Raw genomic sequence first — 56,787 nt, forward strand, 5'->3', positions numbered from 1 at the left:
CGCTTTCAGCATCAGCCTCAGGCTTATCTTGCCTGTTTAAATTATCACTTACCTGGTCATGGTTTAATTTAGCCAGGATAGCAGATGAGCTGTTGTCGGCATATGCACCAAAAGCATTTACCAGCACCCCTTTTAAATTATATTTTTTTGAAGTTACTGCATAAACAATCGACATATCTGACGGATTACTGGCTCCTTCAAAACGATAAAACTCATCAATCTCTATGTCATCGGCTGTCATATGGATGTTTTTATCTTTATCATCAACTGTATCACCTTCAAGGCTGAGGTTTTCGGTATATCCTCTTTTCATTAAATCGTTGGTGGCTTCCACTAAATTGTTATATGCTATCATGGTTAGATTTGTTTAAGTAGTTCAGTTACTTTCATAACCATAAAACACCCGGGTTGTTTGTTTTTTGATGATTTGTTGTGATTAGTTCCAATGGTTAAAGTATGCTTTTATCTTCGTTTTACTCTCCCCTTTACCATGCATTTATGCCATTTATACATTATTTGCCACAATAAATCAGTTTATGTGTATCTTGTTTTTAATTATCCAAACCTCTTATGAAAACCTTCACCATACTACTTGCCTGCACATTTCTTTTCTTTATCAAAACAAATGCAGTTGCACAATCCCCGTCGGAGATCAATGAAAAGATCCAGCGTGTTGAGAAAAACCTGATCCCAAATATCCAAACCGAAAATGATGGCCCTATGACCATGCAGGACCGGATGGCATTTTACAAAGTGCATGGCGTAAGCGTTGCGGTTATTCATAACTATAAACTGGAGTGGGCAAAGGGATACGGCTATGCAGACGACAGCCTGAAGATCCCGGTAACAACGCAAACGCTGTTCCAGGCGGCATCCATCAGTAAGTCGCTAAACTCAGTTGGGGTGCTTAAATTGGTACAGGATAAAAAAATCGATCTTTATGCCGATATCAACACTTACCTCACGAGCTGGAAATTCCCTTATGATTCACTCTCTAAAAATAAAAAGATCACAGTTGCTAACCTGTTGAGCCATACAGGTGGTTTAACCGTCCACGGTTTTGGAGGCTACGCCATCGGAAAGGAAATACCAACAATTGAGCAAATACTTGGAGGTAAAAAACCAGCTAATTCGCCTGCGGTACATTCCATGTATGAACCTGGTATAAAATCCGAATATTCCGGCGGGGGTATTACTATTTCACAACTGATAGTGATGGATATTACACATGAGCCCTATGATAAATTCATGTACAATAATGTTTTGAAACCGCTGGGGATGACCGGCAGCACTTATACCCAGCCACCAACCGGTGTAAAATCAGAACTGCTGGCTACTGCCTACCGTTACAACGGGAAGGCGCTGCCAGGTAAATACCATATATATCCGGAACAAGCTGCAGCAGGCTTGTGGACAAACCCCACAGATTTGTCTAAATATATTATTGAAACACAATTAGCCTTACAGGATAAGTCTCATAAAGTGATTAATCAACAAACTACAAAATTGAGATTAACACCTTATCTGAATAAAAATGCAGCATTAGGTGTCTTTATAGACAGCTTGCAGGATGGCGTAAAATATTTTGAGCACGGAGGTGCAAATGAAGGTTTCAGGTGCCAGTACTTTGGCAGTATGGAAGGAGGAAATGGTGTTGTTGTAATGGTAAACTCCGATAACGGAGACATTATGAATGAGATTGTAAATAGTGTGGCAAAAGTTTACGGGTTTAAAGGCTTAAACCGTTCAAAATTTAGAAAGGAGATTGCCGTGGCCGACACTATTTTACAGAAATACACTGGCAAATATGAAATCTCTCCCAAACTAACATTTGCCGTAACCCTGGAGGGCAGTAAATTATACGGACAACCAACCGGACAACAAAAACAGCAGCTTTTACCTGAATCCCAAAATAAATTTTTTTTAAAGAAAATTGATGTTGAAGTTGAATTTGTTAAGGACGACAAAGGAGAAATTGTAAAGGCTATTCTTTATGAAAATGGCACGCATGATGCCAAAAGATTAAAATAATCAACAAAGGCCACCCGCAGGCAGCCTTTGTATATATGGAGTTAATTATTTTAATTAGTGATTGACCGTTTCTAACTTAATCAACCCAATCCAACTTAATCAACTCACTCAACTTTATCTAAAAGATCCTCATTCAAAAACACAAACTGATTATCAAACATATCCAGCTTTATTTTACTGTCTTTATCCACCTTTCCGGCAAGGATCTGTTTTGAAAGCTCATTGAGGATCTTTTTCTGGATCACACGTTTCAATGGCCTTGCTCCAAATTGCGGATCGTAACCCAACTGTGCCAGCCAGTCCAATGCCTCTTCTGACGCTTCCATGGTGATGCCAATTTCGGCAAGGGTTTGCTGTAACTGTTTAAACTGCAGCTTCACAATATCAGTGATCTCATCGCGGGTAAGCGGTGTGAACATAATGATCTCATCAATCCTGTTCAAAAACTCCGGACGGATTGTTTTCCTCAACAGGTCAAACAACTGGTTCTTGGTTTTTGCTACCACTTCATCCCTGTTATCATCTTCCAGCTCCTGGAAGTTGTCCATTATCAGGTTTGAGCCGATGTTAGAGGTCATAATGATGATGGTATTTTTAAAGTTTACCACCCTGCCCTTATTATCGGTTAAGCGGCCGTCATCCAAAACCTGCAGTAGGATATTAAATACGTCAGGATGGGCTTTTTCAATCTCATCCAGCAGTATTACACTGTAAGGTTTACGACGTACGGCTTCGGTTAACTGTCCGCCTTCGTCATAACCCACATAGCCCGGAGGCGCACCTATCAGCCTTGAAACCGCATGGCGCTCCTGGTATTCGCTCATATCTATCCGTATCAATGCGCCTTCATCATTAAACAGGTACTCTGCCAATGCTTTGGCAAGCTCAGTTTTACCAACGCCTGTAGTGCCCAGGAATATGAACGAACCAATTGGTTTCTTTTTATCCTGTAACCCGGCCCTGCTGCGACGAATAGCATCGCTTATTGCTTCAATCGCTTCCTCCTGCCCTGCCACACGTTTATGCAGTTCTTCTTCTAAATGCAGCAACTTTTCGCGTTCGCTCTGGATCATTTTTGAAACCGGGATGCCTGTCCACCTCGAAACTACGCCTGCAATATCATCAGCAGTAACTTCTTCTTTCAGCATGCGACTATCGCTTTGGTTTTCAAGCAAAGTTTTTTTAAGGTCTTCAACTTCCTGCTGGGCTTTAACTATGGTTCCATAGCGCAGCTCGGCAACTTTACCGTAATCTCCGGCGCGTTCAGCCTGTTCAGCTTCCAGCTTATAGTTTTCTATTTGCTCAACCTTTAAATTGATGCCATCAACAAGGTCCTTTTCACCCTGCCATTTGGCTCGTAATGAATCCCGTTCGGCCGAAAGGTTAGCAATTTCTTCGCTTAGCTCTTTTACCTTTTTATCGTCATGCTCGCGTTTAATAGCTTCGCGCTCAATTTCAAGCTGCATAATACGACGATCAAGCTCATCAACAACTTCAGGAACAGAATCCATTTCCAAACGTAGTTTTGAAGCAGCCTCATCCATCAGGTCAATAGCCTTATCAGGTAAAAATCTGTCAGATATATAACGTTGCGACATTTCAACGGCAGCTATAATTGCTTCGTCCTTAATCCGCACCTTGTGGTGTGTTTCGTAACGTTCTTTCAGCCCACGTAAAATAGAAATAGCATCGGCTGTATCCGGCTCATCAACCAAAACCATCTGGAAACGGCGCTCCAGGGCTTTATCCTTTTCAAAAAACTTCTGGTATTCATTTAAAGTAGTTGCGCCTATTGCTCTTAACTCGCCACGGGCCAGGGCAGGCTTTAATATATTAGCCGCGTCCATTGCACCTTCGCCACCGCCGGCGCCAACCAATGTGTGGATCTCATCAATAAACATAATGATCTCACCATCGGCCTGGGTTACTTCTTTTATAACAGCCTTTAAACGTTCTTCAAACTCACCCTTATACTTAGCACCTGCTATCAGTGCACCCATATCAAGTGAATAAACCGTTTTAGATTTAAGGCTTTCAGGCACATCGCCCTTAATTATCCGGAAGGCGATACCCTCGGCAATGGCTGTTTTACCAACGCCAGGCTCGCCAACCAATATAGGATTATTTTTTGTACGGCGCGAAAGGATCTGGATAACCCGCCTGATCTCTTCATCCCTGCCAATAACAGGATCAAGTTTGCCCGATTCGGCATATTCATTCAAATTACGGGCATATTTATTTAGAGCATTATAGGTAGCTTCCGCATTCTGGCCGGTTACCTTGTTGTCGCCGCGTAAGGCAGCAATAGCTTTTTTAAGGTCTTTTTCATTTACCCCATAGTCCTTTAAAGCAGTGCTGGTTTTATCATTTACTGATAAAATTCCCAATAAAATATGCTCAACGGATACAAACTCATCCTTAAACTCTTTAAGGTAAACTGTTGCTTTTTGCAAAGCAGAATTTGAACCTGATGATAAATAAACGTCGCTGCCGCTAACTTTAGGGAACGAGGCAATTTGCTCATCCAAAGTTTCATTTAAGCGGTTAAGATTAACATTTAATTTTTTTAACAGGTATGATATTACGTTCTCATCAACCAGCAATAAACCCTTAAGCAGGTGCGCAGTTTCAATAGCTTGCTGCTGGTTGCCTATGGCAATTTCCGAAGCCTTTTGAACGGCCTCCTGCGCTTTTATGGTAAAATTGTTAAAATTCATGGTAATGTTTTGTTTGTTGTCTGAACCAGAATTTGCAGAATTTTAAAATTGACAGAATTTGGCCTGTCAATTTGTTAAGACACCATCAAAATAAGCATCCTGATAATTCTTAAATTCTGTAAATTCTGATTCAGACTAAACAACCTCAAATCACCTGCCATATTCCCCAAACTGCTAAATTGTCGCCTAAAAACAAAATCATCCGCTACTTTGTCATTGCCCTGTAAGCTGGTATTTATTGGCTTTTATCTTAATTAAAAAATTATAATTTTGATAAGCCCTTTAATCACACTGTTTTGAACAAGCATCTTTTTAAATACCTGCCCGGAAAACATAAAAACTCCTACCGCGAATATTACACCAGTCAAAACCTGGCGTCTGTACGCGTAGGGAGCATTGTTTTTTTGGTGTTGAATGTTATAATCAGGGCTTTGTATCTAATATTCCCTTTAAGCCTTACGCGGGCCGAGAACTTTCCGGAGTTTAATACTACCAATTGGGTATTTATGATATCGGCACTGATATTCTATATCATCAGCAATTTTTTAATAGAAGAATTCAGGAAGAACAACAAAGCCACTGCCATAATGTCGTTGTTTGTTTTTTCGTTTTCTCTGTACATTATTCTTTGTGGTATGTTCAGCAGCTTTATTGCAACCGCTAATCCACGCAATGCCCTTATACTTTACTTAATATCGTTAACGGTTATCAGCATTTTGTGTGTGTTTGAATATTACGAAACCATTATACTCATCATTTCTGTTGAATTGTTATTTACCGCGCTGCTGATCCATAGCCATACCGATCCTACCGAAATGATCTATAATCAAATGGTTTCTATTATTTTGCTTGGCGGATTTTATTTGATATCCCGGTACTTTTTCTCATATAAAGCCAGTTACTGGATGCAGGTGAACGAGATAAAGGAGAAAAACCTGGAAATTGAGCGCGGAAGTGAATTTAAAAGCCAATTACTGGGTACTGTGGCTCATGATTTACGCAACCCTATAGCTGCTGTAGAAACATTAGCCATGATGATGGAAATGGAAGACATTGATGAAGATACGCAGGATACATTAAACCTGATGAAGGCATCGTGCATAAGGGCCCGTACCATAATTGACGATCTGCTTGAATCTGCCCGCAATGAAAACTCAGGAGAGTTTGTCACCGCCAAAACTGAACTTAATGCCCTGGTGAAGGATAATATTGAGGTTTGGAAGATCCAGAAAGAGGCTAAAAATACTATAGAGCTTATCAGCTCGATAAGTCCGGCTTATGCATTGATAAATCATGAGAAATTTACCCGCGTATTAGATAATCTCATAGGAAATGCGCTAAAATTCTCGAAAGAAAAAAGCAAAATAGAGGTATTTTTAAGCAAAAAGAACCAGCGTATTATTATTGAAGTTAAAGACAGTGGTTTGGGCATCCCAAAAGATATGCTGCCTATTATTTTCACGCCATTCTCAAAGGCAGGCCGTACCGGGCTAAAGGGCGAACAGTCAACCGGACTGGGCTTAAGCATAGTAAAACAGATAATAGAAAAACACAAAGGCAAAATTGAGGTAGAAAGCGAAGTGGGAAAAGGATCAACTTTCAGGATAGTGTTGCAGGAGGTTAGAGATTAGTTGATTTGAGATTAGAGGTTAGTTAAATGCGGAATGTTAATTTAAAGATCCACTCCATTCAAATCCTTTACTATTTTTAAGGTACTGTCAAAAGTGAATCTGCAGGTATCTTTTTTAACAACGCCTTTTTTATCTTTTGCTTTGTAGATTAGCCTGACATCCCAGCCAACCAAAATGTTTTTATAATTTTTCATTCTTTGTTTTAATAAAGAATCTATTTCTGCCACTTTTGCGGTATCACCGCTAATTATAAAATTGTTATACCCCTTCATTAATGATCTGTACTCCGGGTTATCATGATAGGTTGTGTAAATGCTATCTGGCTTCAGGAACTTAATGGTATCAACAAAGGCCAGATTAGGTACTTTAGTTTTTAAATATTCAACAGCAATTTGTTTATAATTAGCATTTGATGAGCAGCCGAAAAAAAACAGGGCAATTAATATAACCGGAATTAACCTTTTCATAATTGCAAATATATCATTATAAGAAGAGATTCAAGAGTTCAAGAATCAAGAGGCAAAAATTAAAAAGAGTAACCTAATCAACCCATGTTGTTTTTAAAAAAGGCAAGCGTTAATGCCCAGGCTTCCTTTGCTGCCTTTTCATTATAACTGTCACGTTCATCGCAATTAAAGCCATGATCAGCGTAGGAAATTTTTACGTTGATGTATTCCTTGCCGGCTTCATCCATGGCCTTGGTAATGATATCTATCTGGTCTTGCCCGATATGCTGATCCAGTCCACCCCAAAAAAACAGGTGCCTCCCGCTTATATTTGCAGCTTTATTTGCGATAGATTTAATATTGCCGCTGTAATAGCTGGCCCCGGCTTTGATGGGTTGTGTAGCATTTGCCAAAAAAGACATGCGGCCACCCATACAGTAACCAATGCTAAAAATATTGCCCGGGTTAACCAACTCGTTGCTGCTTAACCAATGATAAGCCGCTTTTATATCGGCCGCGTTTCCTTCAATCGTCATTGCCGAGATATGTGGCTTTACCTTATCAAATTCGGTATAACCAACTTCAAAATAAGGCGGAGCAGTACGATGATACATTTCAGGCGCTATTACCACAAAGCCCTGTGCGGCAAACCTGTCGGCCATATCGCGGATATGGTGATTTACGCCAAATGCTTCCTGCAATAAAATTAAGCCAGGATTGATTTTGCCTGCGGCATCTTCGGGGATAGCTGTATAGGCTTCCATATCGGTGCCATCAGCTACTTTTAGGTTTATGTATTTTTCCATGGGGTTGTAAATGTTGTAGTTGTTGTAATAGTTGTAAACGTTAAAAGAATTTTTATCTTTTATTAAGTTTACAAAAATCATCAAATCTCTTTACGCCTTTAATCCTTCACTAATTCACACCCTCACTAATTCACTAATTAAAAAATCGTTACTGGTACAATCAGCTCAAACCTATTGCGCCCTGTTCCTCCAAAAATATCCTCATCAACCAAATAACTATATCTGAAACCAAAGCTAATGGATGCCTGGTTGAAAAATTTGGTGTCAAAATAGATCTCAGCCCCTGTTGAGCGGAAAATACCTTTAAACTGGTTGCCGTTTGTTAAAAAATCTGTCGCACGGGTATAATCATAAAAAGCATTCCCGCGAATGCGCAGCAGGTAAAAGGTATTGGCAAAGCCCGCATCGGGGTAAGCAATCGGGAAATGGTAGTTTGCACCCAGTTTATTCATATCGTGTAAATTTTCAGCCTTGTACCCTCGCGAAAAAGGAAAATCATTCGAAAAACTGATCACGTTGTTTTTATTTTTTTGCTGATGGGCAGCGCTTAATACCAGGCTATGATTGGGAAATAAACCGGGGAAATAAAAATTACCAGCGGCCAAAAATTGGTTGGCTGTTAAACCTGAAACAGCTGATTTATAGGAAAGCCTGATACTTTCGCCAAGCATGGGGTAAATATTTTTCCGGGCTTGTTGAACACTATTGCTAAATGATATAAAGTTACTGCTGTACAGGTATGATCTGTCATTAAACGTGCTCCTGAATGCTTGCTGGAAATTGGTTTGCGAATAAACAAGTCCGCTACCAAACTGCAGACTGGTTAGATGTTTACCTGCTGATAAATTAAGTGGCACCTGCAACCCAGCGTTAATTTGAGTTTCATTCCAGTATATGTTGCTCCCTTTGTAATATCCCCGGCGGTCGACAGTATAATTCGCGCCTGCCGAAATATAAGGGAATAAGGCCCCGTAAATTGCATCAAAGCCAAACTGCTTATAGCCTTCATTACGGTTATAATCAAATGAAATATTGGTTTGCATGGTATTCAGCACGTTTTCCCCGGCTATGGATATTTGGTAATTAGGGTCGCTAATATTGGGAATAATGCTATGAAAATTAAATAAATGATACGATTTGGGGTATTTACTTACCGGCAGCGTTTCATCTTTTACTGATGCTAATATATTGGTTGATGAATCCCGCTTTAAGGCACCGATATTAAAATCAGGCAAGCTTCCGGGAATACGCTCAATATTGATCTCATCCCATTTAATATCTTTTTTATTGCTTTCATTTATCTGCCAGCCAGATGCGGTAAAGCCAACCCAGGCAAACTTATTATTGCTAATAGCCGGCTGGTAATTGCCAATTGATTTTTTTTGATTAAGTGAAGCCACCTCATACAGTTTTCTTGATTTTATGCTCAGTGAAAATAAGCGGTCATTAATTCCCGCAGCTGCCGAAAAATAAACCGTATCATTTTTCACGGCCGGGAAAACTATAGGCTGATATGAGAAAGGGAGCAGATATTTCGTGTCTCCTGTTTTTATATCGATCAGGGCTAACGACATTTTACCTTTTGAATTTCTTACAGCCGATATTACCTTTTCATTGCCGTAAAATTTGGGATAAGTATAATACAGACCCTGTTTGTTTGGAATAATAGAAAGCAATTTACCATCTGCCGTGTTAATTAAATCCAGATCGCTTTTACCGGATGTAGCCTCTTCTACTGCTACTATAGTTTTGCCGTCATCGCTAAAAGCCGGAGAAAAATATTTGGTCTTCGTGGTTATTCTTTGTTCTTTTCCTGTATGTATGTTCAGTAAAACCAGTTCACTGTAGTTACGATAACCCCATCTTGTATCAGGCCGGTAGGCGCTGTAGATGATCTTACCATCGCGGTAAGCAAAATAATTATCGATTGATACATCTCTTACATTGAGATCTTTTTCGGTGTTACCGGTTTTCATTACAAATACCGGACGGTAATCATAGGTACTTTTCAGGTAGATAAGCGTTGTATCGTTCACAAAAGCCGGATATTCCCTGTCGGCATCAAAGTGTTTATGGGTGTTTAAAGTTGTGGCATTATCAGAGGAGCTAAACTCCTTTTTAAAGTGATCAAGGCCATCATTCCTGAACGTTTCAAAATTCTTACCTGAATATTTTTTAACGGCCCGTTGTAAAGGATAAAACCCACCTTTAAAAGCAGCAACGTCATGAGTTACCTTTTTCCAGAAATCATCGCCATATTGCTCTCTCCCGTATGAAACCAGCATATAGCCAAGAGGATACCAATCGGGAACATAATCACGGTACGATCCATTGCGGATCTTCATATAGCTATAATCCTTTCCTTCGGCCCATAATGACCGGAAGCCGTTAAAGAAATAAGGGAGCCTGCCCCTGCCCTGTTCGCTCACATGTGTTTCATTAAAAACGGCATCGCCCTCAAAAAACCAATCGGGTATGGCAAGATTATTACCCAACGCCTGTCCGCCCTCCCCAAATAGCACTTTTAATATATGCGATACGCCTACATTAAAATTATTGTACTGTTGCACATGCCTGAATTCGTGGATAGCCAATTGTTCGTGCCAGGGCAAGCTGCCCACGTCAAAGCTATTTTGCTCGGGCGTTAAAAAAAACTCACTACGGAAAGGCGCCAAACCAACATAAGCATTGGCAACGGTGGTTTGGTTTTGCATTACAATGCTTACCTGCTTTTGCTTAAAACCAATGGTTGGTTGTATAACACCATTCATTTGCTGGACTATATTAGCAACTTTTAAGGCCATTGAATCAAGCCCGGCTGGGAAGATAACTTTAGCAGCAGGGGTGTTCACTTGCTTCCATTTTATGGATGGCGGGTTGCCTCCAAATTGCTGGGCTTGGGAAATAGTAGCAGTGGCAGTTAAGAGTAGCAGTAAAAAGGAGTATTTCGGGCAAAATTTCATTAGCGTAAAGTAAGTACAAATTGTGGATTGTCTGAATCAGAATTCATGGAATTTATAAATTGTTTATTCCGCATTCGACATTTCGACTTCCGCATTTTAATTAGATCCGAAATTGAACATCCGAAATCCGAAATTAACATGACACACCATCAGCTAAAACATCCTACATTTGCGTTTTGTTAATCTATCGTAATGGCTAAAGTTTCTATCAACCTGGCAACGGGTTCTATACAAAAGGAAGAATTAATAGTAGGGATTGATTTAGGTACCACCAATTCATTGGTTGCTTTTATTAACCCGGATAAAAATCCGCAGGTAATAAACGATACCGGCAAAGGTGTTTTGGTACCTTCCATAGTACATTTTGGTGCAGCGGGAGATATTACTGTGGGAAATGAGGCAAAAGATTATTTGATAACAGATCCTCAGAACACGGTCTTCTCAGTAAAGCGCCTGCTCGGTCGCTCCTACCTCGATATTGAAAACTATAAAGATTTTTTCTCCTACAAAGTAATTGATGACGACTCTGAAAGCCTTGTAAAAATAAAGGTTGGAGATAAATTCTATACCCCTATCGAGCTTTCGGGCCTGATATTAAAAGAACTTAAAGCTCGTGCCGAACATGCTTTAAAAACACCTGTAAACCGCGCGGTGATAACCGTACCCGCTTATTTTAACGATTCGCAACGCCAGGCTACCCGCGATGCCGGTAAATTAGCCGGGCTTGATGTATTGCGCATCGTAAACGAGCCAACCGCCGCAAGTTTGGCTTATGGCATCGGCTTAAACCCTGAAGAAACAAAAACCATTGCAGTATATGATCTTGGCGGCGGAACGTTTGATGTTTCTATTCTGCAAATTCAAAACGGCATTTTTGAGGTATTAGCAACAAACGGCAATACTTTTTTAGGGGGCGATGATTTTGACAGGGCCATAGTTGATTACTGGATAGAAAAGAATCAGCTTAATAAAGCTGATGTTGTAGCTGATAATAAATTAGCCCAGCAACTGCGCCTTAAAGCCGAGGAAGCCAAAAAAGCATTTGCCCACCAAAGTTTGGTTAATGACAAGATTGGCGAGATCTGGTGCACTATTGACCGCACTACGTTTGAGCAACTCATCCTTCCAAAAGTACAGGAAACCATTACCTGCTGTAAAAACGCGTTGAAAGATGCAAAGGTGGAGATCAGCCAGATTGATGAGGTGATCATGGTGGGCGGTTCAACCCGTACGGCGCTGGTTAAGAAAATGGTGGCTGAGTTTTTTGGCCGTCCGGTGCATGATGAAGTTAATCCTGATGAAGTTGTTGCGCTTGGTGCCGCTATCCAGGCAGACGTATTAGCCGGTAACCGCAGTGATATTTTGTTGCTTGATGTTACCCCGCTTTCCCTGGGTATTGAAACTATGGGCGGTTTAATGGATGTGATCATCCCGCGCAACTCAAAAGTACCTACAAAGGCCGGTCGACAATATACTACTTCGATTGACGGACAGGTGAATATGAAGATAGCCGTTTACCAGGGTGAGCGCGACTTGATAAAAGAAAACAGAAAGCTGGCTGAGTTTGATTTGAAAGGGATCCCATCCATGCCTGCCGGTTTCCCGAAAGTGGATATTAACTTTTTATTGAATGCCGACGGGATCTTAAAGATCCAGGCGGTTGAATTACGGTCAGGCATAAAGCAGGAAGTAGAAGTTACACCAACCTATGGCATTACCGATGACCAGGTTGAACAAATGCTAATGGACAGCATCACTCATGCCAGAGACGATGTTAGTCAGCGCATGCTGATAGAGGCCCGTACCGAAGGCGAACAAATGGTATACACCGTTGAGCGTTTTTTACAAAAAAACAGTGATTTTATTTTGGTAGCTGAAATAGCCGATACAAATAAATATATTGAAACACTCAAAAACTCATTAACCAGTGGCGATAAAGATCAGATCCATAAAGCCATTGATGAGCTTAATGAATTTACACGTCCTTTTGCCGAACGATTAATGGACCACGCGATTAGCCATGCCATGAAGGGGAAAAGTATAGAGTAATTCTTAAAACGACTTGTAGGAGACGCGATGTTTCGCGTCTAAATGCAGACAGGTTACCAAAATGTTGCACAAACCAGACAAACTGTGCTTCATAATTATGACAGCTAACCTTAATGGTTTCAGACGCGAAGCATCACGTCTAAATAAATAATATATTAATTATACAGCTAATTAAACACCTATTTTGAAAAACATCAAATCTGCCTTCCTTCTATTGATTCCGCTTTGCTTCTTGAGCTTTACAAAAGCATCGGCAACAGAAATCAGTTATTTTAAATTTAATGACACAACCGCTAAGGCTTTAGATACTGCTTCATATGACTCATTAATGCACAAGTTGGCCAACGGTGACAAAAGATGGCCGGTAAAAACCAAAGCTTACCCTTTGCCAGGTGCAATTTTACCCTTTAACCGCATAGTTGCCTATTATGGCAATATGTATTCAAAAAATATGGGGATCCTGGGTCAATATGCGCCAAAAATCATGCTTGCCAAATTAAAAGCCGAGGTAAAGAACTGGGAAAAAGCGGATACAAGCGCTCCCGTTATACCCGCTTTGCATTATATATGTGTTACTGCGCAAGCAGATGCCGGAAGAAACGGGCTGCACAACCTGCGCATGCCCTTTAAACAGATTGACAGCGTGATCAGCATGGCCAAGTCTATAAACGCACTGGTGTTTTTAGATCTGCAGGTTGGCTTTAGTACCGTACAAAAAGAAGTTCCGTTGCTGGAGAAATATTTGATGATGCCTAATGTGCATTTAGGTATCGACCCGGAATTCTCTATGAAAGAAGGCAGTGTCCCCGGAAAACGCATAGGCACTTTTGATGCGGACGATATTAATTACACCACGCAATACCTGGCTTCGCTGGTTAAAAAATATAACCTGCCGCCAAAAATATTTATTGTCCACCGCTTTACTAAAAAGATGGTGACAAATTATAAAAACATTAAGCTACGTCCTGAAATCCAGTTTGTAATGGATATGGATGGCTGGGGCGGCCCGGATCTGAAAAAAGGCACTTATAAATACTTTATCCAGGGTGAGCCTGTGCAGTTCACCGGTTTTAAGCTGTTTTATAAAAACGATATCAAAAATGGCCCCAAACGCTTACTGACGCCTAAAGAAGTATTACAGTTGAAGCCCGCTCCTATTTATATACAATATCAATAAAGCAAAAAGCTGAAAGGTAAAAGCTTAAAGCTCCTTTGCTTTAAGCTTTTACCTTTCAGCTTAATTTACCTTTCAGCTTTAACCTAATTCCTACAGCTTATTTATCGCATCCTGTTCTTTCAGGGCTGCAATATTATTGCTATCACTAAATTGATCTGTTTGCGATGCAAAATCTGCTAATATACTTGCAATAGTATCAAGGTTATCTGATACGCGCTGGTGCATATCGGGCAGGTCTTTTTCAAGTCTTTTATCAGCCAGTTCCATATTATCTACCTCAATTTTAGCAAGTTTTTGAATTATCGCCTGCTGACTGTTTTTTAAATCTTCCAGTTCATGGACAATCTTTTCCATTAACCCAAATTTCTTTAACTTATCCATAATGTTTTGGTTTTATTTATGCTGATACAACACAATCTGAAATAAAATGTTTGAGAATTTGGATTTATGATTTATAACTAATAATTTAGTTATATGAAAAGCATTCTTGCATCCCTTCTATTTTTCTGCCTGTTTACAACCACATTTGCACAGCAACAATCAAAACCCGATGATGCCTTGCTGATGGACTATTATCAAAGTCAGCGGTATAATGAGGCAGTGGATTACCTGAAAAAGAATTTTCCGGAGCCTGTAACCGACCTCAAAGTTTTATCCCGCCTTGCCTATGCATCGCAAATGGCAAATAAGCTTCCTGATGCAGAAGGTTATTACCAGCGTGCTTATGATATGGATACTACCAACCAAAACATATTGTTCAACATGGCGGGCATAAATTTAAGGCGCGGTAATTTCCCAAAAGCAGAGCAATATTATAAGCAGATAGCTTTACGCGATACAGGAAATTTTGCAGTATACAGCCAGTTAGGGTTGCTTGCAGAAAGAAAGAACGACACCATTGCCACCATCGGCTATTTTGAACATGCCAACAGGATCAATTCCAGCGATGCTGATGTAGCAAGCGAACTGGCAGATCTTTACACTGCCCTTAAAAATTTTGACAAGGCGCTGCAAGTGTTACACAAAGCGGCAGAAAGCGATCCGGATAATGTTATTATTTTGCTAAGCACCATGAAGTTAACCTACGCTGAAAAAAAATGGGCCGAAACTGTTGATGTATGTAATAAGTTGATCCAAATGGGATCGGCAAGTGGGATGATAACTACCAAGCTTGGTATTTCTTATTATAATTTAAACAATTATGCCTGCGGAGCCGAAACTTTAGCCAGCCTGAAACCTAATGAACAAACAGAATATACCCTTTATTATGCAGCCTTATGCTATAAAGGGCTTAAAGACAATGTACAGGCTATTAATTTTTTAAATCAGGCTATTGCCCAGGGCATCTCGCCTAACATTGCTACCTATTATGGTGAAATTGCAGACAGGGATATAACTTTAAACAGGCATAAAAAAGCAACCCTTGCCTATCAAAAAGCACTGCAGTTTAGCGGTAGCCCGATACTTTATTATTTACTGGCCAATTTGTATGATACAAAATTGAAGGATAAAAGAAATGCCCGCATCTACTATAAAAAATTCCTGGCCTCAAAACCATCCGGGAAACAACAAGCCTATGTAGCTTTTGTAAAAAGCCGGGTGGAACAGCTTAAAAATTAAAATAAACGCTATTTTTATATTTATGACAGTCAACCGCGATTTCGAACAAAGCATTCAGATATATTTTCAAGACTTAATTGAAGAATTTAATCTTGAATTAATTAAACCATACGAAAACGCCGATACATTTTTGCTAAAAGGAGAAAAATGTGATATTGAATTTAGTTATGATCGCGGAGAGACCGGGTGTGCATTTATTCCAAAAACGAGCCAACAATTTAATCCAGGTTATCGAGTGGATTTTGTTTACAAATTCCTCTATCCATTTGGCGGATTTTCTGATATGGCAGAATCCACTTATGATCAAAAAAAACAGCTATCATGGTATGCTAGTATAATCCAAAATGATCTGAAGAATGTCTTAAAAGGCGACTTTAGCTGGTTAAACGATTATATTACAAAAAAAGATATGCACGGGTATTTAACTGCATTAGCTTTATGTCTTGCTAGCAACCATCCCATTCATAAGAAATTTGTCGTTGGCGATCCGACGTGGATGGCAGATGCTGAAAAATATGCCATCGACAATAACTTCATTCATCTTTAAGTAATGCTATCGACTCTACAACGGTTATAGCGCCTAAGTTAACGCTGCATCAACCTTGCAACGTATTTGCCGATAATATCAAATTCAAGGTTAACAACGGAACCAGCTTTTACCTGCTGTAAATTAGTATGTTCAAATGTATAAGGTATAATAGCAACCGAAAAATTGTTATTATGAGAATTAACAACCGTAAGGCTTATCCCGTTTACACAAATGGAGCCTTTCTCAACAGTTACGTTACCCTGTTCGGTATCATATTCAAAGGTATATTCCCAGCTGCCGTCCAACTCTTTAAAATCTATACAGGTGGCTGTTTGATCAACGTGGCCCTGCACAATATGCCCGTCAAGCCGGGCATTCATTTGCATACAGCGTTCCAGGTTTACCAGGTCGCCGGTTTTTAGATGGCCCAGGCTGGTTTTATTTAAAGTTTCTTCAATAGCGGTAACCGTATGTTTGCCATCTGCTAACGCGATAACAGTTAAACACACCCCGTTATGCGCTACCGACTGATCGATCTTTAATTCAGCAGCTATTGACGACTCAACAGTAATATGCAGGTTACCCTGCTCATGCCGCAGTTCACTTATTGTTCCTAAAGTTTCTATTATTCCTGTAAACATAAACAACGCCCCTAGCCCCCTAAAGGGGGATTTTTGAATTGCGCAAATGTAGTTAATTGAAGTGCTTTTTATGTCAGGCAAGTATGATATTACCACTTCAGGGGGCCTGGCCTTTATTTAAAATTACTGCTCAATTCTAATCGCTTATTCCTCAAATCAATCCCGCCTTCAATAACCGATTTTAGGTTGGCCATATAAAAAGTCCATCCTATCTGGCATTGTACATATAGGTTTTTTGTTAGATCTGTTTCTTCAGGAATATTCTCCTGGGTAAGCTCAACTATTGAAACCCCGTTACGGTTGCATATATAAATGCTGACAATGCTTCCCCCGGAAAAAGTAAATTTTAAAGAGTCGGTTCCATTTGCTTCCAATATCTGGCCTTTTTCAACTGCATCATCACCATAGCCATGCCAGTACCAGTCATAGGTATCCTCTGTCATAATAAATTCATGGGGCTCTCTTGTGCGCCGGGGTATGGTATAAAAATTAGCTTTCCGCAAAAACCATTTTTCAATACCTGCTGTAGTTGCCCAGGCTTCATACAGGCTCCTGATATCAGCATTATAATCTCCGGCTATTTTAAAGCTTGTCCATTTATTGTCAGTCATATTGGTAATATAGCTTTTATAATTTCAAATTTAGCTATAATAGTTTTTGTGTTTGTTAACTTGCCAATAAATCTTAAAAAATGTCACATCAAAGTGCCGGGATCCTTTTATACCGTAAAATAAATAATAACCTGCAGGTTTTCCTTGTTCATCCCGGCGGCCCCTTTTTTAAAAACAAAGACCTGGGCGCATGGTCGATCCCAAAAGGTGAGTTTTTGGATGATGAAGAATCACTTATAGCAGCCAAACGTGAGTTTGAGGAAGAAACCGGGCAGGCCATTGATGGTAATTTCATTTCCTTAAACCCGGTTAGGCTAAAAAGCGGTAAAAAAATTTATGCGTGGGCTGTTGAAGGTGATATTGATCATGAAACCATTTTTAGTAATTTATTTGAGATGGAATGGCCGCCAAGATCCGGCAAAAAACAATCATTTCCCGAAATTGACCGTGCCGGTTGGTTTGAGGCTGATGAAGCAAAGCTGAAGATAAATGCGGCGCAGGCGGCTTTTATTGAGGAATTGATTACTCTTTAATCTCAAAAACTCTCTGTGCAACTTTGCGTATTTCTTTGTGAACTCTGCGGTAAAAAATAACCACAGAGATACCGAGCGGGCACAGAGGTCACTGAGATTTGGGAAAATGCCGGTTCAAACGATGCGCCTGTTCCTTACCCAATTAGAAAGCTCCCCATCTGCTACGTCAGCAATCTTTAAATGTTGCTCTCTTAATAATTTGTCCATCACCAAAGCAGCTATCTTTGCTTCATTATCATTATTATTTTGCAATCCAGGTGTAAAATATTTCTGTACAAAATGTGTATCAAAGTTGCCCGATACAAAAGCCTCGTGCTGCATCACAAATTTTCCAAATCCTAAAGTGGTGGTTATGCCGGTTATACGGTATTCATCAATAGCCCGTACCATCCGCTCAATAGCCTCTGTTCTATCTTTACCATAAGTTATCAGCTTGGCTATCATTGGGTCGTAGTAGATCGGGATCTCCATTCCCTGCTCAAAGCCGTCATCAACCCTAACACCAGGGCCTTTTGGTGCAACATAAGTTTGCAGGGTGCCTATATCCGGTAAAAAATTATTGTCAGGGTCTTCTGCGTAAACCCGCAGCTCAATGGCATGTCCGTTAATTTTAAGGTCTTCCTGCCTAAAGCTAATGGCCTCGCCCCTTGCTATCCTGATCTGTTCTTTTACCAGGTCAACCCCGCTTATCAGTTCTGATACCGGGTGCTCAACCTGCAGGCGGGTATTCATCTCTAAAAAGTAGAAATTGAGCTGCTCATCCATTATAAACTCAACCGTGCCTGCCCCGGTATAGTTAACAGACCGTGCCACATCCACCGCACATTTACCCATCTGCTCCCTTATCTCCGGCGTTAAGATAAACGAGGGCGCTTCTTCAATCACTTTTTGATGTCGGCGCTGTACAGAGCAATCCCGCTCAAACAGGTGCAGGATATTGCCGTGCGTATCGCCCAGTACCTGGATCTCGATATGCCTTGGCGATGAAACATATCGTTCAATAAATACAGAACCATCTCCAAAAGCAGAGGTAGCTTCAGATACAGCCAGCTGCATCTGTTCCTCAAAATCTGCAGCACTTTCAACTATCCTCATTCCTTTTCCACCGCCGCCTGCTGCTGCTTTTATCAATATGGGGAAACCTACCTCAATTGCCCGAAGCTTAGCTTCATTAATGTCAGTAATGGCTTCTTCGGTGCCGGGTACCATTGGAATATTATATTTTAATGCGGCTGCCTTTGCAGAAAGCTTATTGCCCATTATTTCCATGGCTTCGGGCGATGGGCCTATCAGTATTAGTCCGGCTTCCCTCACCAGCCGGGCAAATGCCGCGTTTTCGCTTAAAAATCCATAACCGGGATGAATAGCTTCCGCACCGGTTTTGCGGCAGGCATCAATTATTTTATCACCCACCAGGTAGGATTTGCTTGAAGGAGATTCGCCGATGTGCACCGCTTCATCAGCATAGCGTACGTGAAGCGCATTACGGTCGGCATCTGAATAAACAGCTACGGTTTTAATACCCATTTCGCGCGCAGAGCGCATTACTCTTAAAGCTATTTCGCCACGGTTGGCAATAAGGATTTTTTGCATAGACAATTTCAAAGTTAGAAGAATTGCCGGAAATTTTATGAGGTTATAAAATTAAGCCTTAGCTAAGTTTGCCTTAAAAAAGCAAGGTGCTAACCGATATTATAATAATTATAATAAACTTTAAATATTGCGTAACTTTTATGTTATAGGTTCCGTAAAAAACCATAATTATTTAGAAAACCCCTCTATATGAACATTTTAATTTTTTCAGTAAAAATACTTATGATCCTCGGCGTTATTTTAATTATCGGGGTATTATTTTTCGGGTATTTAAAACATTTAAAAAAGACCCGCTTTCCTAACTGGAAATTTCCTGACTACATCAGCGTTGGCTATGCCGAGTATTTATACAATAAATACGTAAAGAGAACTATCAAAAAAAGCTAAACAGCTTTAGGAGTGTTACTCAAAATCAGCTCAAGGAACTTAAGATCAAGCCAGCGGCCAAACTTATACCCTACTTCTTTAAAATGAGCTACCTCCCCAAATCCAAACGAGCGGTGGAGATTAATACTAATTTCATTATCTGCACTTATGCCCGCCAGCAGTGCGTGAATATTCATTTGCCGCGCCCGCCCTATTAATGACTGCAGCATTATTTTACTAATTCCTTTTCCACGATACGAAGCCTCCACGTAAACCGATAGCTCAGCAGTATAACGATAGCAAGGCCATACCCTAAAATGCCCGAAGCTGCAAAAGCCTGCTATTTTATCATCTATTACAGCCACAAATACAGGGAAATAATTATTCACCCTGTCATGGTACCAGTCTTTCCGCATTTGTAATGTGTGGGGCTGTTCGCTATATACTGCGGTGGTATTCAGGATAACATCATTATAAATATTAAGGATGGCTGGCAGATCATCTTCCTGTGCATCTCTAATTGTTATTTCATTCATAATTACTATAAAGCAAAACACCCTTTAGCATAAATGCTAAAGGGTGCTTATTATATTTTTGTATTTTATTGTTTATGATCGCCTTGCGGAACTAGTGTTCCACCCGGAGCAGGTACACCCGGAGGGGGGCCACCCGGACCTTTTCTGCCTTCCGGAACAGTAACTTCAGGATGTGAAGTTCCCTTATGACAGGTGTTACAATTAACGCCGCTGGTCATCACCATTCCTAATGAATCCTTTTTAGCTTCAAAATATTTTTGGTTGATCTTGTTCATCATCTTATACATGTGGCGGGCCATTTCCTTTTCAGGCTTGGCATCGCTAGCGAAATCCATTTTCTTTTCTGCCTCATTACGTACGTGGCAAAAATTACAATGTACGCCTAATGAATGCGCCCACTCATCCATTACCTTGTCCAATTGCTTGTCGGTAATGTGTTTAGGCAACACTTTAAGGTTTTTAAATTTATGTTCCTCCTCTGGCTTCATAGATGTTAGGGCAACTACTGCTATTACAGAAGACAAACAAAGCGTTACTAAGATTTTTTTGTTGATCAGCATATTGTCATGTTTAAGTCATCTAAGGTAAATTATTAATTTCAATGTTCCAACCGATACATGTTCAATCACAAATATTTTACTATTCAAAAAAATATTTGTTAAAAAGCGTTAAAACATTTGCTTTATTACGAATTAATCGTAGATTTACGAAACAATCGTAAAAAAGATGGAGAAATTATCTAAGCAAGAGGAAGAAGCGATGCAGGCAGTATGGCAGTTTGGCAAGGGTTTTATAAAAGATTTTCTAGATCTGCTTGAAGACCCCAAGCCTCCCTACACCACGCTGGCATCAACCGTAAAAAACCTGGAGCGCAAGGGTTTTGTTGAAAGCGAAAAAATGGGAAACTCATTCCGTTATGCCCCTGCGATATTGGAGGAAGATTACAAAAAGAAATTTATGAATGGTTTTGTAAGCGATTATTTTCAAAACTCCTATAAAGACCTGGTTACGTTTTTCGCCAACGACAAAAAAATCAGCGCCAGTGAATTAAAAGAGATCATTAAACTTATTGAAAACCCTAAATCCTGAAAGCCATGCCAGCTTTGTTTGTTTTCCTGTTTAAAGTAAATATTGCCCTCCTATTATTTTGCGCGGGTTATTACCTGGTGTTGAGGCATCTTACCTTTTACACTTTAAACCGTATTTACCTTGCTGCCGCGATATTATTTGCAACTATATATCCTAAAATAAATCTTTCGGGCTTTTTTGAACACCATCAGCAAATAGCAAAACCTGTGGAGGTTATTATTTTGAACTGGCAGGCACCCGCTAAGGCACTTATTAAACCGATTGCACAGCCAAATTACTGGTTATGGGCCGAAGTGGTTTTATGGGCAGGCGTCTTATTATTTGCATTACGGTTACTGGTGCAACTATATTCATTATACAAATTATATCGAAGTTCAACCGCTACTAAAATTCATGATCATGACGTAAGGGTGATCAACAGTGATACAGGTCCGTTTTCATTCTGGAAAAGCATCTATATCAATCCGGCAAAACATGATCCGTCAGATTTGAGATCGATACTGTTGCATGAACAGATCCATGTTAGTGAATGGCACACGCTGGATGTATTATTGGCTGAATTAAGCACCATATTTTACTGGTTTAATCCGGGAGTTTGGCTGATGAAAAAAGCTGTCCGCGAAAATATTGAATTCATAACCGACCGTAAAATATTAAATACCGGTACCGATAGTAAACAATATCAATATAGCCTGGTGAACGTAAGTTTCTCTGCCGCGCCGCAGGGAATTGTGAACCATTTTAATATATCAACCATTAAAAAAAGAATTATCATGATGAACGCAAAAAGATCTTCGAAATTCAACTTAACCCGCTACGCATTTTTAGTGCCTGCTGTGGTTGCCCTGCTGCTGGTTTTCAGCATTTCAAAAGCCGCTTTGGTTAAAAAAAGCAGTCCTGTTATTAAAGCATTTTCAGCTATAACAAATAAATCCATAGAAAAACAGACCCCAAAAAACACTGCCTTAAAATTAATTGCTCCACATAATAAAACCCTTACAATGCAGTCGGTTATTAATAAGCATACAACCGATACCATAAGAAAAGGCAAATTTTCTATGAGCTTTAACGGAAAAAAAGATTCGATAAATTATGTTATAAACGGCATTAAAGCTACTCAAGACGACCTAAAAGCACTTAATGCTGATAAAATTGAGAGTGTTACTGTATATAGCGTCGGCAGCCTTGATAAATTAATAGCCAATCTTGACAAAAAAAATAGCATTTTGTGTATAACAACAAATGACTCTCAAGCTGGCAAAAAGTTCAAGGAAAAATTAGATAAACTGGATAACCATAAATATACGATAGTTAGCGATGGAAATGGCATTGCTACAATCAGCGACGCTAAAGACATCAATAAAATTGTGGTTGTAAATGGTACATCTAAAGGTTCAGGTGCAACATTCAGTGTTGATGATTCAGATAACATAGCCATTGCAGGTTCAAACAATGGTGCCGCAACCGTTCAAGCATTTGACCAAAATGGCAATAAACATGCAACATTAACGCTGCGTAAAAACTATAAAAACGGAGAGCCCGTTAGAGTGTATACCTCTATAAACGGGGACACTTCCAATAAAGCCGCAATTTATACCCTATCTTTTGACACTGCAACCATGGGGCATAAGCTAAATTCAAGGCTTTATAAAAGCGGAGTTAGTTATAATTCAAACGCCACAATAGCTTTCGCAAATCCAAGATCAACTATTAGTCATCTTTCTGATAAACTGATCATCATTAATGGCAAAATAGCCTCAGAAGCAGATTTGAAAAAGATCTCGGCCTTTGATATTGACCGCATGATTTTAAAAACCGATGATGAAACTAAGGAGCTTTACGGTGATAAGGCCAAAAACGGAATTGTTTTTATAGTGACAAAGAAGGGGGTTAAATAGGTTGATTAAGTTGGATTGGGTTGATTAGGTTAAAACAGTTAATAATACGAGTTATTTGATAATAAAACTTAATCAACCATTCAACCCAATCAACCAACTCAACTGGCTTCGGCCAGTTTTTCGTTTTCCAATATTTTGAGCAATGCTTTTTCGGCAATATTTAAGTCGGCCGAGTCAACATCTTTTTCCTGATCAATATTTTTTATGTATTTAAAAATGGCGCCGTCCTCATAGCTTTTTATGACCGTTGGGTGTACATAGTATTTTTTACAAACGGTACGGGTATTGCCTAAGTTTATAGCCACCTCATCTAACACGTTTACAATTTTCTTTTTACATTCAGTAATTGTTTCAAATTCACCGGCTTGCTTAAATGCATATAAAGCGCTCACACTGCCAGCCCATGTACGAAAATCTTTGGCAGTAAAATCTTCGCCGGTTATTTCTTTCAGGTAATTATTTACATCACCTGAACCAATTGCACAGCGCTCTCCATCTGCATTATAATATTGAAAAAGCTCCTTCCCCGGAATCTCCCGGCATTGCTTTACCAGCTTTGCAAGTTTCCTGCTTTGTAATGATATTTTATGATAGACGCCTTTTTTGCCTTTAAACTCAAAATTTAGCGTCGATCCCTCAATTTGCACGTGCCGGTTCATCAGGGTGGTTAATCCGAATGAGCCGTATAGCTTTTTGTACGACTCGTTCCCTACCCTTATGCCGGTTAGCTCCATCAGCCTTACTACTAATGCAACAATTTTATCATGATCAAGGTTATGGCGGGCAAGATCCTTATCTACCTGTTTTCTGATAGCCGGTAAACAGGCTGCAAATGTTTGTAAACGATGATATTTGGATTGATTGCGAATTTTGTTCCAATCAGGATGATAGCGGTACTGCTTTCTGCCTGCTGCATCGGTTCCTGTAAACTGTAAGTGCCCATTCTCATATGGGGAAATCCATACATTGGTATAGGCAGGCGGGATAACCAATTTATTAAAACGGGTTATTAAATTTTTTTCTTTAACCAAATTACCGTCAGCATTATAATAGCTCCAGCCCTTACCTGCCTTTTTCCGGGTATAGCCCGGTGTGGAATCAGATGCATAACGCAAGCCTACAGCTTTAGCAGTAACTTCAGGATCGCGGCCTATTTTTTCAAGTTTGGTTAGCAGCCTGTTCATCGCAGGTATAACAAGTTGTTAAGATTTAAGTTTTGTCGGCTCATATACAATAATGCATTCAATTAAAAATCAATTAATTACATTTGATAACAACAGAAAAAAGACAAATGGAGCTAATGCCTATAAAAGAGCATCTTCATGAAAACAAACAATTTACCGACAACCCTGATTGCCAGGAAGGTATTTATATGACGATTGATTTTTACAGAAAAGTTGGATATAACCCTCCGTGGATAAGTTACTATTTTCAATTAGACGGACAATTAGTTGCAGGCGGAGCTTTTAAGGGTAAACCCGTGAATGGCAAGGTTGAAATTGCTTATGGCGTTTTTCCGCAACACCGGCAAAAAGGAATAGGCACACAGGTAGCTGCCGAATTAGTGCTACTATCACTCAACACTGCTCCATCTGTCATTATTACTGCACGTACCCTTGCCGAAGAAAATTACTCAACCTGCATATTGCGCAAAAACAACTTTAAATTTTCAGGAACTGTTATGGATGAAGAAGATGGTGAAGTTTGGGAATGGGAGTATCAGCCTCAATTTACCGACACGCCTTTTTTGACCAGCCGCTGACTGTTTTTAATCCATAAAGGCTGAATTTTACTTTTATAACAAACATCAAACTTATGAAATACAATTTTTTAGGAAACACCGGCCTGGCGGTCTCCGAGCTATGTTTTGGCACCATGACATTCGGCGGCAAAGGATACTGGGAAGCCATCGGTACAATTCAGCAACAAGGCGTAAACGATCTGATGAAGGTTGTAATAGATTCTGGCATTAATTTTATTGATACAGCCAATGTTTATTCGTTTGGCGAATCGGAAAAGCTACTGGGTCAATCCATAAAAGATCTGGGCTTTAGTCGCAACGAACTGGTAATTGCTACCAAAGTACGCGGCCGCATGGGCGAAGGTGCGAATGATATGGGCCTTTCACGTTATCATATTTTTCAATCCGTTGATGACAGTTTAAAGCGTTTACAGCTTGATCATATTGATATTTTGTATGTACACGGCGCTGATCCAAAAACTTCGGTTGAAGAAACTGTGCGTGCCCTTAATGATGTTGTACTAACAGGCAAAGTACGTTATATTGCGATTTGCAATTGGCCGGCATGGATGGTGATGAAAGCCATAGCAATAACGGAAAAACATGGCTGGAATAAATTTATGGGCCTTCAATATTTTTATTCATTAGCCGCGCGCGATATTGAAAGAGAATTGTTGCCCCTGGCTGCCGACCAAAACATTGGTGTAATGCCCTGGAGCCCGCTGGCAGGTGGTTTCCTTGGCGGCAAATATGGCCGTAACGCAGAAAAAGCGGAAGGCAGCCGCAGGGATACTTTTGATTTTCCGCCCATTAATAAAGATAAAACCTACGATATTATTGATGTAATTACCGAAGTTGGCAAACAGCACAATGTTTCGGTAGCTGAAGTGGCTTTGGCCTGGGTTCGCCAGCAAAAAGGAGTGACCAGCACCATTATCGGCGCTAAAAATATTGAACAGCTGAATGCGAACATCAAATCAACTGAATTACAACTTTCAGCAGATGACCTGAAAAAGCTTGATGAAGTAAGTGCATTACCCAAAGAATATCCTGCCTGGATGGTTGAACGGCAGGCTGCGGACAGGGAATTGAAATACTAGTCTTGAGTTATTAGTCTTGAGTCGTAATCTCTTTTTGACTTACGACTCAAGACTTTAAACTTCAGACTGACTTCAGCACACTCACTACATGCTCCACCTGCTCAGGGTGTACATCAAGGTGCAGCACAAAGCGGATGCGGTGTTTATCGGTTGATAATGCTTTTATACCTTTTTCTTCCAGCTTTTGCAGAACAATACTTGCAGGCTCAACGGTATCAAACAAAACAATATTGGTTTCCTGCGGCAATACATTGGCAACCCAGCCGCACTTCCCCAGCTCATCAGCAAGGATCTGCGCATGAGTGTGGTCGATTTTTAATCTTTCAACATGGTGATCAAGGGCGTAAATACCTGCGGCAGCTAAAAATCCTGCCTGGCGCATCCCTCCCCCAAAAACCTTGCGGATCCGGCGCGCATATTTTATAGTTTCCTTATCTGCCAGGAACACGGAGCCAACAGGAGCGCCTAAACCTTTTGAAAGACAGACGGAAATGCCGTCAAAATACTTACCATAATCTGCAGCCCTATCACCCGTATGGATCAAAGCATTAAAAATGCGGGCGCCATCCAGATGAAGCTTTAGCCCTTTGCTGTTACATAACTCAGCTATTGGCTTTATTTGTTCAATTGTGTAGCAGCTTCCTCCGCCCTTGTTAACCGTGTTTTCAAGCACCACCAAGCTAGTATGCGGATAATGAATATTTTCTGCATTAATTTCCGGCTCAATCATTTCGGCAGTAATAATACCGCGATAACCGTTCAATAAACGGGTTGACACGCCTGAGTTAAAGGCTATTCCCCCACCCTCATAACGGTAAACATGCGCAGTTTGATCAGCAATCAGTTCATCTAATGGTTGGGTAAAGCATTTAATGGCTACCTGGTTGGTCATGGTGCCTGATGGGCAAAAGATGCCTGCTTCCATTCCAAAAATGGCTGCAGATTTTTCTTCCAGCTCTTTTATAGTTTCATCCTCCCCAAAAACATCATCGCCCACTTTGGCATTAAACATAGCCTCCAGCATGGCAGGAGTTGGTTTGGTAACGGTATCACTTCTTAGATCGACAATCATCATATTAAATGTTGTAAAATTACGTTATTTGTATTTTAATAGTTATGCGTTCAATTTTAATCATTTTATTTTTTATGCTGATAATTGTATCAGCAAAATCGCAATCAAATAAATGGCAACCCGGTCGTTTTACTGATATTAAAGGAAATACCGAATCCGGCTTTATCCGTATAAATCCATCTGCTAAAGGCCCAATAAAAGGAGAAGGCTTTATTGAATTTAAAGAAGATAATAAAGCAACCCCGTTTAAATTAAGTGCAAGTGACCTTAAATCATTCGTGGTAGCAAAAGACAGTTTTGTTGTTGCGCATGCCCCCGGTAACGAAACATGGGCTAAAAATGAGCTTGATTTTGTAAAGGTTGAGATTGATGAAGATGTTAAGCTGTATATAAGCCGGGGCGGTAAAGGAGGCAAAGGGGGAATCGGAGGTTCAGGAATTGGCTTTGAACCGGGCATTGGCATTGGCACAGGCGGTTATGGCAGTGGTGTTAGTGGCGGTGTCTCAATCCCCATTGGCGGCGGTGGCGGCTACAGCAACGAAAAAACAGTTTACTACTACGGCACCAACACCGCCGAAATGAAGCGCATAACAAATGAAAACTTTGAAGACGTAATGACCGATATTATGGGTGATGAACCAGAGGTAGTTGATAAGATCCACGCCAAAGTTTATATGCTTGCCAACATTGATAGGTTGATAGCTTATTTTAAACAGGTAAAAGCAGCCGGTAAAAATTAAGCATCATTTTTACGTTCAACGATGCCTTAGATCTGCATGGTTTTGGAGAAGTATTTTTGCAATACCAGTAAGGAAATGATAGCCTCCCGTTTCTGATCAAAAAATTGCCTTACAAAAGCATTCGCATTACTTACAATTCGCTCGGCTTCATCAGTGTGTTCTATATAGTAATTAAGCTTTTCAATCAGATCGGTATAATCGTCTTTAATTGGTATGTAGTGAAAATCAGGAACCAGTTTCCCCTCCATAAACCAGGTTTCATATTTAGGTTTTGGCATTACCGCAATTGAGTTTGAAGACATGACCCATTTCAAATTGGTGGCTACATCATTACCTTCCAAACTCAAAATAAATTTATATTTCAAATGCTGGTCAATAGAAATAGGCGGTTTAAGCCATTTCATATTGCCGCCCTTCTTATTAACCTGGCCCAAATCACATAACGGATTATCAAAGTACATTTCCATAAATTTCACTCTGTGGGGCTGGTATATTGTTCCGCGACCTATCAGCATATTTTTTTTATCCCGAAACCGATTTTTATCGTTAACAAAAAAGAAATGTCGTTTTTTATCCAGTTTCAATAACACGGCGTTCGAATTATCTCCGGCTATGGGCCTGCTTTTTTGTATTGACGGTTCATTGGGGGTGTAAGTTATATCTCCAAAGAGAAAATTGGCTTTAAGGCTCCCTTTAAAATAACGCAGGTATTCAAAAGCATCAAAATTATACGTTTTGGGACTTTTAAAAACCTGCATCTTTTTTAACGCAGTAGCATTATCGCCTATTGGTGCAGGGTTTTCAAGCTTGTTATAATAGTTTATACGGTCTGCCAGCGCGGCGCCATCGTATCCTCTTATTGATAATAATTTCTTATTGAGCGAGCTCTTATAAAATATTGTTGGTATAATTTGCCGTAAAATATTTTTAGAATAGTACAGCGCTTTATTCCTCTTAATTTCTTCGCTTATTTTTTTAAAGATCATATTAATGTTTCAATCAACCACTAAAGTTCAGGTTTACAAACTTTGTGCTATAACAAATCCGCTTGCCCAGGCCCATTGAAAATTATAGCCGCCAAGCCAGCCGGTTACATCCACACATTCGCCGCCATAATACAGGCCTGGCAGTTTTTTAACTTCAAGGGTTTTTGATGACAGTTCATCGGTTGATACACCGCCGCGCATCACCTCGGCTTTGTCGTAACCCTTATCCCCTGCCGGTTTCATCTTAAACTCATGGACCAGGCTGCTGATATTCTCTATATCTGTTTTACTTAATGATGCCAGGTTTTTATCTACCGGCAGTTTATCACTTAATGCTTCGGCAAATTTGCGGGTAAAAAGATTGGCCAAATAAGCCAGCAGCATTTTTTTACCATTTGTTTCACGTTCCTGCTGAATCAGTTCAGCTATATTTTGATTAGGCAGCAGATCGATATAAATAAATTCACCAGGCCGCCAATAGGATGAGATCTGCAATATGGCCGGGCCGCTTAGTCCCCAATGCGTAAACAGGATATTTTCTTCAAAGCTGACCCTATCGTTCCAAACGCGGCAAAAAATACTATTGCCGGATAATTGCTCATACCATGGCTGATCTTTCCCGGTTATTGTCAGCGGTACCAATGCCGGTGCCGTCTCATTAATTTTTAGGCTGAACTTTTTCGCTGCCCTCAACCCAAAATCAGTTGCGCCCATTTTCGGGATAGGTAATCCACCGGATGCGATCACTGCTTTTGGGACAGATAGGTTTTCGGTTCTTCCATTCCTTTCCACCGAAACAACAAAACCATTATCAACCTGTTCAATCCCTTTAACTTCTGCATCACACCAGATCTCCTGCCCCAGATCGGCACAAAGGGAAGTAAATACCTTAATGACATCCTTAGCATTGTTGCTTTCGGGAAAAAGCTGGCCCAAGGTCTTCTCCTTGCCGATAATTCCATAAGTCTCAAAAAAGCTGACAGTATCATCAACCGTCCATTGTGATAAAGTTGATTTACAAAAATGTTCATTATCAGAAATAAACTGCTGTGCAGACGCATACATGTTGGTATAATTACAGCGCCCGCCACCACTGATCAGGATCTTGGCGCCCACTTTATCGTTTTTCTCCAATACCAGTGTTCGCTTGCCTAAAAATCCGGCTTGCACGGCACACATTAAACCGCAGGCGCCGCCACCAATAATTATCGCGTCAAAGTCTGTTTGTTTTGTTAAATTTGCTGTCATGGCTGAAGTGTCGCAAATATCAGAATTTGGAAAGATACTTATCTTCCTAATTACAGGAATAATGATGGTATGCGTGGCTTTTTTCATAAACAAGCTTATTGCACCCCATAAACCCAATCCCGAAAAGCTAACTTCGTATGAATGCGGCGAGGAAACAACCGGTAATGCATGGCTGCCTTTCAACTCCCGTTTTTATGTGATAGCCCTGGTATTCCTGCTGTTTGATGTGGAGATGGTGTTTATTTTTCCCTGGGCAACAGTGTTTGGCAGTCATGAAATAAATAATTATGAGCCGCGCTGGGGCTGGCTGGCATTAACTGAAATGTTTATATTTTTAGGGATCTTGATCCTCGGCCTGGCATATGTTTGGGTAAAAGGCGACCTTGACTGGATAAAACCAAAGCCAATAATGCCAACAACTGATACTTTTATTCCAAAATCTCTTTATGAAAAACTGAACGCAGAACAAAGCGTTTATAAAGTGAAGGCGTTTTCGCTTATCAATGTTCCGCCTGTTCCACTTGAAACAGTGTTAACAGCGGAAACAACCGGAACAAATGAAACACCCGGAACAACTGGAACACCCGGAACACCACCAATAAGAAAACCCATGTTTAAACCAACTTTTAAAAAACCCGGCAATGAGCAGTGATTTAACAAGTGAAAGCGGCGGTGTGGTGATCACCAAAATGAACGATTTGCTCAACTGGGCAAGGTTGTCATCCTTATGGCCCTTAAGTTTTGGGATTGCCTGCTGTGCCATTGAATTTATGGGCGCCTTTGCCTCTACATATGATCTGGACCGTTATGGTGTGTTCCCCCGCCCGTCTGCCCGCCAGGCTGATGTTATTATTATTGCCGGCACGGTTACTTTTAAAATGGCGGAACGCATTAAACGCCTTTATGAGCAAATGCGCGAACCAAAATATGTCATCTCTATGGGCTCATGCTCCAACTGCGGTGGCCCTTACTGGCAGCATGGCTATCATGTGGTAAAAGGTGTTGACAGGGTGATCCCCGTTGATGTGTACGTGCAGGGCTGCCCGCCAAGGCCTGAGGCGCTAATTGGCGCTATACTGGAATTGCAGAAGAAGATTGAAGGGGAACAGTTATTAAAAGCATAATATTTTACTTAATTAAAATCAAAAAGCTATATTTAATCACGTCACCCTAAAACTAAATATGGAAGATCAATACCCTCCACTGATTGTTCGATTACAATCCATTTTCATTGACACAGTATTTGTTATTGTATGTATGATGATTATTTATTTGATATCAGACAATTTCCCTGGCACTCCTGACTGGCTAAGAACATTCCTTTTTCTGGGCATATTTATTTTTTACGAACCTATATGTTTAACTTTTGGGTGTACCATTGGCAACTATGCCAGGCAGATCCGTGTTAAAAAATTTGCAGACACAGGCAGCCGAATCAATTTCCCACATGCAATAATAAGATATTTAGTAAAGGTACTTTTAGGCTGGATCTCCTTTTCTTACTATACATAGTAATCCCTCAAAAAGGGCTTTACATGATTTAGCTTCAGGAAGCGTAATGATTAATTATTCTAAAAGAAATGATATTTAATATCCATCTGGTTAGATCCAATAATTTATTATGAAAATATTTTTTTTATTCTCCTTATTGATTTGCCTGTTTAAAAGTGGATTTTCCCAACCCACAAATCCAAAATTAAACTTCTTCCCCGCAGGCACAACTTTAATTGGTAACATCCCTTATGCCAACGATACCCTAAAAAAGCACCTGCTTGATATTTACCTGCCGCCTGTTAAAAAGGCAAATTACCCACTTATTGTCTGGATTCACGGCGGGGCATGGATGATGAATGATAAATATGCCGACATGGGCTACATGACCCAAACTTTGAAAGCTTTTGCAGATAGCGGTTATGCGGTTGCATCAATAAACTACCGGTACAGCACAACTGCAGTATTCCCGGCACAGATTAGGGACTGCAGCCAGGCTCTTGAATTTTTGTATGATAATGCAGCCAAATACAGTTTGGATAAAAACAGGATTGCAGTTATCGGCTTTTCTGCCGGAGGGCATTTGGCTTCGCTGTTAGCTTTATCAAACAATACTAATGTGAAAGCTTTTTATCCGGATGGCAAAAGGCCAAAATTTAAAATCAGGCTTTGTCTTGATTTTTATGGGCCATCGGATTTTACAACACTTAAGGGCAATGACAGCTCTGATCCTAAATCCCCTGTCACATTATTATTGGGTGCAACTGTAACCACCCGGCCCGATCTTGCCAAAGCAGCAAGCCCGGTAACTTATATTGATAAGAATGACCCGCCATTTCTAATAGTTCAGGGTGAAAAGGATGAATCGGTAAACCCGGTACAATCTCAATTATTAAGCACACGTTTAAATGAAGCCGGCGTTAAAAACGAACTGATAATTGTTAAAGACGCACCGCATTATGGTGTAATGTTTGATGCGGATTATATCCGTAAAAGCATCTTTTCGTTTTTGGATGCCTATATGAAATAACTACTGAATTAACATCAGCCAAATTTGTAAACAAAGCGGCTAATTTTATGAAAGCTTAGCATTGATGATGCGCACCAGCTAATGCCTCTCCGTTCAGAGGTGCAGTGAATAGATCTTAAAATTGTCGGGACAGGCTACGGATCACTATTTAGTAAAAAAGCCCGGTCTGTTTTGCAGTGCCGGGCTTCTATTAAGCTTATAATATTCTACTTATACATAAAAACACCGTTAACACCATGGATTATTCCATTTGAAGCCGGTGTGTCAAATGAAGTTACCTCAGCGGTATTGCCTTGTGCATCCTTTAGTTGTAATTTTTTATCTACAACTGCTATGATGATGGTTTGTCCATCAATAGTTTTTAATGTGGCAGATTTTGTGGCATTTGTTAACGCCTTAATAATTGCCGCTTTGTCATATTTGCCTACCACCACATGTGCTTTTACAAGTGTTGCAAGTTTAGCAGGGTCTTTCATTAAGCTGTCAAGCCTGGTTTTAGGGATAGCGCTAAATGCAGAATTACCTGGTGCAAACACAGTATAAGGACCAGGGCCTTGTAATGTAGCATCCAAATTTGCGGCCTTTATAGCTGCTGTTAATGTTGACAGATCAGCAACGTTTGCCACTGTAGCGTCCAGGTCTTTAACCGAATCTGCTTTTGCAGCCGGGCGTGTTGTTACAGGCGGCTGAGTTTGTGTTGGTGGCTGCGTTGGTGTTGGCTGCGTTGGCGTCGGCTGGGTCGGCGTCGGCTGCGTTGGTGTCGGCTGTGTCGGCGTCGGCTGAGTCGGCGTCGTTGGCGTTTGCGCAAATAAATTATTTGATAGTAGTCCTATTGATATTGCTGCGGCTACAATTAAAATTGATCTTTTCATGTTAAATTACTTTAATTAATATTATGGTTAGTTTCAGTTCTATAAGAGCCATTTAAAATTCATTTTTAGCGGCACTTCTATTAGTTCGCTATTTATAACCATTAATTACATAATATGGTTTTAAAGAAATAAAAAAAAGTTTATAAAAAATTAATAAACAACAAGTTAAAAGACGTTTTTTAGTTGCCGCTTATAAAAGGACGGTACGAATCAGGCGTTTTTCATAAATTTAACATCTTAATTAACGGTAAATTTTCAGCAATGGCAATTAAAAACACCGCCTGGCACAGCAACAGGATATTTCTAAACATTATTTTGACAGGATTATTAACCGGCACATTGGATGCAATAGCCGCCTTAGCCTGGAATTATAAAGCAAATGCCGGAATAATTTTTGAATTTATAGCAAGCGGCATATTCGGAAAAGCCGCCTACACCGGCGGAAGTACTATGGTTTTATTGGGAATATTATTTCATTACATTATAGCCTATGCCTTTACTATAGCATTTTACCTAACCTATCCGTTTTTTTATAAGATCTTCCGGAATAAATATTTAATCGGTTTTGAATATGGGATAATTTGCTGGTTTGTAATGAACATTATTGTTATACCGATCAGCAAGATAGGCTTAAAGCCATTTCACGTTGTGCCCACTATAATTGGGATAGTGATCTTAATAATTTGTATAGGATTACCAGTTGCGATTTTTGCGGACAGGAGGAGGAAAAGGATTTTTATCAGATAAGATGAGGCTGTATCAAAAGTAAAATCACTAGAAACGCAACAAAATTAAAATTTGGATAATAAAAACTCCGTGTTTCTCTGTGCCTTCTTTGTGCACTCCGTGGTTAAAAATAAACCGCAGAGTGCGCAAAGAGGACGCGAAGATCACAAAAACCAAATATTATTTTGAGTGCTTTTTAAATTTAAGACTTTTGATACAGCCTCATCTGCGTTATGACTTTAGACTAACGACTCAGGACTTATTACTGCCCCTGCGCCAGTGTGTAGCCTATCTTATCTCCAAATTTCATCAGGAACTCAACTGAACAAACTTTAGCATCTTCAGAAAAGTCGGCTGCTATGTGTAAAAGTTCTTTCTGGCTTACAATTGTACCCGGTTTCTTTTCAAAACGTACACGGTACTCGTTAACCAGTTCGGTATAAATTGATCCGGTAGGCCAAACCTGTGTTCCCCGGTTTGAGATCATTACCAGGTCGAAATTATCTGTAAGCCTTTTCTTAGCCAATTCAGCAAGTTCCGCTGGTTGTAATTCACCGGCTTCTACAAACACGTCAACCCCAACCATTTCTTCCTTGATGCCTTTGGTTACAGTAAGCTTATTTTTCAAAAGATACGGTTGCGTGGCTTTAAGCTGCATATTTGCCTGGCCAACAACGCCGCCGTCTGCCGGGATCTTCCCTAAATTAGCAATTACCGCATCGGCGAAACCGTTTGTACCAACAGCTGCAACAGATCTGTCACCGAAGTCGCCGGTATGCACACCTTGCTCTAACGTATAAAGCAAAGCATTTTCAATTGTAGCAGCATTTTCAGTAAAGCCCATATAACGCAGCATCAAAATACCCGAAAGCAGTAAGGCTGTGGGGTTAGCTATGCCTTTACCTGTAATATCAGGTGCGGTGCCGTGTACAGCTTCAAAAATGGAAATGTTATCGCCGATGTTGGCTGACGGTGCAAAACCTAAGCCGCCAACAAGGCCGGCGCAAAGGTCTGAAACAATATCACCCTGCAAATTTGTTAATACAATTGCCTGGAAATTTTGGGGTTGTGTAACCAGTTTCATGCAAAGGTCATCAACAATAATATCTGATGATTGAATTTCAGGGTACTCTTTTGCTATTTCCTGGAAGGTTTCTAAAAACAAGCCATCAGTTAATTTCATGATGTTTGCTTTATGGGCACAGGCCAATTTGGTGTAGCCCTTACGTTTTGCCATTTCAAAAGCATAACGGATAACCTGTGCTGAGCCCGGGCGGGTAATTATCCTGCGGCCGACAGCAACATCATAAGTTAAAAGATGTTCGATACCGCCATAGGTGTCTTCAATATTTTCTCGAATAATAGTTAAATTGATAGGAATCCCAGCTTTTGAAAAAACGGTTTCTACTCCTTTCAACGTTCTGAAATCCCTCTGATTGGCGTAAGTGTTCCAAACTTTACGGGCCGTAACATTTATACTTTTTACGCCTTTTCCTTTTGGTGTTTCCATAGGCCCCTTAAACAGGGTTCCCAGGCTTTCAATAGTTTCTTTAGCGGCTGGGGTCATCCCGGTTGAGTGACCCGCGTCAAAATATGATTTCCCCATTTCAACAAATTCATATTCAAGGGGAACATTGTTAGCTTCAAAAATGCGAAGAACGGCCTGCATTATTTCGGGGCCTATACCATCACCGTTGGCTACGGCTATTTTAGTTTTCATTTTAAAGAACTTTAAAGTAAAATACGGCGCAAATATAGGTGTTTGCAGGTTTATTTAATGAGCGGCTTAGTAATATACTGTATTTGTGACATTAAAATTGACCGGAATTAGACCATTGAATATTTTTTTGAGCACAAACATCCAATAGCCATGCAAAATACTGAAATTTGAAGAAATTTAAATTAGCTATGCTCAAAATAATTTTTATTAATCTTGTTAAAACTTTTATTTTCTCGCTGATTATTTCAATAGCCATATCCTGCATTTTTTATGCTGTAGTAATAAAAGGAAATGATTACAGCAAGGCAATCCCTGTAATTATATCGGCATTATTTTATCTCAATGGCATTTTATTAATAATGGCCGCCCCTGCTTTATTCCTGCCAAATCCAACTATCTGGAATAATCCTGCATGGAAGCTGTTTTTGTATTTTGCAGGCCCCTTAGCTTACATAATCACTAATTTCATAGCTCCAAAGCAAAGCCTTAATAACACCATATATATTATCGCAGGTATTGTGTTTTTTATTATTCATGCTATTTTTTATTATAAACTCACTAAAAAAGCAGGTACCCAATAACACTATTTAGGCTTTTTGAAAGATTTAGGCTAAACTTGCATCATTATAATGAAAGCATTTTACGGAGACCTTAAACTCGGAATTTTAGGCGGCGGCCAGCTGGGGCGCATGCTTATTCAGCAGGCTATTAATTACAATGTTACTGTAAAGGTACTCGATCCCGACAGGGAAGCGCCTTGTCGTAAACTATGCGACGAATTTGTAGTTGGCTCATTGGGCGACTACGAAACCGTTTACAACTTTGGAAAAAAAGTTGACCTGCTTACCATCGAAATTGAAAAAGTAAACGTTGATGCGCTGGAGCAGCTTGAAAAAGAAGGAGTTTTAGTTTACCCGCAGGCACGCATTATCAGGCTGATCCAGGATAAGGGCCTGCAAAAACAATTCTTTAAAGAGAATAATATCCCAACAGCCGAGTTCCAGGTAATATCGTCAGCACAACAATTAAAAGAAAGTCATATCCCTTTCCCCTATATTCAGAAATTAAGGCGGGACGGTTATGATGGCAGGGGTGTTTATAAAATTATTGATGAGTCGTATTTGGCAAAAGCTTTTACTGAACCCAGCCTTATTGAACGCTTGATTGATTTTGAAAAGGAAATAGGCATAATCGTCGCCCGTAACGAAAGCGGTGAAATAAAGACCTTTCCGCTGGTTGAGATGGAGTTTAATCCGGATGTTAACCTGGTTGAATTTTTGATCTCTCCATCAACCCTGCCATTTGAAGTACAGCAGGATGCAGCCCAAATAGCCATCAAGATAGCCCAGGATCTAAAAATTGTAGGCTTACTGGCTGTTGAAATGTTTTTAGATAAACATGGCAAAATATTGGTCAATGAACTTGCCCCAAGGCCGCATAACAGCGGGCACCAAAGTATAGAAGGAAACGTTGTTTCGCAGTTTGAGCAGCATTTAAGGGCCATATTTAATCAGCCGCTTGGCGATACTGCCTGCCTTAATAATGCCATAATGGTTAATGTTTTAGGCGAAGCCGGATACGAAGGCCCTGCAGTTTACCAGGGTATTGAAAAAGTATTAAAATGCCCGGGCGTATATGTACATTTATATGGCAAGGCATTAACCAAACCTTTCCGCAAAATGGGGCATGTTACCATTGTTGATGTTGACAGGGAAAAAGCGATTGAAAAGGCAAGGTTTGTGCAGGCAACATTGAGAGTGATAAGTTAAGTAGTTCATAGTTGATGGTTCATAGTTCATAGTAAGAATTTATAGCCGCAATTAGTGAATGAAGTTTTTAAAAAGATAGATTTATATCAGCAACACGCTGAGCAATTAGCAAATTTCGGCTATGAACCATGAACCATCAACTATAAACCAACCCAAAGTAGGTATAATAATGGGCAGTAAGTCTGACCTTAACATAATGCAGGATGCTGCGGATGTATTAAAAGAATTAGGGGTTGAATATGAAATTACCGTAGTATCAGCCCATCGCACACCCGACCGCATGTTTACCTATGCCCGTGAAGCCGCAGGGCGCGGATTAAAAGTAATTATAGCCGGTGCAGGCGGTGCCGCACATTTACCCGGCATGGTGGCTTCGTTAACCCATTTGCCTGTTATTGGCGTACCGGTAAAATCAAGCAACTCAATTGACGGCTGGGATTCTATCCTTTCCATATTGCAAATGCCAAATGGCATCCCGGTTGCAACTGTAGCGCTAAATGCTGCAAAAAATGCCGGCATCCTGGCGGCACAAATTATATCTACCGCTGATGAACAGGTTGTTAAAAATCTGGTTGCTTTTAAAGAGGAGTTGAAGAAGAAAGTTGAAGAATCAGCGAAGGAAATGGAAAAATAGAGATTAGAGACCAGAGATTAGTTGAATTTTGTATATAAACGATGATCTGCCATGGATTTTTTCCTAATCTCTAGTCTCCAATCTCTATTCCCAACCAATCCCTGGTCTCTAACCTCTGATCTCTATAACTAATTCAACGCCGGGTCTTCAGGAAAATTAGCAATGTGAGCATATCGCTGCCCTAATCCTATTACCACCTCACGCCACAAGGTTTCTTCATTTTGTGAAAACATGGTATCAATATTTAATTGCTTAGCAACAATCCAGCTGTCTTCTTTGATCTCATCATCCAGTTGTTTGGGGATCCAACCGGAATACCCGGTAAAAAACCTTATTTCACCGGCATTTAACTGGTAGCTTGTGATTAGTTCTCTAACCGCTTCAAAATCCCCACCCCAAAATACACCATCGGCTATTTCAATGCCATCAGCAATTTTCTCAGGACAGCGGTGAATAAAATGAAGCGTGTTACCGGCTACCGGGCCGCCAATAAAAACGGGAATCTCAGAATATGACAAATCGGGCAAAATATCACCCAGTAAAAATTCGCTTGCATGGTTCAGAATAAACCCCATAGCGCCTCCTTCAGAATATTCTGTCAATAAAATTACCGCCCTTTTAAAATTCGGATCTACCATAAATGGCTCCGATATTAATAAGCGTCCTGCTGCTGCCGAAATAGAACTTAGCATAAGGGTTTAATTTTGGTTTAATATAACAAGTATTGCAAAAATAAGTCTAGTTTTTGAAAAAAGAGCCAAAAATCAATCCCGAACAAATGAAATATAAAAAATTAAACTTATTAACGATAAATTCACAAAGAAAGTTCTCTCTCTTGATATTTTATTTTTAATATTTCTTTACTCCTGGTTCCTGGTTCTCCTACTCTTGGTTCTATTTATTAATTTGTAAGTTTGCAGGGATGAATCAGGATAAATTAGAAAGCATAAGAGAGGATTACACAGCATCCTCATTATTAGAAAGCAACACCAAAGCCGACCCGATAAAACAATTCGAGATTTGGTTTAATGAAGCACAGGAAGCGGCTGTTCCTGAACTTAATGCTATGAACCTTGCAACTGCAACACATGACGGAAGGCCATCGGCAAGAATTGTTTTGCTTAAAGGCGTTTATAATGATGGTTTTGTTTTTTACACCAATTACCTGAGCCGTAAAGGTAAAGAGATCACCAAAAATCCGGTATGCGCACTTACCTTTTTTTGGCCGTCAATGGAAAGACAGGTACGTATTGAAGGCACTCTGGAGAAATTAAGTAAAGAGCAATCTGAAAAGTATTTCCAATCGCGCCCTAAAAACAGCCAGATTGGCGCTGTGGTATCTCCGCAAAGCCAGGAGATTGAAAGCCGCGATGTTTTAGAAAAAAAATGGGATGAGTTAGCTATCGAATACACCGATAAGGAAGTGCCTAAACCATCGTTTTGGGGTGGCTACATTGTAAAGCCCCGTATGATTGAATTTTGGCAAGGTAGAACTAGCAGGTTGCATGACCGGATAGCTTACAAAAAGATAGACAATAAAAACTGGAAAAAAGTACGGTTAGCGCCATGAGTTTTGAAGAGATTAAATTATTACTCACTGAAAAATTTGGACCTGGTGTAATTATCGGCGAAGAAACAGGTGGCCTGCAACCCGCTTTGCTTATTGCCCCGGCTAGCATTGCCGAAGTTTGTCTTGAGTTGCGTAATAATTCAAATACTTATTTTGATTTTTTGAGCAGCCTTACAGGTGTTGATTATGGCGTTGAAGCTAAATGCTTTGGCGTAGTTTATCACTTGGCATCTATCCCCTATCAAACACAACTTACATTAAAGGTAAGCGCAGACAATGATCGCGATCTTAACGATCTCCCGGCTTTCCCCAGCATAACATCTGTTTACCGCACCGCCGACTGGCACGAACGCGAAGCTTATGACCTTGTTGGAATATTTTTTGAAGGCCACCCTGACCTTCGCCGTATTTTATTACCTGATGACTGGGAGGGTTTCCCATTACGTAAAGACTATAAAACAGCGGAGTATTATAAGGGGATAAAGATAGATTAGTTTTTTTAAGAGATTAGAGACCAGAGGTTAGAGATTAGTTACGCTTTGTAAAATTTCCCCTAATCTCTGGTCTCTAACCTCTGATCTCCATTCCCAACTAACCTCTGATCTCCAGCCTCTAATCACTAACTATAACCTTTTAAATATCAATACCGTACAAGCCTGTACAACTTTTGTAACAATCAACTAAAAACCAATTTTTGTACTATGGATATTATAAGAAGAGATAACATTTCTTATGAAGAGTTTATGGAAGAGCATTATAAACCAGGCATTCCGCTGGTTTTTACTAATGCGTCAAAAGTTTGGAAAGCAAACGGACTTTTTAGCCCGGATTGGTTTAGAGAAAATTATCCCGAGCGGGAAACCGATTGCAGGGGAACAACCTACAAAATGAAAGATATAATGGATATGGTTGAAACCAGCACGGCAGAAAAGCCTGCTCCCTATCCTATTATATTTAATATCCCGGAAACTTTACCCGAAATAATGCCATTGATTGACCCGCTCGATCTGCATTATGCTTCACCGAACTGGCTTAAAAACCCTATGTTCAGGGTTGGCAAATGGGGTGGCGCCACCGAACTATTTATTGGAGGAGCTGGCGGCAAGTTTCCATATTTACATATTGATTATTATCACCTGAATGCCTGGATAACCCAGTTATATGGCGAAAAACGGTTTACTGTATTTCCGCGCGGCCAGGATGATATGCTTTATCCCCGCCCTGGCGATCCATGGCGCTCAGAATTAAATATTTTTGAACCTGATTTTGAAAAATTCCCAAAATATAAAGATGCAACACCTATCCATTTTACGGTAGGCCCGGGCGAAACATTATTTATTCCATTTGGAACATGGCATAGCGCGTATTCTTTAACACCAACCATTTCTGTAGCTTTTGATACATTGAACAGCAAAAATCATAAAGAATTTATGAAAGATGTATGGACTTTCAAAAGCCGGCAGAGCAAAGTTAAGGCCGTTGCTATGTATAGCTATGCATGGCTGGCTACCCAAAGCAGCAAACTTAAAGAGAGTTTTGCCTAAAGAGAATATAGTTTGATTTCGGAAGTTCCATTTCGGGATTAGTAATTATAATTTATCAGTTCGCCCGTAGATTAGTAACTACGGGCGTTTTTTATTTATGTACGACTCATCCGGTAGAATTTCCTAAATTTGAAATCGAAATTAAGACAATTCAAAATCCGAATTCGAACATCTGACATCCGAAATAAAAAATTGGCTACACATCCCAAATACGATACCGCTTTAAACAATTACTATCAAAAGATAGCTGATGCAGCTACCGAAGACATGGTGCTGAATATGGGGCCGCAGCATCCATCAACCCATGGCGTTTTGCGGCTGGAACTGATAACTGATGGCGAAATAGTTAAAGAAGTAATCCCGCACATCGGATATTTGCATCGCTGCTTTGAAAAACATGCAGAATCATTAACCTACCAGCAAACCATCCCTTTTACCGACCGAATGGATTACCTGGCATCAATGAACAACAGCCACGCTTTTGTTATGGGTGTTGAGCGGATGATGGGCATTGATAAAGAAATTCCAAAACGTATTGAATACATCAGGGTGCTGGTGTGCGAGTTAAACCGCATAGCATCGCATCTTATTGCCATTGGAACCTATGGCATTGATATTGGCGCCTTTACCCCTTTTTTATGGTGCTTCAGAGACCGGGAGCATATTATGGGCATGCTGGAATGGGCATCGGGCTCGCGAATGCTGTACAACTATATTTGGGTTGGCGGTTTATTTTATGATCTGCCGGTGGGTTTTGAAGAACGCTGCAGCGAGTTTGTAACCTATTTTAAACCCAAAATGGTTGAGCTTAACCAGCTTTTAACAGATAACCAGGTATTTATTAGCCGCACAGCAAATGTTGGTGTTTTACCGCTTGATGTAGCCATTAATTACGGTTGCTCTGGCCCCATGCTGCGCGGATCGGGCCTCAAATGGGATTTGAGGCGTATTGATAATTATTCTGTTTACCCTGAACTTGAGTTTGATGTACCGGTAGGTAAAGGCGAAATGGGTACCGTTGGCGACTGTTGGGACCGCTACAAGGTGCGCGTTGATGAGATCGAACAATCCCTCAAAATGATAGAGCAATGCCTTAGCCGCCTTCAAAACGAATTAAAACGCACGCCTGATTTTGATCCGCGCTCAAAAATGCCGCGTAAAATTACTCCAAAAGCACAGGATTATTATGTAAGGTGCGAAGGGGCAAAAGGCGAACTTGGTTTTTATTTTATGGCCGATGGCAGATCTGAGATCCCAACACGTGTAAAAGCCCGTGCACCCAGCTTTAGTAACCTGTCTGTACTGCCCGAAATAGCCAAAGGAGTAATGATTGCCGACATGATTGCTATAGTTGGCTCTATTGATTTTGTGCTGGGCGAGGTGGATAGATAAATGTGCGGATGCGGAATGTGTAGATGTGCGAATGAAAAGGTCTTTAAAGTCTCCCCCTACCTGGGATTTAGAAGGGGCTTAAAAAACATGGCGCTATGAATAAATCACAGCGCCATGAACTATATAAATAGTTTTTTGGGATCTTTATTGATTATAAACTCTCACCATAAAAACATAGTTCCCCAGTTTCTTGATCTGCTGCGGACGGGTTAACCCGGCTAAAATATTTTTATTATTAACATTTAAAGTACCATTTAATGAGTCGGCAGGAATATCTTTTATTGCTTTTAATAAGTATCCTGATTTTATTGCAAAAGCCGTACCTTCCATATGTGTTTGCTTCGCATCAATAATACCAATTAAATTACCCTTATTATCTAATAATGGGCCACCGCTATTTCCCGGGTTTACAGGTATTGAAATTTGGTAAGCAGTAGTATCGCCTTGATAACCAGTACTTGCAGTTAAAAACCCGGGACCCAAAACAATAGCATCACGCGGATAACCAATTGTGAAAACATTTTCACCAATGTCGGTTTCTGCTTTCTTAACACTATAAGGTATGGCGCCCAAACCCTTAAATGAAGGATCATTGATTACTAAAATAGCAATATCAGTTTGGGGTTCAGCGTATACCAGCTTAGCCCTGAATGATTTGCCGTCTATATTTTGCACATGCAAGGAATCAGCATCTTTAATAACATGAAAATTGGTAACTATGTAGCCGTTTGATGATAAAGCAAAGCCTGTTCCCCTGAAATTACCGGGATTATCATTAACCTTACCATGGGTATTAAGATTATTAATCTTATTATCCAGTTTATCAGTCACCTTTTTTATGTTCGCTACTTCGCCTCTCAATTTTAAATAATTTGTTTCGCGGTTATTTAAATAACCTGTAAAAAACAAAGTACATAAAACAGCAAATATAGCTATTGATGCAGCTACAGATATTTTTGAATGATGGTTGCGCCACATGCTCACTATCCATGACGGATGGATCATCAGCTCATCTTCTAAAGCATGCACATCAATCTCATCATGTATGGCATCCAGGCGTTTCTCAAGCTCCAATCGTTCGCCGTACTGCTTTATCAGGTTGGTGAAATGTTTGTGCTCGGCTACTTTAGTGTTAACAGAGGTATCCTCGTTCCGAAGTGCTTCGAAACGTGCACGCTCATCCTTGGTCATCTCCCCATTAAGATACCGCTCAATTGTTTCGGTCAACTGGTTATTCTCGCTCATCTCTTTTCTCTCCTTATTTTTGCTGAAAAAACAATTTCTTCAGCCTTTGCAGGCATTTATACTTTTGGGTTTTGGCATTATCTGCATTGGTATACCCAAAGTTTTCGCAGATCTCCTGCATCGATCTGTTATTTATATAAAAATCTTCTATAATAGTTTTACAAGGTTCACCTAATGACTGAAGTGCGTTCCCCATTTTATTAAACTGGATATCCCGCTCATTATTCTTTTCAGTTTCATCATCAACAGACAAATACTCCTGGAAGTCTTTAATATCGCCCCCATACCTATTCATTTGTGTAAGCCTTTTAAGCCAAAGCCGCCTGCAAATTGAATAAATGTAGGTTTTAAGCTTACTGCTCAACTCAAAGTCACCGGTTTTAACTTTATTATAAAGAACAATTATGGCTTCCTGGTAAATGTCTTTAGCATCATCACTATTGCCATTGTTATTAATAACCAATTGTAATATCATCGGAAAATAGGCGATATACAGCCGCTTTAACACATTTTCCGAATTATTAAGAATACCAAGAATAACTTCACTATCTGTAGGTATTCCGTTGTTTAACTCTTTACTCACTACTTAATACTATTTATGCGAAATTGTAACCCATTATTGATAAAAAAAAATTAAAACTAAAATAAATCCACTTTTCATTTGATTGAAGGATTAGTTGATTGAGTTAGACTAAGTTAGCTTAGGTCGAATAAGTTTTCCCAATTACTCTTTCAGCCTGCTGCAATTTCATAAATCTATCGTTAAAGTCTTATACGTTAAATAGCTATTTGCAAAACATATCAGGCCCAACCAAATCTAACATATTCAACTTTATCAACCTAATCCAACTCAATCAACCGGTTTAAAGGTTGATAGCTCTTTTTATCTTGAAATATCTACTATAACCATAGATTTTATATTTTTTTTAAAATTGGTGGGTTACCTTTTTCAACTTCAGGTATTAATGCTACAAACACTCACATTTAAATTATAAAAAATGAAAAATTCATTCAAATTAGGTTTCGTAGCTTTAGTAATTGCTGTTTCTGCTGCTGCTTGTGGCGGTAAAAGCACTAGCGGTTCTTCTGATACAACTGTAAAAGTTGATTCAACTGTTAAGAAAGATTCAGTAGTTAAAGTTGACAGTACTGCTGTTAAAGCTGACACAACTAAGAAAGATACAACCAAGAAATAGTTTCTCCAGGTTTTTCTGTTAATTTTTTAGTTTTTACACTTTCAAAAGGTAATCTCTGGTTTTTTTTTAAATCATGGGTTACCTTTTGCTTTTTCAGGTATTAAGGTAAACTATTTAATCACTTAAAAAGAAAATTAACATGAAAAATTCATTCAAAATGGGCGCTTTAGCCTTAGTTATCGCAGTTTCTTTCGCTGCTTGTAAAGGTAAATCTGATTCAGCTGCTGCTGATTCAGCTAAAATGGACTCAGCTAAAATGGATTCAGCTAAAATGACTGATACATCTAAGAAAACAGTTGATACAGCTGCTAAAAAAGACACCACTAAAAAAGACACTACTAAAAAAATGTAATTTCATTTTTAGTAAAAGCAAAAACGCCTGGTTAGCAATAGCCAGGCGTTTTTGTTTTATTCATTTTTCTTGTATCCATTTTGAAGCTGTTATATCTGCTTTAAAATATTTCGGGCTTATTCAAATAGATAATTAATTTTACCGGCAACAAAAAAGCAAATGAATAAACCTTTAATTTCTATAAATAAAGCAACTGTTCGATTTTCAAATAACACACTTTTTAGTGGGTTAAGTTTTTCCGTTAGCAAAGGAAAAAGCTGGGCGCTGATAGGAAAAAGCGGATCGGGCAAAAGCGCTCTGCTGCATACCATCGCCGGCAGATTTAATGTAACCGGCGGGGATATTACTTACCATTTTTTTGATGAATTTATTCAGCATACCGGAAATGCGGATGGCCACCTCACTTATCACAAACTGATAGCCCTGGTTGAGCCGAAACACCATTTTAAAAACCTTTCAAACACATCCGATTTTTATTACCAGCAGCGCTATAATTCATCAGACTCTGAAGATGCACTAACTGTTGAGCAATACCTACAGACCATAGTACCTGCATCCCGGCAAAATAATTATTGGAATTTTGAAAAAACGGCCAGTTTATTAAAGCTTAATGAATTATTAAGCAAACAGATCATTAAACTTTCAAACGGCGAAACCAAGCGGCTGATGCTTGCTGCTGCTTTATTGAAATCGCCTGTTTTATTATTGCTGGATAGTCCGCTTACCGGCCTTGATGTTCAAACCCGCAAGGAATTTAATTTGATAATTGACGAGATCATAAATTCGGGCATAACGGTAATAATGGCCACATCGCCGTATGAAATTCCGGAAGCTATAAGTAACGTTGCCATTTTACAGGATGGGATCATAAGTAAAAACCTCACTAAAGATGAGTTTAAACCTGCTTTGTTTACTCAGGATGATAATGATATTATTGACAACGAAGAACTTAAAGCATTATTAAACCCCGAAACAGCTAAAACAGCTTATAAGCACATTGTTAAAATGAATAATGTATTTATAAAGTATGGCGATAAAGTTATTTTAAACCAAATTAACTGGCAGATAGTTCCGGGTGAAAGATGGGCGCTGCTTGGGCCAAACGGGGCCGGTAAATCAACTCTGCTCAGTTTAGTAAACGCCGATAACCCGCAGGCCTATGCCAATGATATTATTTTGTTTGATAAAAAACGAGGCACAGGCGAAAGCATCTGGGATATAAAAAGCAAAATTGGCTTTGTATCGCCAGAGCTGCACCAGTATTTCCCTACCGATAACAGCTGTTTGCAGGTTATAGAATCCGGGTATTATGATACCCTTGGTCTATTCCGTCCATCACAAAAAACAAAAGCCGAAACCGCCTTGCGCTGGATGAAGGCGCTGGAGATAGACAAATATGCCCGTGTGCTTTTAAAAAACATCCCGGCGAGCGCACAACGCCTGTGCCTGTTGGCCCGCGCCCTTATAAAAAACCCTGACCTCCTTATTTTTGATGAACCCTGCCAGGGCCTTGATGAACATCAGCAGCATCACTTTAAAACGTTAGTTGATACTATTTGCAGGCTCAGTAATGTTACACTAATTTACGTAACCCATTACCAGCATGAAATTCCGGATAGTGTGACGAAGGTTTTGAAGCTGGATAAGGGGATGAGAACGAATTTATACGAATTTCACAAATCTAATTGGTTAAACCCGCGCTTTTAATTCGTCAACTCCATGTTAATTAATTCGTGAAATTCGTGTGCATTCGTGCTGATTAGTATATTTGTACATGAACACAGCGGATCTGTTGCAACGCGCTTTGCGGTTTGATTTTTTAACCCAGGATGAGGGAGTATTTCTTTATAAAAATGCTTCTACCGCCGATTTGATGTATACAGCTAATGAACTGCGCAAGATCCAGGTGCCGCATGGCAAAGTTACCTGGCAAATAGACCGGAATGTAAATACTACCAATGTTTGTATTGCTAATTGCAAGTTCTGTAACTTTTTCCGCCGCCCGGGGCACGAGGACAGTTACATAACTGATATTGAAACCTATAAGCAGAAGATTGAAGAGACTTTCCGCTACGGTGGCGATCAGTTATTGCTGCAGGGCGGCCATCATCCCGACCTGGGATTAAAATTCTACGCTGATACTTTCAGGCAATTAAAAGAATTATATCCAACATTAAAGCTCCATTCATTAGGGCCGCCGGAGATTGCTCACGTTGCCAAGTTGGAGGGCATGAGCCATATTGATGTTTTAAGAGAGCTAAAAGCCGCCGGCCTTGATTCATTACCTGGCGCAGGTGCTGAAATATTGAATGACCGTGTGCGCCGCTTGATAAGCAAAGGCAAATGCGGTGGCAAGGAGTGGCTTGATGTTATGCGTGCTGCCCACCAACTTAACCTGCCAAGTTCAGCCACCATGATGTTTGGCCATATTGAAACCATTGAAGAACGTTTTGAGCATTTGGTTTGGATCCGCGAGGTGCAGTCTGAAAAACCTGAAGGTGCTTACGGCTTTGTTGCCTTTATCCCATGGCCTTTCCAGGATGATGGTACCTTATTACGTAAGGTAAGGGGCATTACCAACAATGTTACAGGCGATGAATACATCCGCATGATTGCCCTTAGCCGTATTATGCTGCCAAATATTAAAAATATCCAGGCATCATGGTTAACAGTAGGTAAACAGGTAGCACAATTATGTCTGCATGCAGGCGCAAATGATTTTGGATCAATAATGATCGAAGAAAATGTTGTATCCGCAGCAGGGGCGCCACACCGCTTTACAGCAAAAGGCATCCAGGAATCAATAAAAGAAGCCGGCTTTGAACCACAGTTACGTACCCAAAAATACGAATGGCGCGAAATACCTGCAGCTATTGAGGAACAGGTGATAAATTATTAATTGAGTCCGAAAGTCGGTAAAGTCCGGAAGTCCGAAAGAAGCTGCATTCTTTAGGGGAGGGTAAATTATCTATAACAAATTATTTTGAACGCGCGTTGGCCAGTCTGCCGCTAAGCATTGAGCTAAGGCCTTTGCCCGCGTGCTTCCCTTCGATAAACCCGGGGTCTGGCATATGCCTCAGCTTGACGCTCCTTTTCTTGTCACTCTCAAACAGATTCCACAAAATCTTATTTCTCAATATGACGTATATCTTGAAAACTGCTGGCCCGTATTCCACTATTTTAAACTTTTTTCTTTCTTTCGGACTTTACCGACTTCCGGACTTCCGGACTTTTCCTTACTTTCGGACTTTACTGACTTTCCGGATTTTCGGACCACATGGACAATATCGAACAATACATAGAGGCCCTTATATTTGCATCGGAACAAAGCATCCGCACAGAAGAAATTATTTATTGCCTGCAATCGGCATTTAGCCAGGATTTTAGTGAGGATGAGATAAATAATCACCTGCAAAACATTACCAATAAATACCATGATGAGCAATTTGCCATTGAGGTAGTTAAAGTGAGCAATGGTTACCAATTTTTAACAAAGAAAAGCTATCACCAGGTGATCAGCCTGTTGCAGGCACAACGTTCAAAAAAGAAATTAAGCCAGGCTGCACTTGAAACCCTTGCCATTATAGCCTATAAACAACCTGTAACCAAGCCGGATATTGAACAGATCCGTGGGGTTAATTGCGATTACTCCATTCAAAAACTGCTCGAAAAAGAATTAATTGCAATTATTGGTAAATCAGAAGCATTGGGCAAACCTATACTTTATGGCACTAGTATGCTTTTTATGGACTATTTTGGCATAAATAGTATAAACGAACTGCCTCAACTGAAGGATTTTACTAATAATGCCGTTTCAATTGGTGAACAATCTGAATAATTATTATAAATCCCTCTAAACCAGTCGAAAAATATTTTTTTTCCAAATGATGTTTTTAATGAAAATGATTTTGATTATTTTTACTTAGAAATATAATTAACAGAAAAGGCTTATTTGCATTTGTGTGCATTTATTACTAAAAAAATTACTATAAAATTCATGGCAATGGGAACTCCAAAAAAACCTGTAAACAAGAAAGTTGAAAACACGGGCGAGGATGAAGATGATGATGATAGCACGCTTGATCAGAAACCCAAGAAAAAGGTAGATGATGATGACGATGATTTTGATGGCCCTTTAGACGATTTAGGGTTTGAAAGTTATGGTGATGACGATGAGGACGACGATTATTAATCTTTAAAATAAAAATCTACTTTAAAGCATCCGGGCCATGCCTGTGGATGCTTTTTTTATATTAGCTGTTCCCAGCAAAAAATTTATGATCGTAAACGAAGTAAAGGATAAAGCCACAAAAAAAGCATTTTTAGACACAGCGAGAATAATTTATAAAAACGATAAGATCTGGGTTTGTCCGCTTGATAATGATATTGAAGCAGTATTTGATCCGGCTAAAAACAATTTCCATAAGGATGGTAAATGTACCCGCTGGGTGCTCACTGATACAAACGGCCAGTTAATTGGACGCATTGCCGCCTTTATAAATAATAAAAAAGCCTACAATTATGAACAACCCACCGGTGGGATTGGCTTTTTTGAGTGTATAAACAATGAGACTGCCGCCTTTTTACTGTTTGATACCGCCAAAAAGTGGCTCATTGAAAATGGCATGCAGGCAATGGATGGCCCGATAAATTTTGGCGAAAACGACAATTTTTGGGGCCTGTTGGTTGAGGGATTTATTCCTCCATCCTACGGTATGAATTACAATCCGCCTTATTATCAATCGTTTTTTGATAATTATGGATTCAAAACCCTTTACGCACAAATCACCAATCATCTAGACATCCTTAAACCATTCCCTGAAAGATTTTATAAAATAGCCAAATGGGTTACTCAAAAGCCGGGTTATGAATTTAAACATTTGAAGGCTAAGGATATTGATAAGTTTGCAGCGGATTTTATAGATATTTATAATGACGCATGGAAATATTTTGAAAATTTTGTACCAATAACACATGTTACCATTGCCGAAAGTTTCAAAAAAATGAAACCCCTGATGGACGAAAATCTTATATGGTTTGCCTATATAAATAATGAGCCGGTATCATTTTTAATAGTTTTGCCCGACGCTAACCCAATGATAAAACCATTAAACGGAAAGCTAAACCTGGTTGGGAAGCTGAAATTTTTGTATAATAAATGGAAAGGCGTTTCGCGGATGAGGGCAATTGTAATGGGCACGAAGCAAAAATTTCAGAATCACGGGATTGAATCAGCGCTTTTTATAACGCTGGGCGAATATGTTTTGCCTTTAAACCAATATACAGAACTTGAACTGTCATGGGTTGGCGACTTCAACGAAAAAATGATAGCAATGCATAATGCTATGGGGGCGGTATTTGGTAAAAAGCATTTAACAATGCGTTACATCTTTAAATAGCATAGCGCTAATTATCACGAATTTTATCGAATTACACGAATTGGATTGCCTGGCTAGACAATTATAGAATGTTTGTTTTTATAATTCGTGAAATTCGAATAAATTCGAGTCTATTCGTGATAATTAATATTAGGCGGTTACCCTGTTGTGCCTTAATTCTTCAAATAATTCAATAACCTTCTTTTGCAGATCAATCACCTCCGTTTCGCGATCCATTAATTTTTTGTTAATGGTTTCCAATTCGTTAATAACTTTTTGATCCTGCTCAGAGTCAGTAAAGGTAAGCAGCTGAACTACTGACATTTCAAACAAAGCTGCTATCTGCTCAAGTCGCGACAAATTAATGTCTGTAATGCCTGTTTCAATTTTTGAAAAGGCTGGAATAGAAATATCTAATCTCTTGGCAACATCCTCCTGGCTCCATCCTTTTTGGTGACGTAATAATCTGATTTTTTTTCCGAGTGTCTTCATTTAATGTTAAAGGTTAATAGATTTCGCTATAGTTAATAATTTTACAATTATATTCAATATCTGTCTAATTATCAAGTATTTTGAATAATATTTTATTTTAATGTGAAGTTAAATTATTATCTGTAAATTTAATATATTGATGATTATTATTAATATCTAATATAGGCTTTTTATACTTAAATTAACTGCTTATGGTTTATTTTAATATCAAAACAGGTACAGCAGCATTTTCTAGCAATTGCCGCGAAACGCTGGTATGTAACAACGATTGCAAAAAACTGTATTTATGTGGCAATGCTATTACTATTTGTGCATCATTATGCTTTGCAAACTGAAGAATTCCGTTAATAATATCTGTTTCATTAATGAAATAATATTTGGGGTCATATGGTTTAAGGGCTGCATACAAGGCAGTTCCTTCTGCCATTTTCCCGGTATCGTCTGTTGAACCCTTGCCTTTATTATTAATATTCACCACCAGCAGGTCAAACTTTTTTCTGTTTAGCAGTTTCACAAGCGACTCTAAAGGGTCAAACTCCGTAACTTTATTAAAATCACAGGCAACAACTATACGGCTTATATCTTCGATATTGTAGGTTGGCGGCACAACTATTACCGGTACCGGGCAGGTTTTTGATATTTTAACTACGTGGCTTCCAATTTTTGCATCATCATTGCTGCTATTCCCTTTAGTGCCAATTATAACAAGGTCGGCATTTTTACTGATGACATTTTCAACCACTGCACGCACTAAGTGCGTGCGGTTTAAATGCGTGCTTATTTCAACACCCGGCCTAACTTTTTTGTAAAGCTTTTTTTTGAACTCTTCCAGTTTTTTTATCCTATCGGCTGCATTTCGTTCAATTTCTTCATTCATCATAAGAACCATATCAGGATTAGGCAGCATGGTTTCATATACCGATACATAATAAGCATTTAATAAAACAATGTGCTTAACTTCGGTTTGATGACTTAAAGCAGCAGCAAAATCGGCTGCGTGGACGGCGGTTTCTGAAAAATCAATAGGAACCAAATATGTTTTCATTAACAGTAAATTAGGGTATTCAGCTTTTATCCCCAGCACCAGGTCAAACAAAATATAAATTGACATTGCTTAAATTATCAACTCACATCTTTCAACACTAAAAATATGAAAAATTACTGTTAGTGTTTATACAAAATTAATGTAATGGTAATTTTTCTTTTATAGAAATAAGAAAAAAAACCTGCCCAGATGAAGTCCCTGAAATAAATTTGTGATAATATCGGCAAGTAATAAAACCATGATAAAAATTTCATTGTGTTATTCATTCTTTATCTATTTTACAAACTTGGCAGCTACCCAATTCTTGTTTTTTTTGTGGCTGATATATTTTAGCCCATGTTTACGGGCTTCTTCGGTAATTATATCAAGATCCGGCACTTCATAAAATCCGCTAAAATAAATTTCGCCATCCGTTTTTAGCACCTGGCTATAGCGGTCCATTTGATCGATCAGGATGTTGCGATTTATGTTAGCCAGGATAATATCGAAGTTTTCACCGGGAATCACTTCTTTCGACCCACAAAGCGCCGTAATATTTTCAATTTTATTTAATTGGGCATTTTCAATAGCACTGGCATAACAAACCTCATCATAATCAATAGCTGTAATTTCTGCAGCTCCCAATTTGGAAGCCATAATGGCTAAAATACCAGTTCCGCACCCCATATCAAGCACCTTTTGGTTTACAAAATCGTTTTCAAGCATCAGCTCAAGCATCATTGCGGTAGTTTGGTGATGCCCTGTGCCAAAAGCCATTTTAGGATCTATCACGATCTCGTACGGAAATTCGGGCTTGGGCTGATGAAATGTTGCCCGAACAAAAATTTGTTTGCCAATCTCTATCGGCTCAAAGTTACTTTCCCACACCTCATTCCAGTTTTTTTGAGGAATAAGCGTTATTTCATAGCTAAAGGTAAACAGATCCTGGTATGATGATAAAGTTTCGTCCAGCTTATCCTGGTCAAAATCAGTTACAGGGATATACGCCTTAAATCCAAAATCCAACTCCTCAAAAGTATCAAAACCTATTCCGCCCAAAGCATTTATCAGCAGATCTTGTTGGTAATCTTCAGTAGTTATGGTGGTGAAAAGTAATTCGTAATAATTCATGGGAATAGAGATTAGAGGTTGGAGATCAGAGATTAGTTGTTAAATAGTTTAAAATTGTATTTATCAAAGCCTGTCAGCTTCATCCAAATTATCAGCAAAAATCAAGGTCCTTTCTTTCGGACTTTACTGACTTTTCCGACTTTCGGACTAAAAACATTATTCAAACAGGTATAATACAATAAAATTAATCAACCAATAAACCAATTGAACTGCCGACATAAAGCCAACCAGTTTAATGAGGTTATGAATGCCCCGCGCCGGATCCCAAATGGCATAACCTATCCCCAGTGCGAATATGAGGCATACAAAACAAAGGTCGACCGTTAAATTTATTCTGTCGGCAACTGTTTTTTTCACCAGGCTGCGCCATACCGGCACCACAACTAATAATTGGGTTAATACAGCTACAACAAAAAGCAGTGGCAGCGTGTACCGGTAAAAAGACATAAAGCTTTTCAGGTTACCCAAACCCATTTCATCAATCTTTAAAGTAAAGTACACAGAACTATACCTTACCCCCGTAAAAAAGATAAAAAAACCGATGAAAGGCGGCAAGATAACTCTTAATAGCTTTTTCATGTTTGGGGACAGTGATTAGAGGTTAGAGACCAGAGATTAGTTGATATGCGGTACTTGCTAATCTCTGATCTCCAGCCTCTAATCTCTTTAACTCAATTAAACACTTTCACAATATCAATAAAATCGCGGGATTTAAGTGAGGCACCGCCGATAAGGCCGCCATCAATATCGGGTTGCGCAAAAAGTTCGGGGGCGTTTTTAGGATTACAGCTTCCTCCGTATAAAATGGTTGTACTGTCTGCCACTTGCTGATTGTATTTTGCAGCTATTTCCTTGCGGATAAATGCATGGATCTCCTGTGCCTGTTCTGATGATGCAGTTACACCGGTGCCAATAGCCCAAACCGGTTCATATGCTATTACAAGTTTAGCAAATTCAGTTTCAGCTAAATGAAAAACACCTTCAGCCAATTGGCTTTTAATAATATCAAAATGCTGGTTAGCTTCCCTTTCCTGTAAAGTTTCACCGATGCAGAAAATAGGTTTCAAATCGTTTTTTAAAGCGGTGTCAGTCTTTTTAGCAAGCAGTTCATTGCTTTCGCCAAAATACTGGCGGCGTTCAGAGTGCCCTAAAATAACATACGCTGCTCCAACAGATTTTATCATTTTTGCTGATGTCTCGCCCGTATATGCTCCCGACTCGGCCTGATGAGCATTTTGCGCGCCCACAGCTACATTATTATAGCCCCTTGCCATTTGCGCAAGGCTGTGCAAGTGAATAAACGGACTGCAAATAACGGCCTGCTGTTTGCCTGTTGCTTCGTCTTTAAACATATTTATTATTTCAGAAAACAAGCTTAAACCTTCATTATAGTCAAGGTTCATTTTCCAGTTTCCGGCAACAATTTTTTTTCTCATGATTGTATTATTAGTTGATTAAGTTAGATTATGTTGATTGAGTTAGATTAAGTTTATTGTGTTGTAAGCTGATTGATGTTGATTTAACCACTCACTTAATCAACCTAATCAACTTAATCAACCACTAATCAAAACCTTCTCAGCTCCTCAGTTAATTCAAATACAGTTTGTAATATATGTTTTTCATTCTCATCAAAATCACGATGCTCTCTGCGGGCAAATACTCTTTCGGCCGTTTCAAACATTTTTTTTATAGAATAAACGTCATACCCGTGTGCGCCGCCCCATGAAAAATCAGGAACAAAATTCCGCGGGAAGCCTGAGCCAAAAATGTTTGCACTTACGCCTATTACCGTACCTGTATTAAACATCGTATTTATAGCACATTTGGAGTGATCGGCCATTATTAGCCCGCAAAATTGCAGACCAGTTTTGCGGAAGCGTTGTGCGGTATAGTCCCACAGTTTCACATCATCATAATTATTTTTCAGGTTTGAGTTATTGGTATCGGCGCCGATATTGCACCACTCGCCTAAAACAGCATTCCCAAGGTAGCCTTCATGCCCTTTCGATGAATAACCCCAAATCACGGCATTATTAAGCTCGCCCCCCACCCTTGAGTACGGGCCTACGGTTGTAGCGCCATAGATCTTGGCCCCCATTTTCACCTGCGAATGCTCACATAAAGCAAATGCGCCACGAATATGGGTTCCTTCCCAAACTTCCGTATTATTTGCCAGGTAAATTGGCCCGTTTATGGTGTTAAAAGTTGAACAATCAGCAATGGCGCCTTCCTCAGCAAAAAACTCATCCCCGATTATAGTATTTGTTTGGCTGATAGCTGCGCTGTTGCGGCCCTTTGTAAGCAAGGCAAAATCCTTTCGAAGCTCTATATCATTTTTCCTGAAAATATCTTCGGGAAACCTGACTATTACCGGTATATTTTCTAATACAGTAACTGCGGAAAATTCAGCATTAGTGTTAAAATCAGCAGCATCGGTCCCGTTTAATCTAACAGCCAGCAGCTGGTCGCCATATTTTAAAGCTTCGCCGTTTTGCAGGCGGTCAATAGCCTCGGTTAAATATTCGTCAGGACAAACACCTCCATAAATAAATATATTATCCTGCTCAATTTTTAAAGGAAACTTTTTCTGTAACCAGGGTTGGGTATGAAAAGAAGTTTGCTGTTTTAAATGCTTTGCCCACTTTTCGGCAATGGTAAGGATACCTATGCGCAGGTCGGCCACCGGGCGGGTAAAAGTTAAAGGCAGAAGGGTTTGATGTGCGTTATCGTCGAATAAGATAATTGCCATGTTGCAAAAATAAAAAAAGTCCCCCGATGTACCGGGAGACTTGTAAATATTTTATCGAAAAAACAAAATTACTTTTTGTTGTAACGGGTGCGGAATTTATCAATACGCCCTGCAGTATCAACCAGTTTCATTTTACCGGTATAAAAAGGGTGTGAAGTATGAGAAATTTCTAATTTAATCAGCGGATATTCATTGCCATCTTCCCATTTAACGGTTTCGCGGCTATCGATGCATGATTTGGTTATAAAAGAATAGTCGTTTGACATATCCTTGAAAACAACTAACCTATAGTTTGATGGATGCAGATCTTTTTTCATTGTGTTATAACTTCCTTATAAAAGAGGTGCAA

General features: G+C 39.6%; 59 protein-coding genes (1 of these 59 cut by a window edge). 32 read left to right on the plus strand and 27 right to left on the minus strand.

The genetic code is table 11. From position 1 onward, the window contains the following. Window positions 1–355: the 5' portion of a phosphoribosylpyrophosphate synthetase gene (locus JWQ54_RS27410; RefSeq protein ID WP_299591078.1), read on the minus strand. Its footprint begins 17 nt before the window's first position; 355 of the gene's 372 nt are visible here — the first part of the coding sequence; its start codon is at window positions 353–355; its stop codon lies beyond the left edge, outside the window. A 215-nt stretch (window positions 356–570) separates the two neighbouring features. On the opposite strand from JWQ54_RS27410, the gene JWQ54_RS27415 reads away from it, so the two are divergent. After that, window positions 571–2,031: a serine hydrolase gene (locus tag JWQ54_RS27415; protein WP_299591079.1), complete on the plus strand. Its 1,461-nt coding sequence runs from the start codon at window positions 571–573 to the stop codon at window positions 2,029–2,031. Window positions 2,032–2,135: 104 nt separating this feature from the next. On the opposite strand, the gene clpB is transcribed toward JWQ54_RS27415, so the two are convergent. Beyond that, a complete protein-coding gene (clpB, locus tag JWQ54_RS27420; protein WP_299591080.1) occupies window positions 2,136–4,748 on the minus strand; it encodes an ATP-dependent chaperone ClpB in 2,613 nt (870 codons plus the stop codon). Window positions 4,749–5,044: 296 nt separating this feature from the next. On the opposite strand from clpB, the gene JWQ54_RS27425 reads away from it, so the two are divergent. Continuing rightward, a complete protein-coding gene (locus JWQ54_RS27425) occupies window positions 5,045–6,379 on the plus strand; it encodes a sensor histidine kinase KdpD (protein WP_299591081.1) in 1,335 nt (444 codons plus the stop codon). A 41-nt stretch (window positions 6,380–6,420) separates the two neighbouring features. Here the strand turns inward: JWQ54_RS27425 and JWQ54_RS27430 are convergent, their stop codons facing one another. The 3 genes from JWQ54_RS27430 to JWQ54_RS27440 form a co-directional block, all read right to left on the minus strand. Further along, entirely contained in the window at window positions 6,421–6,846 is a 426-nt protein-coding gene (locus JWQ54_RS27430; RefSeq protein WP_299591082.1) for a hypothetical protein, read from the minus strand. Between the two features lie 77 nt (window positions 6,847–6,923). After that, window positions 6,924–7,631, minus strand: coding sequence for a dienelactone hydrolase family protein (locus tag JWQ54_RS27435; RefSeq protein ID WP_299591083.1), 708 nt, complete (start codon window positions 7,629–7,631; stop codon window positions 6,924–6,926). Between the two features lie 137 nt (window positions 7,632–7,768). Beyond that, entirely contained in the window at window positions 7,769–10,594 is a 2,826-nt protein-coding gene (locus JWQ54_RS27440; RefSeq protein ID WP_299591084.1) for a hypothetical protein, read from the minus strand. 192 nt (window positions 10,595–10,786) lie between these two features. On the opposite strand from JWQ54_RS27440, the gene hscA reads away from it, so the two are divergent. Then, entirely contained in the window at window positions 10,787–12,643 is a 1,857-nt protein-coding gene (hscA, locus tag JWQ54_RS27445; protein ID WP_299591085.1) for a Fe-S protein assembly chaperone HscA, read from the plus strand. 184 nt (window positions 12,644–12,827) lie between these two features. Beyond that, a complete protein-coding gene (locus JWQ54_RS27450) occupies window positions 12,828–13,820 on the plus strand; it encodes a hypothetical protein (protein ID WP_299591086.1) in 993 nt (330 codons plus the stop codon). Window positions 13,821–13,910: 90 nt separating this feature from the next. Here the strand turns inward: JWQ54_RS27450 and JWQ54_RS27455 are convergent, their stop codons facing one another. Continuing rightward, complete coding sequence (locus JWQ54_RS27455) at window positions 13,911–14,201, minus strand: hypothetical protein (RefSeq protein WP_299591087.1); 291 nt, start codon at window positions 14,199–14,201, stop codon at window positions 13,911–13,913. A 93-nt stretch (window positions 14,202–14,294) separates the two neighbouring features. Here JWQ54_RS27455 and JWQ54_RS27460 point away from each other — a divergent pair, with 93 nt between their 5' ends. Together JWQ54_RS27460 and JWQ54_RS27465 are read left to right on the plus strand one after the other, a co-directional pair. Then, the gene (locus tag JWQ54_RS27460) at window positions 14,295–15,440 is read left to right on the plus strand and encodes a tetratricopeptide repeat protein (RefSeq protein WP_299591088.1); all 1,146 of its coding nucleotides are present in this window, start codon (window positions 14,295–14,297) and stop codon (window positions 15,438–15,440) included. Window positions 15,441–15,462: 22 nt separating this feature from the next. Further along, on the plus strand, window positions 15,463–15,987 hold the full coding sequence (locus JWQ54_RS27465) for a hypothetical protein (protein WP_299591089.1): 525 nt from the start codon (window positions 15,463–15,465) through the stop codon (window positions 15,985–15,987). 38 nt (window positions 15,988–16,025) lie between these two features. Here JWQ54_RS27465 and JWQ54_RS27470 read toward each other — a convergent pair whose 3' ends face one another. Further along, window positions 16,026–16,610 carry a riboflavin synthase gene (locus JWQ54_RS27470; RefSeq protein WP_299591090.1) on the minus strand — a complete coding sequence of 195 codons (585 nt, stop codon included), beginning with the start codon at window positions 16,608–16,610 and terminating at the stop codon, window positions 16,026–16,028. Between the two features lie 113 nt (window positions 16,611–16,723). Next, window positions 16,724–17,221, minus strand: a complete 498-nt coding sequence (locus tag JWQ54_RS27475; RefSeq protein WP_299591091.1) for an SRPBCC domain-containing protein — start codon at window positions 17,219–17,221, stop codon at window positions 16,724–16,726. An 80-nt stretch (window positions 17,222–17,301) separates the two neighbouring features. Here JWQ54_RS27475 and JWQ54_RS27480 point away from each other — a divergent pair, with 80 nt between their 5' ends. Further along, a complete protein-coding gene (locus tag JWQ54_RS27480; protein ID WP_299591092.1) occupies window positions 17,302–17,754 on the plus strand; it encodes an NUDIX domain-containing protein in 453 nt (150 codons plus the stop codon). Window positions 17,755–17,868: 114 nt separating this feature from the next. Here the strand turns inward: JWQ54_RS27480 and accC are convergent, their stop codons facing one another. Further along, a complete protein-coding gene (gene accC / locus JWQ54_RS27485; protein WP_299591093.1) occupies window positions 17,869–19,347 on the minus strand; it encodes an acetyl-CoA carboxylase biotin carboxylase subunit in 1,479 nt (492 codons plus the stop codon). Window positions 19,348–19,536: 189 nt separating this feature from the next. Between accC and JWQ54_RS27490 the strand changes: the two genes are divergently transcribed. Beyond that, window positions 19,537–19,734: a hypothetical protein gene (locus JWQ54_RS27490; protein ID WP_299591094.1), complete on the plus strand. Its 198-nt coding sequence runs from the start codon at window positions 19,537–19,539 to the stop codon at window positions 19,732–19,734. Here the strand turns inward: JWQ54_RS27490 and JWQ54_RS27495 are convergent. Then, the gene (locus tag JWQ54_RS27495) at window positions 19,731–20,249 is read right to left on the minus strand and encodes a GNAT family N-acetyltransferase (protein ID WP_299591095.1); all 519 of its coding nucleotides are present in this window, start codon (window positions 20,247–20,249) and stop codon (window positions 19,731–19,733) included. The genes JWQ54_RS27490 and JWQ54_RS27495 overlap by 4 nt on opposite strands. 65 nt (window positions 20,250–20,314) lie before the next feature. After that, window positions 20,315–20,809 carry a c-type cytochrome gene (locus tag JWQ54_RS27500; protein ID WP_299591096.1) on the minus strand — a complete coding sequence of 165 codons (495 nt, stop codon included), beginning with the start codon at window positions 20,807–20,809 and terminating at the stop codon, window positions 20,315–20,317. A 166-nt stretch (window positions 20,810–20,975) separates the two neighbouring features. Here JWQ54_RS27500 and JWQ54_RS27505 point away from each other — a divergent pair, with 166 nt between their 5' ends. Together JWQ54_RS27505 and JWQ54_RS27510 are read left to right on the plus strand one after the other, a co-directional pair. Further along, complete coding sequence (locus JWQ54_RS27505; RefSeq protein ID WP_299591097.1) at window positions 20,976–21,338, plus strand: BlaI/MecI/CopY family transcriptional regulator; 363 nt, start codon at window positions 20,976–20,978, stop codon at window positions 21,336–21,338. A 5-nt stretch (window positions 21,339–21,343) separates the two neighbouring features. After that, the gene (locus JWQ54_RS27510; protein WP_299591098.1) at window positions 21,344–23,236 is read left to right on the plus strand and encodes a M56 family metallopeptidase; all 1,893 of its coding nucleotides are present in this window, start codon (window positions 21,344–21,346) and stop codon (window positions 23,234–23,236) included. 98 nt (window positions 23,237–23,334) lie between these two features. Here JWQ54_RS27510 and JWQ54_RS27515 read toward each other — a convergent pair whose 3' ends face one another. Then, window positions 23,335–24,420 carry a DNA topoisomerase IB gene (locus JWQ54_RS27515; RefSeq protein WP_299591099.1) on the minus strand — a complete coding sequence of 362 codons (1,086 nt, stop codon included), beginning with the start codon at window positions 24,418–24,420 and terminating at the stop codon, window positions 23,335–23,337. Window positions 24,421–24,503: 83 nt separating this feature from the next. On the opposite strand from JWQ54_RS27515, the gene JWQ54_RS27520 reads away from it, so the two are divergent. Then, window positions 24,504–24,998: a GNAT family N-acetyltransferase gene (locus JWQ54_RS27520; RefSeq protein ID WP_299591100.1), complete on the plus strand. Its 495-nt coding sequence runs from the start codon at window positions 24,504–24,506 to the stop codon at window positions 24,996–24,998. A 53-nt stretch (window positions 24,999–25,051) separates the two neighbouring features. Beyond that, on the plus strand, window positions 25,052–26,077 hold the full coding sequence (locus JWQ54_RS27525; RefSeq protein WP_299591101.1) for an aldo/keto reductase: 1,026 nt from the start codon (window positions 25,052–25,054) through the stop codon (window positions 26,075–26,077). A gap of 61 nt (window positions 26,078–26,138) precedes the next feature. Here JWQ54_RS27525 and JWQ54_RS27530 read toward each other — a convergent pair whose 3' ends face one another. Continuing rightward, window positions 26,139–27,149 (minus strand): low specificity L-threonine aldolase, encoded by a 1,011-nt coding sequence (locus JWQ54_RS27530; RefSeq protein ID WP_299591196.1) that lies wholly within the window; start codon window positions 27,147–27,149, stop codon window positions 26,139–26,141. 44 nt (window positions 27,150–27,193) lie between these two features. Between JWQ54_RS27530 and JWQ54_RS27535 the strand changes: the two genes are divergently transcribed. After that, entirely contained in the window at window positions 27,194–27,889 is a 696-nt protein-coding gene (locus JWQ54_RS27535; protein WP_299591102.1) for a hypothetical protein, read from the plus strand. Between the two features lie 26 nt (window positions 27,890–27,915). Here JWQ54_RS27535 and JWQ54_RS27540 read toward each other — a convergent pair whose 3' ends face one another. Together JWQ54_RS27540 and JWQ54_RS27545 are read right to left on the minus strand one after the other, a co-directional pair. Next, window positions 27,916–28,875: a glycosyl transferase family 90 gene (locus JWQ54_RS27540; RefSeq protein WP_299591103.1), complete on the minus strand. Its 960-nt coding sequence runs from the start codon at window positions 28,873–28,875 to the stop codon at window positions 27,916–27,918. Between the two features lie 33 nt (window positions 28,876–28,908). Further along, on the minus strand, window positions 28,909–30,123 hold the full coding sequence (locus JWQ54_RS27545) for an NAD(P)/FAD-dependent oxidoreductase (RefSeq protein ID WP_299591104.1): 1,215 nt from the start codon (window positions 30,121–30,123) through the stop codon (window positions 28,909–28,911). Between JWQ54_RS27545 and JWQ54_RS27550 the strand changes: the two genes are divergently transcribed. The 4 genes from JWQ54_RS27550 (at window position 30,122) to JWQ54_RS27560 (ending at window position 32,644) form a co-directional block, all read left to right on the plus strand. Next, the gene (locus tag JWQ54_RS27550; protein ID WP_299591105.1) at window positions 30,122–30,775 is read left to right on the plus strand and encodes an NADH-quinone oxidoreductase subunit A; all 654 of its coding nucleotides are present in this window, start codon (window positions 30,122–30,124) and stop codon (window positions 30,773–30,775) included. The two genes, JWQ54_RS27545 and JWQ54_RS27550, sit on opposite strands and share 2 nt — an antisense overlap. Next, window positions 30,765–31,247 carry an NADH-quinone oxidoreductase subunit B gene (locus JWQ54_RS27555; protein WP_299591106.1) on the plus strand — a complete coding sequence of 161 codons (483 nt, stop codon included), beginning with the start codon at window positions 30,765–30,767 and terminating at the stop codon, window positions 31,245–31,247. Before JWQ54_RS27550 ends, JWQ54_RS27555 begins: the two co-directional genes overlap by 11 nt. A 58-nt stretch (window positions 31,248–31,305) precedes the next feature. Then, window positions 31,306–31,635, plus strand: coding sequence for an RDD family protein (locus tag JWQ54_RS29275; RefSeq protein WP_367187148.1), 330 nt, complete (start codon window positions 31,306–31,308; stop codon window positions 31,633–31,635). Window positions 31,636–31,744: 109 nt separating this feature from the next. After that, on the plus strand, window positions 31,745–32,644 hold the full coding sequence (locus JWQ54_RS27560) for an alpha/beta hydrolase (protein ID WP_299591107.1): 900 nt from the start codon (window positions 31,745–31,747) through the stop codon (window positions 32,642–32,644). A gap of 206 nt (window positions 32,645–32,850) precedes the next feature. On the opposite strand, the gene JWQ54_RS27565 is transcribed toward JWQ54_RS27560, so the two are convergent. Next, a complete protein-coding gene (locus JWQ54_RS27565; RefSeq protein ID WP_299591108.1) occupies window positions 32,851–33,516 on the minus strand; it encodes a fasciclin domain-containing protein in 666 nt (221 codons plus the stop codon). A gap of 261 nt (window positions 33,517–33,777) precedes the next feature. Between JWQ54_RS27565 and JWQ54_RS27570 the strand changes: the two genes are divergently transcribed. Then, a complete protein-coding gene (locus tag JWQ54_RS27570; RefSeq protein ID WP_299591109.1) occupies window positions 33,778–34,263 on the plus strand; it encodes a hypothetical protein in 486 nt (161 codons plus the stop codon). Between the two features lie 241 nt (window positions 34,264–34,504). Here JWQ54_RS27570 and JWQ54_RS27575 read toward each other — a convergent pair whose 3' ends face one another. Further along, entirely contained in the window at window positions 34,505–35,962 is a 1,458-nt protein-coding gene (locus JWQ54_RS27575; protein WP_299591110.1) for an NADP-dependent isocitrate dehydrogenase, read from the minus strand. 188 nt (window positions 35,963–36,150) lie between these two features. Between JWQ54_RS27575 and JWQ54_RS27580 the strand changes: the two genes are divergently transcribed. From JWQ54_RS27580 to purE, 3 genes are all read left to right on the plus strand, one after another. Then, a complete protein-coding gene (locus JWQ54_RS27580) occupies window positions 36,151–36,543 on the plus strand; it encodes a hypothetical protein (RefSeq protein WP_299591111.1) in 393 nt (130 codons plus the stop codon). 48 nt (window positions 36,544–36,591) lie between these two features. Continuing rightward, the gene (locus JWQ54_RS27585) at window positions 36,592–37,731 is read left to right on the plus strand and encodes a 5-(carboxyamino)imidazole ribonucleotide synthase (RefSeq protein ID WP_299591112.1); all 1,140 of its coding nucleotides are present in this window, start codon (window positions 36,592–36,594) and stop codon (window positions 37,729–37,731) included. A 121-nt stretch (window positions 37,732–37,852) separates the two neighbouring features. Then, on the plus strand, window positions 37,853–38,365 hold the full coding sequence (purE, locus tag JWQ54_RS27590) for a 5-(carboxyamino)imidazole ribonucleotide mutase (RefSeq protein ID WP_299591113.1): 513 nt from the start codon (window positions 37,853–37,855) through the stop codon (window positions 38,363–38,365). Between the two features lie 128 nt (window positions 38,366–38,493). On the opposite strand, the gene JWQ54_RS27595 is transcribed toward purE, so the two are convergent. Continuing rightward, entirely contained in the window at window positions 38,494–39,057 is a 564-nt protein-coding gene (locus JWQ54_RS27595; RefSeq protein WP_299591114.1) for a YqgE/AlgH family protein, read from the minus strand. 230 nt (window positions 39,058–39,287) lie between these two features. Here JWQ54_RS27595 and pdxH point away from each other — a divergent pair, with 230 nt between their 5' ends. The 4 genes from pdxH (at window position 39,288) to JWQ54_RS27615 (ending at window position 42,871) form a co-directional block, all read left to right on the plus strand. Further along, a complete protein-coding gene (gene pdxH / locus JWQ54_RS27600; protein ID WP_299591115.1) occupies window positions 39,288–39,935 on the plus strand; it encodes a pyridoxamine 5'-phosphate oxidase in 648 nt (215 codons plus the stop codon). Further along, window positions 39,932–40,429, plus strand: a complete 498-nt coding sequence (locus tag JWQ54_RS27605; protein WP_299591116.1) for an NADH-quinone oxidoreductase subunit C — start codon at window positions 39,932–39,934, stop codon at window positions 40,427–40,429. Before pdxH ends, JWQ54_RS27605 begins: the two co-directional genes overlap by 4 nt. A gap of 207 nt (window positions 40,430–40,636) precedes the next feature. Next, window positions 40,637–41,479, plus strand: coding sequence for a cupin-like domain-containing protein (locus JWQ54_RS27610; RefSeq protein WP_299591117.1), 843 nt, complete (start codon window positions 40,637–40,639; stop codon window positions 41,477–41,479). 267 nt (window positions 41,480–41,746) lie between these two features. Next, window positions 41,747–42,871: an NADH-quinone oxidoreductase subunit D gene (locus JWQ54_RS27615; RefSeq protein ID WP_299591198.1), complete on the plus strand. Its 1,125-nt coding sequence runs from the start codon at window positions 41,747–41,749 to the stop codon at window positions 42,869–42,871. Window positions 42,872–43,015: 144 nt separating this feature from the next. On the opposite strand, the gene JWQ54_RS27620 is transcribed toward JWQ54_RS27615, so the two are convergent. Continuing rightward, window positions 43,016–44,116, minus strand: a complete 1,101-nt coding sequence (locus JWQ54_RS27620) for a serine protease (RefSeq protein WP_299591118.1) — start codon at window positions 44,114–44,116, stop codon at window positions 43,016–43,018. 13 nt (window positions 44,117–44,129) lie between these two features. Continuing rightward, a complete protein-coding gene (locus JWQ54_RS27625) occupies window positions 44,130–44,699 on the minus strand; it encodes a sigma-70 family RNA polymerase sigma factor (protein ID WP_299591119.1) in 570 nt (189 codons plus the stop codon). Window positions 44,700–45,114: 415 nt separating this feature from the next. Between JWQ54_RS27625 and JWQ54_RS27630 the strand changes: the two genes are divergently transcribed. From JWQ54_RS27630 to JWQ54_RS27660, 7 genes are all read left to right on the plus strand, one after another. Further along, window positions 45,115–45,312, plus strand: coding sequence for a hypothetical protein (locus tag JWQ54_RS27630; protein WP_299591120.1), 198 nt, complete (start codon window positions 45,115–45,117; stop codon window positions 45,310–45,312). A gap of 139 nt (window positions 45,313–45,451) precedes the next feature. Then, entirely contained in the window at window positions 45,452–45,664 is a 213-nt protein-coding gene (locus tag JWQ54_RS27635; RefSeq protein WP_299591121.1) for a hypothetical protein, read from the plus strand. Window positions 45,665–45,823: 159 nt separating this feature from the next. Beyond that, a complete protein-coding gene (locus JWQ54_RS27640; RefSeq protein ID WP_299591122.1) occupies window positions 45,824–47,371 on the plus strand; it encodes an ATP-binding cassette domain-containing protein in 1,548 nt (515 codons plus the stop codon). Between the two features lie 67 nt (window positions 47,372–47,438). Next, a complete protein-coding gene (gene mqnC / locus JWQ54_RS27645; protein WP_299591123.1) occupies window positions 47,439–48,563 on the plus strand; it encodes a cyclic dehypoxanthinyl futalosine synthase in 1,125 nt (374 codons plus the stop codon). A gap of 378 nt (window positions 48,564–48,941) precedes the next feature. After that, window positions 48,942–49,502, plus strand: a complete 561-nt coding sequence (gene scpB, locus JWQ54_RS27650; RefSeq protein WP_299591124.1) for an SMC-Scp complex subunit ScpB — start codon at window positions 48,942–48,944, stop codon at window positions 49,500–49,502. A gap of 165 nt (window positions 49,503–49,667) precedes the next feature. Next, window positions 49,668–49,856 carry a hypothetical protein gene (locus tag JWQ54_RS27655; protein WP_299591125.1) on the plus strand — a complete coding sequence of 63 codons (189 nt, stop codon included), beginning with the start codon at window positions 49,668–49,670 and terminating at the stop codon, window positions 49,854–49,856. Window positions 49,857–49,941: 85 nt separating this feature from the next. Further along, window positions 49,942–51,063 (plus strand): GNAT family N-acetyltransferase, encoded by a 1,122-nt coding sequence (locus JWQ54_RS27660; RefSeq protein ID WP_299591126.1) that lies wholly within the window; start codon window positions 49,942–49,944, stop codon window positions 51,061–51,063. Between the two features lie 129 nt (window positions 51,064–51,192). Here JWQ54_RS27660 and JWQ54_RS27665 read toward each other — a convergent pair whose 3' ends face one another. The 7 genes from JWQ54_RS27665 to JWQ54_RS27695 form a co-directional block, all read right to left on the minus strand. Continuing rightward, complete coding sequence (locus JWQ54_RS27665; protein ID WP_299591127.1) at window positions 51,193–51,534, minus strand: helix-turn-helix transcriptional regulator; 342 nt, start codon at window positions 51,532–51,534, stop codon at window positions 51,193–51,195. A 196-nt stretch (window positions 51,535–51,730) separates the two neighbouring features. Beyond that, window positions 51,731–52,645: a universal stress protein gene (locus JWQ54_RS27670; protein WP_299591128.1), complete on the minus strand. Its 915-nt coding sequence runs from the start codon at window positions 52,643–52,645 to the stop codon at window positions 51,731–51,733. A gap of 207 nt (window positions 52,646–52,852) precedes the next feature. Beyond that, complete coding sequence (prmA, locus tag JWQ54_RS27675) at window positions 52,853–53,689, minus strand: 50S ribosomal protein L11 methyltransferase (protein WP_299591129.1); 837 nt, start codon at window positions 53,687–53,689, stop codon at window positions 52,853–52,855. A gap of 156 nt (window positions 53,690–53,845) precedes the next feature. Then, window positions 53,846–54,268, minus strand: a complete 423-nt coding sequence (locus JWQ54_RS27680) for a hypothetical protein (protein ID WP_299591130.1) — start codon at window positions 54,266–54,268, stop codon at window positions 53,846–53,848. Between the two features lie 92 nt (window positions 54,269–54,360). Then, a complete protein-coding gene (gene tpiA, locus JWQ54_RS27685; protein ID WP_299591131.1) occupies window positions 54,361–55,125 on the minus strand; it encodes a triose-phosphate isomerase in 765 nt (254 codons plus the stop codon). Window positions 55,126–55,253: 128 nt separating this feature from the next. Continuing rightward, on the minus strand, window positions 55,254–56,438 hold the full coding sequence (locus JWQ54_RS27690; protein ID WP_299591132.1) for a putative sugar nucleotidyl transferase: 1,185 nt from the start codon (window positions 56,436–56,438) through the stop codon (window positions 55,254–55,256). 68 nt (window positions 56,439–56,506) lie between these two features. Next, window positions 56,507–56,755 carry a type B 50S ribosomal protein L31 gene (locus JWQ54_RS27695; protein WP_096351682.1) on the minus strand — a complete coding sequence of 83 codons (249 nt, stop codon included), beginning with the start codon at window positions 56,753–56,755 and terminating at the stop codon, window positions 56,507–56,509. Window positions 56,756–56,787: the final 32 nt, after the last annotated feature.

Origin of the sequence: Mucilaginibacter sp. (assembly GCF_028288225.1) — a bacterium.
GTDB lineage: Bacteria > Bacteroidota > Bacteroidia > Sphingobacteriales > Sphingobacteriaceae > Mucilaginibacter.

What these genes read in the sequence shown, in the direction of transcription:
- JWQ54_RS27545 (WP_299591104.1), bottom strand. Translation starts at nt 30,123, where the DNA reads ATGACAGCAAATTTAACAAAACAAACAGACTTTGACGCGATAATTATT.
- JWQ54_RS27665 (WP_299591127.1), bottom strand. Translation starts at nt 51,534, where the DNA reads ATGAAGACACTCGGAAAAAAAATCAGATTATTACGTCACCAAAAAGGA.
- JWQ54_RS27680 (WP_299591130.1), bottom strand. Translation starts at nt 54,268, where the DNA reads ATGAAAAAGCTATTAAGAGTTATCTTGCCGCCTTTCATCGGTTTTTTT.
- JWQ54_RS27540 (WP_299591103.1), bottom strand. Translation starts at nt 28,875, where the DNA reads ATGATCTTTAAAAAAATAAGCGAAGAAATTAAGAGGAATAAAGCGCTG.
- JWQ54_RS27455 (WP_299591087.1), bottom strand. Translation starts at nt 14,201, where the DNA reads ATGGATAAGTTAAAGAAATTTGGGTTAATGGAAAAGATTGTCCATGAA.
- JWQ54_RS27585 (WP_299591112.1), top strand. Translation starts at nt 36,592, where the DNA reads ATGAAAGCATTTTACGGAGACCTTAAACTCGGAATTTTAGGCGGCGGC.
- JWQ54_RS27435 (WP_299591083.1), bottom strand. Translation starts at nt 7,631, where the DNA reads ATGGAAAAATACATAAACCTAAAAGTAGCTGATGGCACCGATATGGAA.
- purE (WP_299591113.1), top strand. Translation starts at nt 37,853, where the DNA reads ATGAACCATGAACCATCAACTATAAACCAACCCAAAGTAGGTATAATA.
- JWQ54_RS27670 (WP_299591128.1), bottom strand. Translation starts at nt 52,645, where the DNA reads ATGTCAATTTATATTTTGTTTGACCTGGTGCTGGGGATAAAAGCTGAA.
- JWQ54_RS27430 (WP_299591082.1), bottom strand. Translation starts at nt 6,846, where the DNA reads ATGAAAAGGTTAATTCCGGTTATATTAATTGCCCTGTTTTTTTTCGGC.
- JWQ54_RS27505 (WP_299591097.1), top strand. Translation starts at nt 20,976, where the DNA reads ATGGAGAAATTATCTAAGCAAGAGGAAGAAGCGATGCAGGCAGTATGG.
- JWQ54_RS27605 (WP_299591116.1), top strand. Translation starts at nt 39,932, where the DNA reads ATGAGTTTTGAAGAGATTAAATTATTACTCACTGAAAAATTTGGACCT.
- JWQ54_RS27610 (WP_299591117.1), top strand. Translation starts at nt 40,637, where the DNA reads ATGGATATTATAAGAAGAGATAACATTTCTTATGAAGAGTTTATGGAA.
- JWQ54_RS27465 (WP_299591089.1), top strand. Translation starts at nt 15,463, where the DNA reads ATGACAGTCAACCGCGATTTCGAACAAAGCATTCAGATATATTTTCAA.
- JWQ54_RS27640 (WP_299591122.1), top strand. Translation starts at nt 45,824, where the DNA reads ATGAATAAACCTTTAATTTCTATAAATAAAGCAACTGTTCGATTTTCA.
- JWQ54_RS27560 (WP_299591107.1), top strand. Translation starts at nt 31,745, where the DNA reads ATGAAAATATTTTTTTTATTCTCCTTATTGATTTGCCTGTTTAAAAGT.
- JWQ54_RS27555 (WP_299591106.1), top strand. Translation starts at nt 30,765, where the DNA reads ATGAGCAGTGATTTAACAAGTGAAAGCGGCGGTGTGGTGATCACCAAA.
- JWQ54_RS27615 (WP_299591198.1), top strand. Translation starts at nt 41,747, where the DNA reads ATGGTGCTGAATATGGGGCCGCAGCATCCATCAACCCATGGCGTTTTG.
- JWQ54_RS27550 (WP_299591105.1), top strand. Translation starts at nt 30,122, where the DNA reads ATGGCTGAAGTGTCGCAAATATCAGAATTTGGAAAGATACTTATCTTC.
- JWQ54_RS27460 (WP_299591088.1), top strand. Translation starts at nt 14,295, where the DNA reads ATGAAAAGCATTCTTGCATCCCTTCTATTTTTCTGCCTGTTTACAACC.
- JWQ54_RS27480 (WP_299591092.1), top strand. Translation starts at nt 17,302, where the DNA reads ATGTCACATCAAAGTGCCGGGATCCTTTTATACCGTAAAATAAATAAT.
- JWQ54_RS27470 (WP_299591090.1), bottom strand. Translation starts at nt 16,610, where the DNA reads ATGTTTACAGGAATAATAGAAACTTTAGGAACAATAAGTGAACTGCGG.
- JWQ54_RS27525 (WP_299591101.1), top strand. Translation starts at nt 25,052, where the DNA reads ATGAAATACAATTTTTTAGGAAACACCGGCCTGGCGGTCTCCGAGCTA.
- JWQ54_RS27690 (WP_299591132.1), bottom strand. Translation starts at nt 56,438, where the DNA reads ATGGCAATTATCTTATTCGACGATAACGCACATCAAACCCTTCTGCCT.
- JWQ54_RS27575 (WP_299591110.1), bottom strand. Translation starts at nt 35,962, where the DNA reads ATGAAAACTAAAATAGCCGTAGCCAACGGTGATGGTATAGGCCCCGAA.
- scpB (WP_299591124.1), top strand. Translation starts at nt 48,942, where the DNA reads ATGGACAATATCGAACAATACATAGAGGCCCTTATATTTGCATCGGAA.
- JWQ54_RS27580 (WP_299591111.1), top strand. Translation starts at nt 36,151, where the DNA reads ATGCTCAAAATAATTTTTATTAATCTTGTTAAAACTTTTATTTTCTCG.
- JWQ54_RS27695 (WP_096351682.1), bottom strand. Translation starts at nt 56,755, where the DNA reads ATGAAAAAAGATCTGCATCCATCAAACTATAGGTTAGTTGTTTTCAAG.
- JWQ54_RS27635 (WP_299591121.1), top strand. Translation starts at nt 45,452, where the DNA reads ATGAAAAATTCATTCAAAATGGGCGCTTTAGCCTTAGTTATCGCAGTT.
- JWQ54_RS27620 (WP_299591118.1), bottom strand. Translation starts at nt 44,116, where the DNA reads ATGAGCGAGAATAACCAGTTGACCGAAACAATTGAGCGGTATCTTAAT.
- JWQ54_RS27570 (WP_299591109.1), top strand. Translation starts at nt 33,778, where the DNA reads ATGGCAATTAAAAACACCGCCTGGCACAGCAACAGGATATTTCTAAAC.
- JWQ54_RS29275 (WP_367187148.1), top strand. Translation starts at nt 31,306, where the DNA reads ATGGAAGATCAATACCCTCCACTGATTGTTCGATTACAATCCATTTTC.
- JWQ54_RS27515 (WP_299591099.1), bottom strand. Translation starts at nt 24,420, where the DNA reads ATGAACAGGCTGCTAACCAAACTTGAAAAAATAGGCCGCGATCCTGAA.
- JWQ54_RS27535 (WP_299591102.1), top strand. Translation starts at nt 27,194, where the DNA reads ATGCGTTCAATTTTAATCATTTTATTTTTTATGCTGATAATTGTATCA.
- JWQ54_RS27630 (WP_299591120.1), top strand. Translation starts at nt 45,115, where the DNA reads ATGAAAAATTCATTCAAATTAGGTTTCGTAGCTTTAGTAATTGCTGTT.
- prmA (WP_299591129.1), bottom strand. Translation starts at nt 53,689, where the DNA reads ATGAATTATTACGAATTACTTTTCACCACCATAACTACTGAAGATTAC.
- JWQ54_RS27415 (WP_299591079.1), top strand. Translation starts at nt 571, where the DNA reads ATGAAAACCTTCACCATACTACTTGCCTGCACATTTCTTTTCTTTATC.
- JWQ54_RS27490 (WP_299591094.1), top strand. Translation starts at nt 19,537, where the DNA reads ATGAACATTTTAATTTTTTCAGTAAAAATACTTATGATCCTCGGCGTT.
- JWQ54_RS27495 (WP_299591095.1), bottom strand. Translation starts at nt 20,249, where the DNA reads ATGAATGAAATAACAATTAGAGATGCACAGGAAGATGATCTGCCAGCC.
- hscA (WP_299591085.1), top strand. Translation starts at nt 10,787, where the DNA reads ATGGCTAAAGTTTCTATCAACCTGGCAACGGGTTCTATACAAAAGGAA.
- JWQ54_RS27595 (WP_299591114.1), bottom strand. Translation starts at nt 39,057, where the DNA reads ATGCTAAGTTCTATTTCGGCAGCAGCAGGACGCTTATTAATATCGGAG.
- tpiA (WP_299591131.1), bottom strand. Translation starts at nt 55,125, where the DNA reads ATGAGAAAAAAAATTGTTGCCGGAAACTGGAAAATGAACCTTGACTAT.
- JWQ54_RS27475 (WP_299591091.1), bottom strand. Translation starts at nt 17,221, where the DNA reads ATGACTGACAATAAATGGACAAGCTTTAAAATAGCCGGAGATTATAAT.
- mqnC (WP_299591123.1), top strand. Translation starts at nt 47,439, where the DNA reads ATGAACACAGCGGATCTGTTGCAACGCGCTTTGCGGTTTGATTTTTTA.
- JWQ54_RS27510 (WP_299591098.1), top strand. Translation starts at nt 21,344, where the DNA reads ATGCCAGCTTTGTTTGTTTTCCTGTTTAAAGTAAATATTGCCCTCCTA.
- JWQ54_RS27660 (WP_299591126.1), top strand. Translation starts at nt 49,942, where the DNA reads ATGATCGTAAACGAAGTAAAGGATAAAGCCACAAAAAAAGCATTTTTA.
- clpB (WP_299591080.1), bottom strand. Translation starts at nt 4,748, where the DNA reads ATGAATTTTAACAATTTTACCATAAAAGCGCAGGAGGCCGTTCAAAAG.
- JWQ54_RS27565 (WP_299591108.1), bottom strand. Translation starts at nt 33,516, where the DNA reads ATGAAAAGATCAATTTTAATTGTAGCCGCAGCAATATCAATAGGACTA.
- JWQ54_RS27655 (WP_299591125.1), top strand. Translation starts at nt 49,668, where the DNA reads ATGGGAACTCCAAAAAAACCTGTAAACAAGAAAGTTGAAAACACGGGC.
- JWQ54_RS27530 (WP_299591196.1), bottom strand. Translation starts at nt 27,149, where the DNA reads ATGATTGTCGATCTAAGAAGTGATACCGTTACCAAACCAACTCCTGCC.
- accC (WP_299591093.1), bottom strand. Translation starts at nt 19,347, where the DNA reads ATGCAAAAAATCCTTATTGCCAACCGTGGCGAAATAGCTTTAAGAGTA.
- JWQ54_RS27440 (WP_299591084.1), bottom strand. Translation starts at nt 10,594, where the DNA reads ATGAAATTTTGCCCGAAATACTCCTTTTTACTGCTACTCTTAACTGCC.
- JWQ54_RS27500 (WP_299591096.1), bottom strand. Translation starts at nt 20,809, where the DNA reads ATGCTGATCAACAAAAAAATCTTAGTAACGCTTTGTTTGTCTTCTGTA.
- pdxH (WP_299591115.1), top strand. Translation starts at nt 39,288, where the DNA reads ATGAATCAGGATAAATTAGAAAGCATAAGAGAGGATTACACAGCATCC.